Consider the following 57,671-nt stretch of genomic DNA (forward strand, 5'->3'; position numbering starts at 1 on the left):
TCGGCCAGGGTGCTGACGACTTTCTTGAAGCGCGGACCTTCACCGGTCTCGAAGTACAGGCCCTGGCCCATGGCATCGGGAATGGTGAGGATGTCGGAGAACAGGATCGCCGCGTCCAGTTGCGGATAGCGGTCGAGAGGTTGCAGCGTGACTTCGCAGGCGAATTCCGGATTCATGCACAGGCTCATGAAATCACCGGCCTGGGCGCGGCTGGCGCGGTATTCCGGCAGGTAGCGGCCGGCCTGGCGCATCATCCACACAGGGGTGACGTCTACGGGTTGCTTGAGCAGGGCGCGGAGGAAACGGTCGTTCTTCAGGGCAGTCATGTCGGCATCCGGAAAAAAAGTGCGGGCATTTTCTCAGAGCGCGACGCAAAAGGCACGGTTGCAGGTCAGCCTTTTGTCTATCGGGTCAATTTGTCGCAATGATTTCGCGGATTTCAGCAACACCCTGAAAACAATGTGGGAGCTGGCAAGCCAGCTCCCACAGGTATTGCGGTGCAGTTTCGAACCGGGTTTAGACGCCCAGGTAGTCGAGGATCCCTTCCGCCGCATTGCGGCCTTCGAAGATCGCCGTCACCACCAGGTCGGAACCGCGCACCATGTCGCCACCGGCGAAGATTTTCGGGTTGCTGGTCTGGTGCTTGTACTGACCTTGCTCAGGCGCAACGACGCGGCCCTGGCTGTCGGTCTGGATCTCGAACTGCTCGAACCACGGCGCCGGGCTCGGGCGGAAACCGAAAGCGATGACCACGGCGTCGGCCGGGATGATCTCTTCGGAGCCCGGGATCGGCTCGGGGCTGCGACGGCCACGGGCGTCCGGTTCGCCGAGACGGGTCTCGACCACTTTCACGCCTTCGACCTTGTCTTCGCCGACGATGGCGATCGGCTGGCGGTTGTAGAGGAATTTCACGCCTTCTTCCTTGGCGTTCTTCACCTCTTTGCGCGAGCCGGGCATGTTCGCTTCGTCACGACGATAAGCACAGGTCACCGACTTGGCGCCCTGGCGGATCGACGTGCGGTTGCAGTCCATCGCCGTGTCGCCGCCGCCCAGCACCACAACCTTCTTGCCTTTCATGTCGACGAAATCTTCCGGCGACTTTTCAAAGCCCAGGTTGCGATTGACGTTGGCAATCAGGAAATCCAGCGCGTCATAAACGCCCGGCAGATCCTCACCGGCAAAACCGCCCTTCATGTAGGTGTAGGTGCCCATGCCCATGAACACGGCATCGTATTCGGCGAGCAACTGCTCCATGGTCACGTCCTTGCCGACCTCGGTGTTGAGGCGGAACTCGATGCCCATGCCGGTGAAGACTTCGCGACGATTGCTCAGCACGGTCTTCTCAAGCTTGAACTCGGGGATGCCGAAGGTCAGCAGACCGCCGATTTCCGGGTTCTTGTCGAACACCACCGGAGTCACGCCGCCGCGCACCAGCACGTCGGCACAACCGAGGCCCGCCGGGCCTGCACCGATGATCGCGACACGCTTGCCGGTCGGTTTGACCTTGGACATGTCCGGGCGCCAGCCCATGGCGAACGCGGTGTCGGTGATGTACTTCTCGACCGAACCGATGGTCACCGCGCCGAAGCCGTCGTTGAGGGTGCAGGCACCCTCGCACAGACGATCCTGCGGGCACACCCGGCCGCAGACTTCCGGCAGGGTGTTGGTCTGGTGCGACAGCTCGGCGGCCTGGAGGATGTTGCCCTCGGCCACCAGTTTCAGCCAGTTCGGAATGAAGTTGTGCACCGGGCACTTCCATTCGCAATACGGGTTGCCGCAACCCAGGCAGCGGTGGGCCTGGTCGGCCGACTGCTGGGGTTTGAACGGTTCGTAGATTTCCACGAACTCTTTCTTGCGTTGACGCAACAGTTTCTTCTTCGGATCTTTGCGCCCGACGTCGATGAACTGGAAGTCGTTATTCAGACGTTCAGCCATTGTTAAAACCTCATCAAACTCTTCAGGCGCATATCACTGCGGGTTGGCACGGGTGCTGGAAAGCAACGACTTCAGGTTGGCAGCCTTCGGCTTGACCAGCCAGAAACGACGCAGGTAGTCATCGAGGTTCTCGGCGAGTTCACGCCCCCACTCGCTGTCGGTTTCCGCGACGTACTCGTTCAGCACGTTCTGCAGGTGGCTGCGATAGGCTTCCATCGCCTCGCCGCTGATCCGCTGGATTTCCACCAGTTCGTGGTTGACCCGGTCAACGAAGGTGTTGTCCTGGTCGAGCACGTAGGCGAAACCGCCGGTCATGCCAGAGCCGAAGTTGTAACCGGTCTTGCCCAGGACGCAGACGAAACCACCGGTCATGTACTCGCAGCAGTGATCGCCAGTGCCTTCCACGACCGTGTGGGCACCTGAGTTGCGCACGGCGAAACGCTCGCCTGCGGTGCCGGCGGCGAACAGCTTGCCGCCAGTGGCGCCGTACAGGCAGGTGTTGCCGATGATGGCGCTGTTCTGAGTCTGATAAGCGCTGCCCTTCGGCGGCACGATAACCAGTTTGCCGCCGGTCATGCCTTTGCCGACGTAGTCGTTGGCGTCGCCTTCCAGGTACATGTTCAGACCGCCGGCGTTCCACACGCCGAAGCTCTGACCCGCAGTGCCCTTGAAGCGGAAGGTGACTGGCGCCTTGGCCATGCCCTGATTGCCATGCTTGCGGGCGATTTCGCCGGAGATCCGTGCGCCGATCGAACGGTCGCAGTTGCAGATGTCCAGTTCGAACTCGGCGCCGCTGAGGTCGTTGATCGCCGACGTCGCCATCTCGACCATTTTCTCGGCCAGCAGGCCCTGGTCGAATGGCGGGTTGCGCTCGACGCCGCAGAACTGAGGCTTGTCCGCCGGGATGTGATCGCTGCCCAGCAGCGGGGTCAGGTCCAGGTGATGTTGCTTGGCGGTCTGGCCTTCGAGGACTTCCAGCAGATCGGTGCGGCCGATCAGCTCTTCGAGGGAACGCACGCCCAGCTTGGCCAGCCACTCACGGGTTTCTTCGGCGACGTAGGTGAAGAAGTTCACCACCATGTCGACGGTGCCGATGTAGTGATCCTTGCGCAGCTTCTCGTTCTGAGTCGCGACGCCAGTGGCGCAGTTGTTCAGGTGGCAGATACGCAGGTATTTGCAGCCCAGCGCGATCATCGGCGCGGTACCGAAGCCGAAGCTTTCGGCGCCGAGGATGGCCGCCTTGATCACGTCGAGGCCGGTTTTCAGGCCGCCGTCGGTCTGCACCCGAACCTTGCCGCGCAGGTCGTTGCCGCGCAGGGTCTGGTGGGTTTCGGCCAGGCCGAGTTCCCACGGTGCGCCAGCGTATTTGATCGAGGTCAGCGGCGAAGCACCGGTGCCACCGTCGTAGCCGGAGATGGTGATCAAGTCCGCATAGGCCTTGGCCACACCGGCGGCGATGGTGCCGACGCCCGCTTCGGCCACAAGCTTCACCGAAACCAGCGCCTTCGGGTTGACCTGTTTCAGGTCGAAAATCAGCTGCGACAAGTCTTCGATCGAATAGATGTCGTGGTGCGGCGGTGGCGAAATCAGGGTCACGCCCGGCACTGCGTAACGCAGTTTGGCGATCAGCCCGTTCACTTTACCGCCCGGCAGTTGCCCGCCCTCGCCCGGCTTGGCGCCCTGGGCGACCTTGATCTGCAGCACTTCGGCGTTGACGAGGTATTCCGGGGTCACGCCGAAACGACCGGTCGCAACCTGCTTGATTTTCGAGCTCTTGATGGTGCCGTAGCGTGCCGGGTCTTCGCCGCCTTCGCCGGAGTTGGAACGCGCACCCAGGCGGTTCATGGCTTCGGCCAGGGCTTCGTGAGCTTCCGGCGACAGGGCGCCCAGCGAGATACCGGCGGAGTCGAAGCGCTTGAGCACCGATTCCAGCGGCTCGACTTCGCTGATGTCCAGCGGTTTCTCGAGGGTCTTGACCTTGAACAGGTCACGGATCATCGACACCGGACGGTTGTCCACCAGCGAGGTGTATTCCTTGAACTTGGCGTAGTCGCCCTGCTGCACGGCGGCTTGCAGGGTGTTGACCACGTCCGGGTTGTAAGCGTGGTATTCGCCACCGTGGACGAACTTCAGCAGACCGCCCTGCTGGATCGGCTTGCGCGGACTCCAGGCTTCGGTGGCCAGTGCTTTCTGCTCGGCTTCGATGTCGACGAAACGCGCACCCTTGATGCGGCTCGGCACACCACGGAAGCTCAGCTCGCAAACTTCTTCGGACAGACCAATGGCTTCGAACAGCTGCGCACCGCGATAGGACGCAATGGTCGAGATGCCCATCTTCGACAGGATCTTCAACAGGCCTTTGGTGATGCCTTTGCGGTAGTTCTTGAACACCTCGTAGAGGTCGCCCAGCACTTCACCGGTACGGATCAGGTCGCCCAGCACTTCGTAGGCCAGGAACGGATAGACCGCCGAGGCGCCGAAACCGATCAACACCGCGAAGTGGTGCGGATCGCGGGCGGTTGCGGTTTCAACGAGGATGTTGGAATCGCAGCGCAGGCCTTTTTCGGTCAGGCGGTGGTGTACCGCGCCGGTAGCCATCGAGGCGTGGATCGGCAGCTTGCCCGGCGCGATATGGCGGTCGCTCAGAACGATCTGGGTACGACCGGCGCGCACGGCTTCTTCAGCCTGATCGGCGACGTTGCGGATCGCCGCTTCGAGGCCGATGCTTTCGTCATAGTTGAGGTCGATGATCTGCCGCTCGAAACCCGGGCGGTCGAGGTTCATCAGCGAGCGCCACTTGGCCGGGGAAATGACCGGCGAGCTGAGGATCACGCGCGAAGCGTGCTCCGGCGATTCCTGGAAGATGTTGCGTTCGGCACCGAGACAGATTTCCAGCGACATCACGATCGCTTCACGCAGCGGGTCGATCGGCGGGTTGGTCACCTGCGCGAACTGCTGACGGAAATAGTCATACGGCGTGCGCACGCGCTGGGACAGCACGGCCATCGGCGTGTCGTCGCCCATCGAGCCAACGGCTTCGTAGCCTTGCTCGCCGAGCGGACGCAGTACCTGATCGCGCTCTTCGAACGTGACCTGATACATCTTCATGTATTGCTTGAGCTGATCGACGTCGTAGAAAGCCGAACCGTGATCGTTGTCTTCCATGGTCGCCTGGATACGCAGGGCATTCTTGCGCAGCCATTGCTTGTACGGATGACGGGATTTCAGACGGTTGTCGATCGCGTCGGTGTCGAGGATCTGCCCGGTTTCGGTGTCCACGGCGAGGATCTGCCCAGGACCGACGCGGCCCTTGGCGATCACGTCCTGCGGCTGGTAGTTCCAGACGCCGATTTCCGAAGCGACAGTGATGAAACCATTGGTGGTGGTGACCCAGCGCGCCGGGCGCAGACCGTTACGGTCGAGCAGGCACACCGCGTAACGACCATCGGTCATCACCACGCCGGCCGGGCCGTCCCACGGCTCCATGTGCATCGAGTTGTACTCGTAGAACGCACGTAGATCCGGGTCCATGGTTTCGACGTTCTGCCACGCAGGCGGAATGATCATCCGCACGCCACGGAACAGGTCGATGCCACCGGTGACCATCAGTTCGAGCATGTTGTCCATGCTCGAAGAATCGGAGCCAACGCGGTTCACCAGCGGGCCGAGTTCTTCCAGATCCATCAGATCGTTGCTGAACTTGGTGCGACGGGCCTGGGCCCAGTTGCGGTTACCGGTGATGGTGTTGATCTCGCCGTTGTGAGCGAGGAAGCGGAATGGCTGAGCCAGCGGCCATTTCGGCAGGGTGTTGGTGGAGAAGCGCTGGTGGAACACGCAGATCGCGGTTTGCAGGCGCTGGTCACCCAGGTCCGGATAGAACGCGGCCAGGTCGGCCGGCATCATCAGGCCTTTATAGATGATGGTCTTGTGGGAAAAGCTGCAGATGTAGTGGTCGGTGTCAGCGGCGTTGGCCACGGACGAACGACGACGTGCGCTGAACAGCTTGACCGCCATGTCCTGATCGCTCAGGCCTTCGCCGCCGATGTACACCTGCTCGATCTGCGGCAGGCGCTCAAGGGCGAGGCGGCCGAGGACGCTGGTGTCGATGGGCACTTTGCGCCAGCCGATCAATTGCAGGCCTTCGGCCAGGATCTCGCGGTTCATGTTCTCGCGAGCGGCTTCGGCCTTGGCCGGATCCTGGTTGAAGAAGACCATGCCCACGGCATATTGCTTGGGCAGCTCGACGCTGAAGGCTTCCTGGGCAATCGCGCGCAGGAAGGCGTCAGGCTTTTGAATCAGCAGACCGCAACCGTCACCGGTCTTGCCGTCGGCATTAATCCCACCGCGGTGGGTCATGCAGGTCAGGGCCTCAATGGCCGTTTGCAATAGGGTATGACTGGGTTCGCCCTGCATATGGGCTATCAGGCCGAAACCGCAGTTATCCTTGAATTCATCTGGTTGGTACAGACCTGCTTTCATAGACACTTTCTCACCAGGCTGCCTCTTTTCGAGGCAAATTTCTTTTCAATTCAACCACTTGCATCTCGCGCCGAACGTACGCCGGCTTAGCGGGGGCAAAAGGGTGGTCATTGTACACAGCGACACAGAGGCTCACAAATTTGACGACGAAATGTCGCAAATTCATGTCGCATTTGTGAAAGGTTTAAAGCGATCTGCTGTGCTAGTCAAAACTTTTTTAATTTTGACCGCAACGACTCAAAGACTACTGTGACGCAGACACCACAAGGCACGCGGTCTGTAGAGACGGCGCGCACTTGTAGAGATTTTGAGGTGCTTGGAGAGGCGGCCTGGGTAAGGCCGCCGAATCTTCAGCGAGTTGTTGCCAGTTCCTGTTGGACGCTGGCGACAGTGCGAGGCCAAGGTTTACCAGCCTGAACCTTCGCTGGCAAGGCCTTGATGGCAGAAACGGCCGCATCACGATTGGCAAAGCTGCCATAGGTGATCACGTAGAGCGGCTTGCCGTTGAGGACTTTCTTGAAATAACGGTACTCGCCGCCCTGCTCCTTGACGAAGCTTTGTGCGGCGGCTTCAGAGCTGGTGCCGAGGATCTGCACCACGTAGTTGCCCGGCGCCTGGCCGGCGTACCAGCTGCCGCCAGCGGCTTTGGCGACGGTGACCGGCTTCTCGGCGGCTTTCTCGGCCGGTTTGGCCGCTGCTACAGGCTTGGCAGGCGCCGGAGCAGGCTTGGCGACTGGGGCGGCCGGAGCAGGCACTGGCTTGGCCGTGGCGACCTGAGTCGGTGCCGGTGTCGGTTTGGCCGCAGGGACCGGGACCGGCGTCGGCGCAGGACCGGCAGGCACACCGGCCGGTGGCGCGGTGGTGGTCACGGTTGGTGGCGTATTGCTGGAACCTTCCAGCGGCACACCGTCGTCACCCTCGGTAATCCCGCCCGCCGCTTCGGCCAATGGCTTGCGCATGACCGGTTGCGAATTGCCGACCAGCGGCAACGGCATCGGCTGGGTGTTACCGGCGAACTCCACGTTCGGTGCGCCACCCTGGCCCAATGGCAGCTGTGCCTGTTCATTGGCCGGTGCGCCGGTGGTCGGCGCCTTGTTGCGGCCAGGCATCAGCCAGGCGGCAGCGACCGCCACCACGACGACGGCGGAAATCGCCAATACGTGTTTCTTCGGCATGTTGAACCCCATACTTGGACGCTTGACCGCAGAGCGGCTGGCAATCATGACTTCGATCAGAGCATCGCGAGCGACCTGGTTGATGTTGCCCGGCCAACCCTCGGAGCTTTCGTGAATATCAGAGATCTGATCCGCGGTGAAAAGTTCGACGCCACGGCCCGCGCCTTCGAGCCGCTGGTCGAGATATTCGCGAGTTTCTTCTTCGGTGTACGGCTGCAATTCGATGACGTGGAAGCGCTCTTCTTCAAGGTGCAGTGCCTCAAGCTGAGCAATCAGCGACGACTCACCGAACAGGAACACATGCGGACGGCCTTCCGGTGCGCCGGCACCCAAAGCCATCAGGGCTTCGAGGGCGGACTCGTCGAGCTGCTCGGCATCGTCCACCAGCAGATAGACTTCCTGGCCGGTCAGCGCCAACTGTACGACCTGATCGAGGATCGCTCCGACATCGGCCTGGGCCACGTCCAGCGCCTGGGCGACCTGACGCAGCACACCGGCCGCATCGCCGGCGCCACGGGCGGAGACGACAACACTCTGAACCGACTGCTTGTTGGTGCTGGCAACCAGCGCCTGGCGCAGCAACGTCTTGCCGCTGCCCTGAGGGCCGGTGACCACCAGCAGCAACTGGCTGTAACGCGCCAGGTGGTGCAGTTGACCCAGCACCGGTTTGCGCTGGGCCGGGAAGAATTTGAAGCCCGGGACCCGTGGAGCGAAAGGGTCATGACTTAACTGGAAATGGCCGAGGAACGCCTCGTCGGCATGCAAACTAGTCATCGGAATCTTATTAACCTTTAAGCTGAGCCAGAGCGCGGTAATCCGCTCCCAGCGTGGCCTGTAGAACCTCTTTCGGATAATCGTCGGTCACTACCGCTTCGCCCATCCGGCGCAGCAGCACCAGGCGCAAACGACCGTCGATCACTTTTTTGTCAATTGCCATGTGTTCGAGAAAATCGGCTTCGCTCATTTCTTCAGGCGGCACCACCGGCAGGCCGGCACGCTGGAACAGACGAATCCCGCGATCGCGCTCCTGCTCGCTGATCCAGCCGAGGCGCGCGGACATTTCCATCGCCATTACCGTGCCAGCAGCGACCGCTTCACCGTGCAACCAGACACCATAGCCCATGTGGGTTTCGATGGCGTGGCCGAAGGTGTGGCCGAGGTTGAGCGTGGCGCGCACACCGGTCTCTTTCTCATCGGCGCCGACCACCGCCGCCTTGGCCGCGCAGGAGCGCTCGATGGCATAGGTCAGGGCTTTCTGATCCAGTGCGCGCAGGGCGTCGACGTTGTCTTCGAGCCAGGTCAGGAACGGCTCGTCGCAGATCAGGCCGTACTTGATGACTTCGGCCAGACCTGCCGACAGCTCGCGCGCTGGCAGGGTTTTCAGGGACGCCGTATCGATCAGCACCACGTTCGGCTGATAGAAGGCGCCGACCATGTTCTTGCCCAGCGGGTGGTTGATCCCGGTCTTGCCGCCCACCGACGAATCGACCTGGGACAGCAGCGTGGTAGGAATCTGGATGAAATCGACGCCGCGCTGGTAGCAGGCGGCTGCAAAACCGGCCATGTCGCCGATCACACCGCCACCAAGGGCGATGACGGTGGTACGACGATCATGCCGAGCAGTCAGCAGGCCGTCGAAGATCAGTTGCAGGGTTTCCCAGTTCTTGAAGGCTTCGCCGTCCGGCAGCACCACGGAAACCACCGAGAATTGTGCCAGGCTGCGGGTCAGACGCTCGAGATAGAGCGGCGCAACAGTCTCGTTGGAGATGATTGCCACTTGCCGCCCGTGGATGTGCGGAACCAGCAATTCAGGCTGATCCAACAGTCCTTCGCCAATATGAATCGGGTAGCTGCGCTCGCCTAGATCGACCTTGAGTGTCTGCATGTGTCCCCACAGTGAAGATGGAAGCAGGCGTCCTGCCTTGAATTATCGGATGTCCCCGGTCTTGAGTGATGTGACGCCGCTTGCATGCGATCCGCCACAACCCTCGACAGGACGCCGAGGATAGCGCATTTCGAGCGGCGCTTTAACGGGGCGGAAGCTGCTGCAGGCGGTCGAGAATATCGAGCACGACCATGCGTGGTGGCCGCTCGTCGGTTTCCACCACCAGATCGGCGATTTCCCGATAAAGCGGATCACGGATCGCCAGCAGGTCGCGCAAGGTTTTCTCGGGATTGGCCGTGCGCAGCAGCGGACGGTTGCGGTCGCGGGAGGTGCGGCCGACCTGCTGCTCGACGGAGGCGTGCAGATACACCACCCGTCCGCCCTCATGCAGGGCCTTGCGGTTGGCATCGCGCATCACCGCGCCGCCGCCCGTCGCCAGCACCACGCCGTCGAACGCGCACAGCTCGGCGATCATCGCCTGCTCACGATCACGAAAACCGGGCTCGCCTTCCTTGTCGAAGATCCACGGGATATTGGCGCCCGTACGCAGTTCAATTTCCTTGTCGGAATCCTTGAACGGCAGGCGCAGCTCTTTGGCCAGTAATCGGCCGATGGTGCTTTTTCCAGCCCCCATCGGTCCTACAAGAATCAAATTTCGCACAGAATCAACGACTCACAGCAATCGCCTGGTTATTCATGATACGCGGAGTGAGGAATACCAGCAGCTCGGATTTTTTCTCCGAAACCACATCACGCCGGAAAAGGCGGCCAAGATACGGCACATCGCCAAGAAATGGCACCTTATCTACGACCTTGCTTTGAGTATTTGAGAAAACTCCGCCAATCACGATGGTCTCGCCGTCGTTCACCAGCACCTTGGCATTGACCTCGTTTTTCTTGATCGGCGGTACATCCTGCACTTTATTCAGGTAGTCCGGTTCGTCCTTGGTGACCTTCACCTCCATGATGATGCGGTTGTCCGGAGTGATCTGCGGCGTGACCTCCAGCGACAGCGATGCCTCCTTGAAAGACACCGACGTAGCGCCGCTGGAGCTGGCTTCCTGATACGGAATTTCGGTGCCCTTGAGGATCTTCGCGGTCTCCTTGTCGGAGGTGACGACCTTGGGCTGCGAGACGATTTCACCGTTGCCGGTCTTCTCCATCGCCGTCAGCTCAAGGTCCAGTAAGACGTTGTCGGTGATGAACGCAATGCCGATCCCGGACGTATTGTTGACCGTGCCCATGTCGACGAACGGTGAGTTGGTGCTGGTGCTCCCCGGTGTACCGATGGTGGTCGACGAGCCGTTGCTGACCCCGGAAGTATTCCAGTTGCCCTTGTTCTGGATCGATCCGCCCCAGCGCACGCCCAGGCTTTTGTCGTAATCGACGTTGGCTTCGACGATCCGCGCCTCGATCATCACCTGACGCACCGGGATATCCAGTTGCGCCACGATCCGCCGCAGCTCGTCGAGGCGATCCTGGGTCTGGTAGGCGATGATGTTGTTGGTGCGCTCATCGACGGTGATCGAACCCCGTTCGTCGACTTTGGCCTCGGCGCTGGTGACCGACTGGAACAGCTTGGCGATGTCCGCAGCCTTGGCGTAATTCACTTGCAGCAGCTCGCGGCGCAGCGGTGCCAGCTCGGCGATCTGTTTCTGCGATTCCAGTTCCTGCCGTTCGCGGGCAGCGATTTCATCCGCCGGCGCCACCAGCAACACGTTGCCGACCTTGCGCTTGTCCAGCCCTTTGGTCTTGAGCACCAGATCCAGCGCCTGATCCCAAGGCACGTTTTGCAGGCGCAAGGTGATTCCGCCCTGCACCGTGTCGCTGGCCACCAGGTTGAGGTTGGTGAAATCGGCGATCAGCTGCAGCACCGAACGCACATCGATGTCCTGGAAATTCAGCGAAAGCTTTTCGCCGCTGTAGCTGTTGCGGTCGGCGTTGCGCTTTTGCAGGTCATCGACGGTCAACGGCCGGATGCTCACGGTCAGCTTGTTGTCGGTCTGGTAAGTGGAATAGTCGAAGGTGCCGCTGGGCTCGACGGTGATGGTCGCGCGATCCCCGCTGACGCCAGCATTGACGAACTGCACCGGGGTGGCGAAATCCTTGACGTCGAGGCGCACCCGCAACGGCTCGGGCAATTGGGTGCGGGCAAAATTGAGGATGATCTTGCCGTCATGTTCCTGGATGTCCGGCGCAATGGTCGGGTCGGACAGGTCGATGACGACATTGCCCTCACCCGCCGTGCCACGCTGGAAGTCCACGCCACGGATGGCCTTGGCGGTAGGCGCAAACGTCCGGGCCGGGGCGACCACCGGCGTGGTGCGCGGAGCCTTGGTAGCAGGTCGCGGCGCAGTAACTTTGCTGCCCTGCCCGACCACCACGAACAGCGTGTTCCCCTCGACCCGGGCGTCATACGGCGCCAACTGCGTCAGGTTGATGATCAACCGGGTACGGTCGTTGGCCTCGACCACGGTGGCAGTGCGCGCATTACCGCTACCGAGGTCGCGAGTCTTGCTCGCGAGCTGGCTGGCCACTCCCGGCAGATCCAGAGCAATCCGCGCAGGCGAATCGGTGGTGTAGCCCTTGGGCTGTGGCGGTGGGCCGTCGAACGACAGCTTCAACTCGACGCGATCGCCCGGCAGCGCCGCAACGTCCAGCGTCTTCAGATTGGCCGCTTGAACCATCGGCGACAGCAGCGCTATCCATAGCGAAAAACCGAGGGTGGAGAAAATCCTGTTCATTGTTCGACTTCCACTATGAGTGCTCTTTCAAAGGAATGGTGCGCGGCCGCTCCAGCCAGGCGCCTTCGCCATCGGGAACGATTTCGACCACATCGACCTGGGAGGCGCTGATCGCGACGATGCGCCCGTCGTTGCGCCCCAGGTAATCGCCGACTTTCAGCCGATGCACCCCGCCCGCCCCGCGCAGCAGCGCAAAGGAGCCGGAGGCATTGGCAATCGTGCCGACCATCTCGAATTGCTCGATGTTGAAACCTTCGAGGTACTGCTTGACCCGGTTCGGGTCCGGTTTGACGTTGCGCGAACCATGCTGCTGCCCGGCCAGATCAACCCGCACCTGACGCGAGAACGGGCTGCGCAGGCTGGCGGCGCTGTAGGTGAACGTCGGGTAGGAACGGAAGGTCGGCGTCGGCTCGATCTTGCCCGGCGGCCGCAGTCGCACTTCATTCATGTAGGCGTCGAGATCGCTGAAATCGTTGCCGCCGCAACCGCTCAAGCCCAGCGTCAAGGTCGACAATAGAAGGAAACGGATCGGGCTCATTTTTGCAGCCCCTTGTCGTTGTAGCGGTACGTCTTGGCGAGGATGCTCATGCGCAACTTCGTCCCGCCTTCCGGGTTGGCCGGCGCCAGCTCGAAGTCGTGCAGGGTCACGATCCGCGGCAATCCGGCCACGCCGCTGACGAAGGTGGCGAGGTCGTGATACGCGCCTGTGACGGTGATCTGGATCGGCAATTCGATGTAGAACTGCTGCGTCACCTCCGGCAACAGCTTGATCTCCTCGAATTCAAGACCGCTGCCCAGACCGGTGCGCGTGATGTCTTCCAGCAGCCCCGGCACTTCGGTGTCGCTGGGCAATTGCCGCAGCAGGACGCCGAACGAGTTCTCCATTTCCTTCATCTGCTGGGTGTACAGCTCGAGATTGGCCGCCAGGTGTGCCTTGCTGGTGAACTGCTCCTTGAGCGTGGCTTCCTCCGTACGCTTGAGCTCAAGCTGGTTTTCCATGTCACTGACGAAAAAGTTGTAGCCCAGCGCCAGGACCAGGATCATCAATAGCGCCCCGGCCAGGCCTTTGACGGCCGGCGGCCAGGAGCCGATGTTGCTGGTATCCAGGTCGTTGAAATCGATATTGCGCAGGCTTGCGAACCATTCGGACGGTTTCATTGATTGTCCTCCAGGTTCTTGGGCCGGGTTTGACGGACGGTCAGTTGAAAGACGTTGGCCTGATCCAGTTGCCCGGCCGTGGTCGCCTTGACCTCGTTCAGGCTCGGCGCATCGAACCAGTCGGATGCATCGAGATTGCGCATCAGGTCGGACACCCGATTGTTCGACTCCGCCGCACCGCTGATCGACAGGGTTTTGCCGACCATTTTCACGCTGGTGAAATACACCCCGTCAGGCAGGGTGCGCGCCAGTTGATCGAAAATCCGCCCGCTGACCTGCCGGTTGGCCTGCAGGTCCTGGATGATGCGCATCCGCTCCACCAATTGCTGGCGACGCGCCTTGAGCTCGCTGATCTGCTTGATCCGCTCATCGACCACGGCGATCTGTTTGCCGATGTAATCGTTGCGCACCTGTTGCCGCTCAATGGCGGCGCTGAAAATCTGAGCAGCAATGAAGACCGCGCCGACCGAACCGACCACCACGCCCGTCAGGGCCAGCAGGAAGCGTTTGCGTCGTTCTTCGCGGCGCTCCTCACGCCAGGGTAAAAGGTTGATCCGCGCCATCAGTCGAAACTCCTGAGCGCGAGCCCGCAGGCAATCATCAGGGCCGGCGCATCACTGGCCAGGGCCCCGGCGTTGACCTTGCTGCTCAAGGCCATGTCGGAAAACGGGTTGGCGACCTGGGTCGGCGTGCCCAGGCGCTCTTCGATCAGCCGATCCAGCCCGGGCACCGACGCCGTGCCACCGGCCAGCAGAATGTGGTCGACCGCGTTGTACTGGCCGGAGGCGAAGAAGAATTGCAGGGAGCGCGAGACCTGCTGCACCAGCGCCTCGCGAAAGGGCTGCAGGACTTCGCTGACATAATCGTCCGGCAGACCGCCCTGCTTTTTGGCCAGCCCGGCCTGCTCAATGGTCAGGCCATAACGGCGCTGGATTTCCTCGGTCAGCTGGCGTCCGCCAAACAGTTGCTCGCGGGTGTAGATGATCCGGCCGTTGTGCAGGACGCTGAGGGTGGTCATGGTGGCGCCGATATCGACCACCGCAACGGTCAGGCGCTCCTGGGAAGCCGCCAGCTGCATGGCCAGCAAGCCGAACGAGCGCTCAAGCGCATACGCCTCGACATCCACCACCCGCGCAGTCAGGCCGGCGAGGGCCAGTGCCGCCTCGCGGACTTCGACGTTTTCCTTGCGACAGGCAGCCAGCAGCACATTGACCCGTTCGGGATTGCGCGGTGAAACGCCCTGGACTTCGAAGTCGATGGCAACTTCGTCCAGCGGATAGGGGATGTATTGATCGGCCTCGATCCTGAGCTGGTTTTCCAGCTCGTCGTCGGACAGCCCGGCGTCCATTTCGATGACCTTGGTGATCACCGCCGAGCCGGCCACCGCCACCGCCACGCTCTTGAGCCCGGTACGCGCCTTGACCAGCACCCGGGACAAGGCGTGCCCGACGCCTTCGAGTTCGGCGATGTTCTTCTCGACCACGGCGTTGGCCGGCAACGGCTCCACCGCGTACGCCTCGACCCGGTAGCGCTCACCCTGACGGCTCAGCTCCAGCAGCTTCACCGAAGTGGAGCTGATGTCGATCCCCAGTAACGTGTTGGTCTTTTTGTTGAAGAGTCCTAGCACTACCAATTCCCTATGACTATCCGTGAGTTACGGACTCTGTAATGCGCATTGCGTTCCCTCGCCCCGTCTTGACAGAAGCGCAAATGACGCCCCCAGCGGAAAAGTGCTTATAATGCCCAGCGATTTTTTCCGCTTTTTACTGCCGGCGCGGGCCGTTCTGTGTGTTTCCGGAACCCTGTCGCCCAATTCATTCTTTGCCCTGGATGTCCAAAAGCCTTGATTCGTCTGCTGAAATTCTTCGGTTGGTCCATCGTCGCCGTTTTCTGCGGACTGCTTTTAGGTCTCAGCGGCGCGTTTCTTTACCTTAGTCCGGGTTTGCCATCTGTGGAGGCGCTGAGAAGCATTCAGTTGCAGATTCCGCTCCGGGTGTACAGCAGCGACAACAAGTTGATCGCAGAATTTGGCGAAATGCGCCGCACGCCGATCCGTTTCGCCGACATTCCCCCCAATTTCATCAATGCGTTACTAAGTGCTGAAGACGACAACTTCGCCAACCACTATGGTGTCGATCCGAGCAGCCTGATGCGTGCCGCGACCCAACTGGTCAAGAGCGGGCACATCCAGTCCGGCGGCAGCACCATCACCATGCAGGTGGCGAAGAACTTCTTCCTGACCAGCGAACGCAGCTTCTCGCGCAAGACCACGGAAATCCTCTTGGCCCTGCAGATAGAACGTCAGCTGACCAAGGACGAGATCCTCGAGCTGTACGTGAACAAGATTTATCTGGGCAACCGCGCCTACGGCATCGAGGCGGCGGCGCAGGTGTATTACGGCAAGTCGATTCGCGAGGTCAGCCTGGCGCAGATGGCGATGATCGCCGGCCTGCCGAAAGCCCCTTCGCGCTTCAACCCGCTGGCCAACCCGGCGCGCAGCAAGGAGCGTCGTGACTGGATCCTCGGGCGCATGTACAAGCTCGGCAAGATCACCGAGGCCGACTACACCGCCGCCATCAACGAGCCGTTGAACGCCAGCTACCACGTGCCAACCCCGGAAGTGAACGCGCCGTACATCGCCGAGATGGCCCGCGCCGAAATGGTCGGCCGCTACGGGAGCGACGCCTATACCGAAGGTTTCCGCGTCACCACCACGGTGCCGAGCAACCTGCAGGAAATGGCCAACACCGCGCTGCACGAAGGCCTGATGACCTACGACCAGCGTCACGGCTACCGTGGCCCTGAATCGCGTCTGCCGGGCAAGACCCATGAAGCCTGGGCCACCGAGCTGACCAAGCAGCGCACCATCAGCAGCCTCGAGCCGGCCATCGTCACCCAGGTCGACAAGAACGGTCTGCAAGTGCTGACCCGCACCGGTGAAGAGCACGTGGCGTGGGACACCATGAAATGGGCCCGTCCGTTCCTCAATACCAACAGCATGGGTGCCGCGCCGCGTCAGCCATCGGATGTCGCGCAGGTCGGCGATCTGGTGCGCGTACAGCGCCAGCCGAACAATTCGCTGAAGTTCAGCCAGATTCCGCAGGCCCAGGGCGCGCTGGTGTCGCTGGATCCGCAGAACGGTGCGATCCGCTCGCTGGTCGGCGGTTTCGCCTTCGAGCAAAGCAACTACAACCGCGCAATGCAGGCCAAGCGTCAGCCGGGCTCGAGCTTCAAGCCGTTCGTCTACAGCGCCGCGCTGGATAACGGCTACACCGCCGCCAGCCTGGTCAACGACGCACCGATCGTGTTCGTCGACGAGTACCTGGACAAGGTCTGGCGTCCGAAGAACGACACCAACACCTTCCTCGGCCCGATCCGTCTGCGTGAGGCGCTGTACAAGTCGCGCAACCTGGTTTCGATCCGCTTGCTGCAGGCGATGGGCGTAGGCAAGACCATCGACTACATCACCCGCTTCGGCTTCAACAAACAGGACCTGCCGCCTAACCTGTCCCTGGCGCTGGGCACCGCGACCCTGACGCCAATGGAAATCGCCACCGGCTGGAGCACCTTCGCCAACGGCGGTTTCAAGATCACCCCGTACATCATCGACAAGATCGAAAGCCGCAATGGCGACACGCTGTTTGTCGCCAACCCGCCGACAGTACCGCAGGGCGGCGCAGCCACCGACGGCATCGCGGCACCGGCGACCCAATCGATCACCGTCAACGCAGCGCCGATTCCGGGTGAAGCGCCGGGCAGTGCCGCAATGCCGCAAGTGCCGGCAGTCGCCGAGCGCATCGTCGATGGTCGCACCACGTACATCCTCAACAGCATGTTGCAGGACGTGATCAAGCTCGGCACCGGTCGTCGTGCACTGGCCATGGGTCGCAGCGACATCGCGGGTAAAACCGGTACCACCAACGAATCCAAGGATGCGTGGTTCTCCGGTTACAACGCCGATTACGTGACCACGGTCTGGACCGGTTTCGACCAGCCGGAAAGCCTCGGTCGCCGGGAGTTCGGCGGCACCGTGGCGTTGCCGATCTGGATGAACTACATGAGCGCCGCGCTCAAGGACAAGCCGCCGCATGTCCAGCCAGAGCCGGAAGGCATCCTGAGCCTGCGGGTGGACCCGGTCAGCGGCCGCGCGGCCACACCGAGCACACCGGGCGCCTACTTCGAGCTGTTCAAGGCCGAAGACACGCCGCCGTCGGTCAACGAGATCGGTAACGGCACAGCACCGGGCAGTCCGTTGCCAGCGGATGAACAGGCGCCGATAGACTTGTTCTGATCCCGATCCTGATCCGCCAAAAAGCCCCGCCTTCGTGAGAAGTGCGGGGCTTTTTATTGCCTTCAGGATTGGTGCTGGATGAACCGGCCACACCCGACACAAAACCCTCAGGCACAAAAAAGCCCCGACTCTCACGAGCCGGGGCTTTCGGTTGAAGCGCTACAACGGCTTAGCCGTTGAACACGTCATCCACGCTTTTCAGCGGGTAGTGCTTCGGATACGGCAGGGTGGCCACACCGGTCTCGATCGCGGCCTTGGCCACGGCGTCGGAGATCAGGGTGATCAGGCGCTTGTCCATTGGCTTCGGAATGATGTACTCACGACCGAATTCCAGCTTGATGCCGCCGTAGGCGTCGCACACTTCCTGTGGAACCGGCAGTTTGGCCAGTTCACGCAGGGCGTTGGCAGCAGCCACTTTCATTTCTTCGTTGATGCGCTTGGCGCGAACGTCCAGGGCACCACGGAAGATGAACGGGAAGCCCAGCACGTTGTTGACCTGGTTCGGGTAGTCCGAACGGCCGGTGGCCATGATCACGTCGTTACGGGTGGCGTGGGCCAGTTCCGGGGAGATTTCCGGATCCGGGTTGGAGCACGCGAAGACGATCGGGTTGGCCGCCATGCGCTTGAGTTGCTCGGCGCTCAGCAGGTTCGGGCCCGACAGGCCGACGAATACGTCAGCGCCTTCGATGGCGTCGTCCAGCGTGCGTTTCTCGGTAGCGTGAGCAAACACAGCCTTGTACTGGTTCAGGTCGTCACGGCCAGCGTGGATCACGCCGGTACGGTCGATCATGAAGATGTTCTCGACCTTGGCGCCCATGCTCACCAGCAATTTCATGCAGGAGATAGCGGCAGCGCCGGCGCCCAGGCAGACGATCTTGGCTTCGCCGAGGGTTTTGCCAGCGATTTCCAGGGCGTTGATCATGCCCGCAGCGGTCACGATCGCGGTGCCGTGCTGGTCATCGTGGAATACCGGAATGTCGCACTGCTCGATCAGAGCGCGTTCGATCTCAAAGCACTCAGGTGCCTTGATGTCTTCCAGGTTGATGCCACCGAAGGTGATGGAAATGCGTTTTACGGTGTCGATGAAGGCTTGCGGGCTTTCGGAATCGACTTCGATGTCGAACACGTCGATGCCGGCGAAGCGCTTGAACAGCACGCCTTTACCTTCCATCACTGGCTTGGAAGCCAGTGGGCCGAGGTTACCCAGGCCCAGAATCGCGGTGCCATCGGAAATGACTGCAACCAGGTTGCCCTTGCCGGTGTACTTGTAGGCCAGTTCAGGATCGCGAGCGATCTCGCGCACTGGTTCAGCTACGCCGGGGCTGTAGGCCAGCGACAGGTCGCGGGCGGTAGCAGTGGCCTTGGTGAGCTCGACACTCAGCTTTCCTGGACGAGGATGGGCGTGATATTCGAGAGCGGCAGTTTTCAGATCAGACATTTTGGCATTCCGCTTTTTACTGTTGGACAGACTGGTCAGCGAGGATACGCGCCTCGCAAAGTCCCCACAAGACTGCCCGGTCACCCCTGTCAAGCGCCCTGCCCTACGACTTTGGGCCAAGAGCCACGGCGCACAAGGGCTTGACTGTTCACAATCGATAGAAAAAATGTCTACAATTTTTCTTCAGCGAGACGATTGCAACATCGAAGGATCGGTCAGCGGCAACAACCAGCGAGCCTGACCCGGTTTCAATCCACCCCTTCGCGAACGGTCGACCACCCAGCCCCGGGCCTCGATCTGCCTGCCCTTCAGCGCTAGCAACGAAGCGTCATCGAAACGATCCAGCAGATTGGGTGCAACGCGCAGTACAAGCTTGTCCTGCAATTCGATCCAGATTCCGCCGCGATTGCGCTGAACCTTGCTCACACGACCGCTGACCACCGCGAAACCCGATCGCTCGATCTGCTCCGCTTTCAGTACAGGTGAGCGCTTCCACAGGCCAAGACCGGCCTGCCGTGCACGTCGTTCGGCAGCCTGCTGGCAATCAACAAGATCGACATTCGGCGCTACCGCGACCTGGAAACCGAGGCCATCGGCGAGCATTTGCGCTTCGAGATTGTCACCCTTGGCGCTGAAAACATGGGCCAGGGTCCGGCCGTAATGATCTTTGGACTCGGCGCCGAGCAGCAGGCCGACCCGACTGTCGCTCTCTGCGACCAATGCTTCGAGACGCTTGCGCGCCGCTACCGCGAATGGTTCGTCGCTGCGACCCTGCTTGCCGAGCTCAGGGGTGTTGAGCCCGATCATCCGCACGCTGCGCCCGTCGTTCAGGCGCAAGGTGTCGCCGTCGACCACGCGCTGCACGGAGACGCTGGTCAGGCCGGCGGGAGCCGGGCAGAAGGCCTGGGCGCCGGACAGCCAAATCGCGGACACAAAAAAGGCGCCCGCAAGGGACGCCTTTTTCATCAGACCGGAAAAACCTTTGAGGCTTTCCAGAATGAAGGGCCTTAGGCCTTTTTCGCGCCGAAAGCACCGAAACGGTCGGCGAACTTCTGAACGCGACCACCGGTGTCCAGAGTCTTCTGCTTACCGGTGTAGAACGGGTGGCACTCGTTGCAAACGTCGATCGCCAGGGCTTTGCCGAAGGTCGAACGGGTTTCGAACTTGTTGCCGCAGCTGCAGGTAACAGCAACTGCTGGGTATTCTGGATGGATATCAGCTTTCATGGTGTCTTCCTCAGGCTAGCGTGCCGCCACCCAACACTATTGTTGAATACCGCACGTAATTAGGCCGCGGATTCTACCAGACAATGCTAATCACGCAAGCTGTCACTGAGACCGACCGTCTGCTAGGCTCCCGCCCTTCTTCACCGCCCCGCCTATGAGAATCCTCCGCGTGCCCGACGCCATTCTGCGCCTCGCCCTGCCTTCGCCCCTGCGCCGCCTGTTCGACTATCGGGCCCCGGCCGGCGTGCTGCGTTCGCAGTTGCAACCGGGCATGCGCTTGCGAGTGCCGTTCGGTCGGCGGGAAATGATCGGGATTCTGGTGGAAGTCACTGACACCAGTGAAGTGCCGGTGGAGAAGCTCAAACCGGCGCTGGCCCTGCTCGATGCCACGGCACCGCTGCCGCCGGCACTGTTCAAGCTGTGCCTGTGGACGGCTCAGTATTATCAGCACAGCCTCGGCGACACCTTGAGTTGGGCACTGCCGGTGCTGCTGCGCCAGGGCGAACTGGCCGAGGCCCGGCAGGAGCGTTTCTGGTCCGCTGCCCCCGGTGCCAGCCTCGATGACCCGCGCATCGCCCGCGCGCCGCGCCAGCGTGAAGCCCTGGCAACTTTGGCCCAGCATCCTCACGGCGTCGCCCATCAGTTGCTGAGCAAACTGATGCTGAACAAGGACAGCCTCGATCTGCTGCTGGCCAAGGATCTGGTGCAGGTCGAAGTGCGTCGCCATGCCCCCGGCGCACGCCACGAGCACTGGCTGGCGCAGCCGGAGTTGCCGCTCAACAGCGAACAGCGCGCCGCGTATGAAGCGATTCGCGCCGGTTTCGACAGTTATCACGCGTTCCTGCTGGCCGGGGTTACCGGCAGCGGCAAGACCGAAGTCTATTTGCAGCTGATCCGCGAAACCCTCGAAGCCGGCAAGCAGGCGCTGGTGCTGATCCCGGAGATCAACCTCGGCCCGCAAACCCTGGCGCGCTTCGAACAACGCTTCAACGCACGCATCGCCCTGCTGCACTCGGCGGTCAACGACCGCGAGCGGCTCGACGCCTGGCTCGCCGCCCGCGATGGCGAGGCCGACATTATTATCGGCACCCGCTCGGCGCTGTTCACCCCGATGAAGAATCCGGGGTTGATCATCATCGACGAAGAACACGACGGTTCCTATAAACAGCAGGAAGGCCTGCGCTACCACGCACGGGATCTGGCGCTGGTGCGGGCGCGGCAGGAAAACATCCCGATCGTCCTCGGCTCCGCGACGCCGTCGCTGGAAAGCCTGCACAACGCCTACACCGGTCGCTACGGGCTCCTGCGCCTGAACGAGCGGGCCGGCGGCGCCAAGCAGCCACGGTTCCTGCGTCTGGATGTGAAAAGTCGTCCGCTGGACAGCGGCATTTCCGGGCCGATGCAGCAGGCCATCGGCCAGACCCTCGCCGCCGGCCAACAAGTACTGGTGTTCCTCAACCGCCGGGGTTTTGCGCCGACCCTGCTGTGCCACGATTGCGGCTGGATGTCCGAGTGCCAGCGCTGCGATGCGCGGATGACCGTGCACCAGCGCTATGGCGAACTGCGCTGCCACCACTGCGGTTACGTCGAGCGCGTGCCACGCCAGTGCCCGAAGTGCAACAAGGTCGATCTGCGGCCGGTGGGCGCCGGCACCGAGCGGGCCGAGGAACGGCTGGCGATTCTGTTTCCGGACTATCCGGTACTGCGCGTCGACCGCGACAGCACGTCGCGCAAGGACGCCATGAATCAGTTGTTCGCCACGATCCAGAAAGGTCAGCCGTGCATTCTGGTCGGCACTCAAATGTTGGCCAAGGGTCATCACTTCCCCCGGGTCACCCTCGTGTCGATCCTCGACGCCGACGGCGGATTGTTTTCCGGTGACTTCCGCGCCAGCGAGCGCATGGCGCAGTTGATCGTGCAGGTCGCCGGCCGCGCCGGACGGGCGGAAGAACCGGGCAAGGTGATCATTCAGACGCACCTGGCCGACCATCCTTTATTGGTGCAACTGACCGAACAGGGCTACTTCGCCTTCGCCGAACAGGCCCTGAGCGAACGCCGCGCCGCCGGGCTGCCGCCGTTCTCGCATCTGGCGCTGTTGCGCGCCGAAGCCCACAAGCCGGGGCAGGCCGAAGGCTTTCTTGATGAAGCCTGCAGCGAAGCCGAGCGCTTGCTGGCTGAGCAGAACCTGAGTGGCATCGAACTGCTGGGACCGGTGCCGGCACCGATGGAACGTCGGGCCGGACGCTTCCGCGCGCAGCTGCTGTTGCAGGCCACGGCCCGGGCGCCGCTGCACCGGTTGCTGGCGAGCTGGCTGCTGGCGCTGGAGCAGATGCCGAGCGGCCGGGCGGTGCGCTGGTCACTGGATGTCGATCCGGTGGATCTGTACTGACCGGGCAAAACCGCTCGAATTGTCACCACACATCCACATCCTGCCTGCTAAGGTTGGCAAGCCCGTCTTCGCAACGGATAATGCCCAGTTTTTCCACCCGCGCATCGATGCGCCGCCGCGCTTGCGGTCGAAAGAGAAGACCATGAAAGACACCATTCGCCAGCTGATCCAACAAGCCCTCACCCAACTCGTCAACGAAGGTGTGTTGCCTGAAGGCCTGACGCCGGCGATCCAGGTGGAGAACGCCCGGGACAAGACCCACGGCGACTTCGCCAGCAACATCGCGATGATGCTGGCCAAGCCTGCGGGCATGAAGCCGCGCGACCTGGCAGAGAAAATCATCGCCGCCCTGCCGGCTGACGAGAACGTCACCAAGGCCGAAATCGCCGGCCCCGGCTTCCTCAATTTCTTCCAGAACACTCAAGCGCTGGCCTCGCGCCTCGACGCCGCCCTGGCGGACGAACACGTTGGCGTGCGCAAGGCCGGCCCGGCGCAACGCACCGTGGTCGACCTGTCGGCGCCAAACCTGGCCAAAGAGATGCACGTCGGCCACTTGCGCTCGACCATCATCGGCGACGGCGTGGCCCGTGTGCTCGAGTTCCTCGGCGATACCGTGATCCGTCAGAACCACGTTGGCGACTGGGGCACCCAGTTCGGCATGCTGATGGCGTACCTGCAGGAAAACCCGATCACCAGCGACGAACTGTCGGACCTGGAAAACTTCTACCGCGCCGCCAAGCAGCGTTTCGACGAGTCCCCGGAATTCGCCGACCGCGCCCGTGGTCTGGTGGTCAAGCTGCAGGCCGGCGATGCCGAATGCCTGGCGCTGTGGACCAAGTTCAAGGACATCTCGCTGTCGCACTGCCAGAAGATCTACGAACTGCTCAACGTCAAACTGACCATGGCCGACGTGATGGGCGAAAGCGCCTACAACGACGACCTGATCAACGTGGTCAACGATCTGAAGGCCGCCGGCATGCTGGTCGAAAGCAACGGCGCCCAGTGCGTGTTCCTCGACGAGTTCAAGAACGCCGAAGGCGAGCCGCTGCCGGTGATCATCGTCAAGGCTGACGGCGGCTACCTGTACGCCACCACCGACCTGGCCGCCGTGCGCTACCGCAGCGGCAAGCTGAAGGCCGACCGTGCACTGTACTTCGTCGACCAGCGTCAGGCCCTGCACTTCCAGCAAGTGTTCGCCGTGGCGCGCAAGGCCGGTTTCGTGACCCATCCGATGGAAATGGAACACATGGGCTTCGGCACCATGAACGGCGCCGATGGCCGTCCGTTCAAGACCCGTGATGGTGGCACCGTGAAGCTGATCGATCTGCTGACCGAAGCTCAGGAACGCGCCTACACCCTGGTGAAGGACAAGAATCCGGAGCTGGCCGAAGACGAGCTGCGCAACATCGCCAAAGTCGTGGGCATCGGCGCGGTGAAGTACGCCGACCTGTCGAAGCACCGCACCAGCGACTACAGCTTCAACTTCGACCTGATGCTCAACTTCGAAGGCAACACCGCGCCGTACCTGCTGTACGCCTACACCCGCGTGGCTGGCGTGTTCCGCAAACTGGGCAAGGACTTCAGCGAGGTCGACGGCCAGATCGTTCTCGAAGCGGCGCACGAACAGGAACTGGCGGCCAAACTGGCGCAGTTCGGTGAAGTGCTGAACAACGTCGCGGAAAAGGGCACGCCACACACCCTGTGCACCTACCTGTACGACGTCGCCGGCCTGTTCTCCAGCTTCTACGAGAACTGCCCGATCCTCGCCGCCGACACCCCGGCACAAATGCAAAGCCGTCTGCGCCTTGCCGCGCTGACCGGCCGTACCCTCAAGCAAGGCCTGGAACTGCTCGGCCTGGAAACCCTGGAGCGTATGTAAGTTGGCTGCCAAGAAAAAACCTGCACCCAAGCGTGGCGCCAGCCGTTACCAAGCTCCTGCAAAGCAACCGATCCCGGGCTGGCTGTGGATGGCCATCGGCCTGACGGTCGGCGCGTTCATCGTGTTCCTGATGAAACTGGAGCCGGGCAAGGGCAGCGACACGGTCAAGCGCGAGAAGATCGAGCAACAGCAGCAACAGAAAGCCACCAAGATCGCCGAGGCCAACAAGACCCCGCCGAGCCCGACGCAACCGGTGAAGCCGAAGTACGACTTCTACACCCTGCTGCCGGAATCGGAAGTGATCGTGCCGCCAGACGCGGTGCCGGAGAAAACCCTGCCGACGCCACAGGTGCCGGCGATCCCGACCACGCCGGTGACCCCGGCCGAAGCGGCGAAGATCGACACGGCGCGCGCGCAGGCTGCACTGGCCGGGATTACCCCACCGCCAGCGCCGCCGGTGACCAAGGCTGCGCCGGTGACCAAGTTCTTCCTCCAGGCCGGCTCGTTCCGCAAAGAGGCCGACGCCGACAAGGTGCGCGCGCAGATCATTCTGCTCGGCCAGGCGGTAGCGGTTGAATCCGGGACGGTGAAGGATGAAACCTGGTATCGCGTACTGGTCGGCCCGTTCAGCAACCGCGAACAACTGACCACCGCCCAGAAACAACTGGCGGGCGCAGGCTTCAGCAACCTGTTGTTACAACAACGCCAGAGCCGCTGATACCTCCCCACCGATCGTTCCCACGCTCTGCGTGGGAATGCAGCCCGGGACGCTCCGCGTCCCTTGCCGCAGGGACGCGGAGCGTCCATTGAGGCATTCCCACGCGGAGCGTGGGAACGATCATGTACAAAGCACCGCTCGTCCCCTCTCCCTTCCCGCAGTTGAAATCCTCTCCACCACCCCCATATGAATGGGCATAAGGCATTTTCGCCCCGCAGTGTGGAGACTCTTCCCTTGACCACCATCGTTTCAGTCCGCCGCCACGGCAAAGTCGTCATGGGCGGCGACGGCCAGGTTTCTCTCGGCAACACCGTGATGAAAGGCAACGCGAAGAAAGTTCGTCGCCTGTACCACGGCCAGGTCATCGCCGGTTTCGCCGGTGCCACCGCCGACGCCTTTACCCTGTTCGAACGTTTCGAAGGCCAGCTCGAGAAACATCAGGGCCACCTGATCCGCGCCGCCGTCGAACTCGCAAAAGAATGGCGCACCGACCGTTCCCTGAGCCGCCTCGAAGCCATGCTCGCGGTCGCCAACAAGGACGCCTCCCTGATCATTACCGGCAACGGTGACGTGGTCGAACCGGAAAACGGCCTGATCGCCATGGGTTCCGGTGGCGGTTACGCCCAGGCTGCTGCCAGCGCACTGCTGAAAAAGACCGATCTGTCGGCCCGCGAAATCGTCGAGACCGCTCTCGGGATCGCCGCCGACATCTGTGTATTCACCAACCACACTCAGACCATTGAGGAGCAGGATCTCGCTGAAGAAGCCTGAGTCGGCCCTGTGCCACGGCTTGTTTCTGCTTGAGGACCGTCAATTATTATGTCCATGACTCCCCGCGAAATCGTCCACGAACTCAATCGCCATATCATCGGCCAGGACGATGCCAAGCGCGCCGTCGCGATTGCCCTGCGCAACCGCTGGCGCCGCATGCAGCTACCTGAAGAGCTGCGTGTTGAAGTGACCCCGAAGAACATCCTGATGATTGGCCCGACCGGTGTCGGTAAAACCGAGATCGCCCGTCGCCTGGCCAAGCTGGCCAACGCGCCGTTCATCAAGGTCGAAGCGACCAAGTTCACCGAAGTCGGCTACGTCGGCCGCGACGTCGAATCGATCATCCGTGATCTGGCCGATGCCGCGATCAAGATGCTGCGCGAGCAGGAAATGACCCGCGTTCGCCACCGCGCCGAAGACGCTGCCGAGGACCGCATCCTCGACGCCCTGCTGCCGCCGGCACGCATGGGCTTCAGCAACGAAGAAGCGCCGAGCCCGGATTCCAACACCCGCCAGCTGTTCCGCAAGCGCCTGCGCGAAGGTCAGCTGGACGACAAGGAAATCGAGATCGAAGTCGCCGAAATGGCCGGCATCGAGATCGCCACGCCGCCGGGCATGGAAGAGATGACCAACCAGCTTCAGTCCCTGTTCGCCAACATGGGCAAGGGCAAGAAGAAGTCTCGCAAGCTCAAGGTCAAGGAAGCGCTGAAGCTGGTGCGCGATGAAGAAGCCGGTCGCCTGGTCAACGAAGAAGAGTTGAAGGCCAAGGCCCTGGAAGCGGTCGAGCAGCACGGTATCGTGTTCATCGACGAAATCGACAAGGTCGCCAAGCGCGGCAATGTCGGCGGCGCCGATGTGTCCCGTGAAGGCGTACAACGCGACCTGTTGCCGCTGATCGAAGGCTGCACCGTCAACACCAAGCTGGGCATGGTCAAGACCGACCACATCCTGTTCATCGCCTCAGGTGCGTTCCACCTGAGCAAGCCGAGCGACCTGGTGCCGGAGCTGCAAGGCCGTCTGCCGATCCGCGTCGAACTCAAGGCCCTGAGCCCGGAAGACTTCGAGCGCATCCTCAGCGAACCGCACGCCTCGCTCACCGAGCAATACTGCGCGCTGCTGAAGACCGAAGGCCTGAACATTCAGTTCCAGCCTGACGGCATCAAGCGTCTGGCGGAGATCGCCTGGCAGGTCAACGAGAAGACCGAGAACATCGGTGCCCGTCGCCTGCACACGCTGCTCGAGCGCCTGCTGGAAGAGGTGTCGTTCAGTGCCGGTGACCTGGCCAGCGCCCACGACGACAAGGCGATCCTGATCGACGCCGAGTACGTCAACAGCCACCTGGGTGAATTGGCGCAGAACGAAGATCTGTCCCGTTATATCCTGTAAGCCATACTGACAGTGGTCGTGAAACTGTGGGAGCCATCGGCTCCCACAATTTTTTTCACCTGACGGAACGCCGGCAATGACCCAACTCCCCACCGACATCAAACTGCACAAAGCCTCGAAAACCCTGTCGCTCAAATACGCGTCCGGCGAGGAGTACACCCTGCCCGCCGAATTCCTGCGCGTGCATTCGCCCTCCGCCGAGGTCCAGGGCCACGGCAAACCGATCCTGCAATTCGGCAAGCTGCACGTCGGCCTGTCCAAGGTAGAACCGGCCGGTCAGTACGCACTGAAACTGACCTTCGACGACGGTCACGACAGCGGCCTGTTCACCTGGGATTACCTCTACGAACTGGGGCGACGTTATGACGCACTCTGGGCGGATTATCTGGCCGAGCTCAAAGCCGCCGGCAAAACCCGCGACCCGGACGAGTCCGTCGTCAAGCTGATGCTCTAGTCCGCGCCTCGGACTGTTTAGAGGGCATTTTCTAAATTCATCTGTTTGAATGCTCCGCTAAAGCGGCCCGGGATCGGCTGCTTGCGAAAAAAATTAAACTCGGGTAACCAATGGAGCTGGCAAGTTCCCTGCAGTGCTCTACGACTGTAAAGCAGCTATGCAGAATCAACGGTCACCCGAGCAGTAGTACCTGGCATTGGCTGTGGAACTGCACAGCAGAAAACCGGGTACTCGTCTCAGGACAATGGAGCGTCGTAGATGAGTAACAAGAATAACGATGATTTGAAGTACCAAGCCTCGGAAAACACCCTGGGGCTGAATCCTGTCGTTGGGCTTCGCGGAAAGGATCTGCTGGCCTCTGCTCGAATGGTGCTGACCCAGGCCATCAAACAACCGATCCATAGTGTCAAACACGTCACTCATTTCGGCCTCGAATTGAAGAACGTGCTGTTCGGCAAATCAGAACTGCAACCGGCTGGCGATGACCGTCGCTTTGCCGATCCGGCGTGGAGTCAGAACCCGCTGTACAAGCGTTACCTGCAAACCTATCTGGCGTGGCGCAAGGAACTCCATGCCTGGATCGACGACAGCAGCCTCTCGCCCAAGGACATTGCGCGCGGGCACTTCGTGATCAACCTGATGACCGAAGCCATGGCGCCGACCAACACGGCGGCCAACCCGGCGGCGGTCAAACGTTTCTTCGAGACCGGCGGCAAGAGCCTGCTCGACGGCCTCTCGCATCTGGCCAAGGATCTGGTACACAACGGCGGCATGCCGAGCCAGGTCAACATGGGCGCGTTCGAGGTCGGCAAGACCCTGGGCGTGACCGAAGGCGCGGTAGTGTTTCGCAACGACGTGCTGGAGCTGATCCAGTACAAGCCGATCACCGAGCAGGTGCACGAGCGCCCGCTGCTGGTCGTACCGCCGCAGATCAACAAGTTCTATGTATTCGACCTGAGCCCGGACAAGAGCCTGGCGCGCTTCTGCCTGCGCAACAATGTGCAGACCTTCATCGTCAGCTGGCGCAACCCGACCAAGGAACAGCGCGAGTGGGGCCTTTCGACCTACATCGAAGCCCTGAAGGAAGCGGTCGACGTGGTCACCGCGATCACCGGCAGCAAGGACGTCAACATGCTCGGCGCCTGCTCTGGCGGCATCACGTGCACCGCCCTGCTCGGCCACTATGCCGCCACTGGCGAAAACAAGGTCAATGCCCTGACCCTGCTGGTCAGCGTGCTCGACACCACCCTGGACAGCGACGTCGCGCTGTTTGTCGACGAGCAGACCCTGGAAATGGCCAAGCGTCATTCGTATCAGGCCGGCGTGCTCGAAGGCAAAGACATGGCCAAGGTCTTCGCCTGGATGCGCCCGAATGACCTGATCTGGAATTACTGGGTCAACAACTACCTGCTCGGCAACGAGCCGCCGGTGTTCGACATTCTGTTCTGGAACAACGACACCACCCGGTTGCCGGCGGCGTTCCACGGCGACCTGATCGAGATGTTCAAAAACAACCCACTGATCCGCCCCGATGCACTGGAAGTGTGCGGCACGCCGATCGACCTCAAGCAGGTGACCGCCGACATCTTCTCGCTGGCCGGCACCAACGACCACATCACCCCGTGGAAGTCCTGCTACAAGTCGGCGCAGCTGTTTGGCGGCAAGGTGGAATTCGTGCTGTCGAGCAGCGGGCATATCCAGAGCATTCTGAACCCGCCGGGCAACCCGAAATCGCGCTACATGACCAGCGACGAAATGACCGCCAATGCCGATGACTGGCAGGAAAACTCGACCAAGCATGCCGACTCCTGGTGGCTGCACTGGCAGGCGTGGCAAGCGGCGCGTTCGGGCGAGCTGAAAAAGGCACCGACGAAACTGGGCAACAAAGCATTCCCGGCAGGCGAGGCCTCACCGGGCACTTACGTACACGAGCGGTAACCGATACACCTCACTCCCCCCGGGGAGTGAGGTGAACACTGAGATTGCGACCCACAGGGCCTTGAAGCATGCCGCAACCGTTCATCTTTCGTACTGTCGAGCTGGATGGCCAGACCATCCGCACGGCGGTTCGCCCCGGCAAGCCTCACTTGACGCCCTTGCTGATTTTCAACGGCATCGGCGCCAACCTGGAGCTGGTGTTTCCTTTTGTCGCGGCGCTGGATCCGGACCTGGAAGTGATCGCCTTCGACGTGCCCGGTGTCGGGGGTTCTTCGACGCCGAGACGGCCGTATCGCTTTCCGGGACTGGCGAAGCTCACTGCACGGATGCTCGACTACCTCGACTACGGACAGGTCAACGTGATCGGCGTGTCCTGGGGTGGCGCGCTGGCGCAGCAGTTCGCCTATGACTATCCCGAGCGCTGCAAGAAGCTGGTACTGGCAGCGACAGCAGCGGGCGCGGTGATGGTGCCGGGCAAGCCGAAGGTGCTGTGGATGATGGCCAGTCCACGGCGCTACATCCAGCCGTCCCATGTGATCCGCATCGCCCCGATGATCTACGGCGGCTCGTTCCGCCGCGACCCGACACTCGCCGCCAGCCATGCGGCCAAGGTGCGTTCGGCGGGCAAGCTCGGCTACTACTGGCAACTGTTCGCGGGCCTTGGCTGGACCAGCATTCACTGGCTGCACAAGATCCATCAGCCGACCCTGGTGCTGGCCGGTGACGACGATCCGCTGATCCCGCTGATCAACATGCGCATGCTGGCCTGGCGGATTCCCAACGCCCAGTTGCACATCATCGATGACGGTCATCTGTTCCTGATCACCCGGGCCGAAGCCGTGGCGCCGATCATCATGAAGTTCCTCCAGGAGGAACGTCTTCGTGCAGTGATGCACCCCCACCCGACACCGCTGGGCGGATAACCGGCCCGGTCCGGCTTTCTGGACAGCTCCTTGCAGAGCCTTTTCAAAGTGCGTGGCAGGACGCCGCGCAGGCAACAACCCGCAACAGCGTCTATGGTGTTCTGGTTCGGTGTGTTTGTTTTTGACCTGAAGACGAAGGAGTGTTGAGTCATGCGCGACAAACCAGCGACGGGCGTAGTGCCCAGTCCTGCCGTTTTCATCAATGCACAAAGTGCAATGACCGGCCTGCGTGGCCGCGACCTGATTTCGACGTTGCGCAGCGTAGCCGCCCACGGCCTGCGCAACCCGATTCACAGCGCGAGGCACGCGTTGAAACTCGGTGGCGCACTCGGACGCGTGCTGCTCGGCGAAACCCTGCACCCGACCAACCCCAATGACAGCCGCTTCGCCGACCCGGCCTGGAGCCTCAACCCGTTCTACCGCCGGAGCCTGCAGGCTTATTTGAGCTGGCAGAAGCAGGTCAAGAGCTGGATCGACGACAGCAGCATGAGCGATGACGATCGCGCCCGTGCGCACTTCGCTTTTTCCCTGATTAACGACGCCGTCGCGCCCTCCAACACGCTGCTCAATCCGCTGGCGGTCAAGGAGCTGTTCAACTCCGGCGGCCACAGCCTGGTGCGTGGGCTGAGCCATCTGTTCGATGACCTGCTGCACAACGACGGCCTGCCGCGTCAGGTGACCAAGCAGGCTTTCGAAGTCGGCAAGACCGTCGCCACCACCACCGGCTCAGTGGTGTTTCGCAACGAAATGCTCGAGCTGATCCAGTACAAGCCGATGAGCGAAAAGCAGTATTCAAAACCGCTGCTGGTGGTGCCGCCACAAATCAACAAGTACTACATTTTCGACCTGAGCCCGAACAACAGCTTCGTCCAGTACGCCCTGAAGAACGGCTTGCAGACCTTCATGATCAGTTGGCGCAACCCGGACGTGCGCCATCGCGAATGGGGCCTGTCGACCTACGTCGAAGCCGTGGAAGAAGCGATGAACATCTGCCGGGCGATCACCGGCGCCCGCGAGGTCAACCTGATGGGCGCCTGCGCCGGCGGGCTGACCATCGCCGCACTGCAAGGGCACTTGCAGGCCAAGCGGCAACTGCGGCGAGTCTCCAGCGCAACCTATCTGGTGAGCCTGCTCGACAGCCAGATCGACTCTCCGGCCACACTGTTCGCCGATGAACAGACCCTCGAAGCGGCCAAACGCCGCTCCTACCAGAAAGGCGTGCTGGACGGTCGCGACATGGCCAAGGTGTTCGCCTGGATGCGCCCCAACGATCTGATCTGGAGCTACTTCGTCAACAACTACCTGCTGGGCAAGGAGCCGCCGGCGTTCGACATCCTCTACTGGAACAACGACAGCACCCGTCTGCCCGCCGCGTTTCATGGCGATCTGCTGGATTTCTTCAAGCACAACCCGCTGATTCATTCGGGCGGCCTGGAAGTCTGCGGCACGCCGATCGACCTGCAGAAAGTCACGGTCGACAGTTTCAGCGTGGCCGGCATGAACGACCACATCACGCCATGGGACGCGGTGTATCGCTCGACCTTGCTGCTCGGTGGCGAGCGGCGCTTCGTGCTGTCCAACAGCGGCCATGTGCAGAGCATTCTCAACCCGCCGAGCAACCCCAAGGCCAACTTCGTCGAAAACGGCAAGATGAGCAGCGACCCGCGTGCCTGGTACTACGACGCGAAAAAAGTCGACGGCAGCTGGTGGCCGCAGTGGCTGGAATGGGTTCAGCAGCGCTCCGGCACCCTGCGCGAAACCCAGATGGCCCTTGGCAACGCGAACTATCCACCGATGGAGGCGGCGCCCGGCACTTACGTGCGTGTGCGCTGACCGGCCCCAACCGCCCTTTAAGAAGACTGGATGAAAACAAGCGAACGGATCCTCGAATGTGCCCTGCAGTTGTTCAACGAAAAGGGCGAGCCGAACGTCTCCACCATGGAGGTTGCCAATGAAATGGGGATCAGCCCCGGCAACCTCTACTACCACTTTCACGGCAAGGAGCCGCTGATTCTCGGGTTGTTCGAGCGCTTCCAGAACGAACTGGCGCCGCTGCTCGACCCGCCCGCGGATGTAGAACTGGCGCCGGGGGATTACTGGTTGTTCCTGCACTTGATCGTCGAGCGGCTGGCGCAGTACCGGTTCCTGTTCCAGGACCTGTCGAACCTGGCCGGACGGCTGCCGAAACTGGCCAAGGGCATTCGCAACTTTCTCAACGTCCTGAAGCGCACGCTGGCGTCATTGCTGGCGCGATTGAAGGCGTCCGGGCAGTTGGTCAGTGATACCCAGGCGCTGGGGCAACTGGTGGAGCAGATCACCATGACCTTGCTGTTCTCGCTGGACTATCAGCGGATTCTCGATCGCGAGGGGGAAGTGAGGCTGGTGGTGTACCAGATCATGATGCTGGTGGCACCGCACCTGTTGCCGCCGGTGAAGGTGGCGACGGAGCGGATGGCGCTGCAGTACCTCGAAGATCACGAGTGACCGCCCAAACAAAAACGCCCGACCTTCACAGGCCGGGCGTTTTCTTGAGCCCTGAAAATCAGGACTGACTGGTCGGCGTCGACGGGGTCGATGCAACAGTCGGAGCAGGCGCCGGGGTTGGAGCCGAGGCGGAGTTCGACGTGCTTGCCAGTGCTGCCGGTGTGGTCACCGGTTTCGGCGCAGCGGCTTTCGGCGCGGCCGGTTTTTTCACTGCTGGTTTTTTCGCCGCCGCCGGTTTGGCGGCAGGCTTGGCAGCGGGTTTGGCGGCAGCGGTTTTCGCTGCTGGCTTGGCCGCTGGTTTTGCAGCAGGTTTCGCGGCGGCCTTGGCGGCAACCGGTTTGGCCGCGGCTTTCGCTGCGGGCTTGGCGGCTGCGGTTTTGGCCGCAGGTTTTGCTGCAGGTTTAGCAGCCTTGGCCAATGGTTTGGCAGCAGGTTTTGCCGCCGGTTTGGCTGCAGCGGTTTTGGCCGCCACAGGCTGAGTTTTCAGACCGGTGAGTTTTTCGATCTGCTTGGTCAGGGTATCGACCTTCTTGTGCAGATCCTTCACCTCGTTGCGGCTCGGTACACCCAGGCGCGAAATCGCACTGTTCAGGCGCTTGTCGAAAGCCCCTTCCAGTTGATCCCACGTGCCCAGCGCTCGATCTTTCACGCCGCTGATACGCGATTTGGCCGAGTTTGCAGAGTCCTTGGCAGCATCGACTGTCTTGCCGACTGCAGCCTTGGTGAGCTTCTCGGCTTTCTCGCCGTCTTTGACCAATGTATCGAAGAGCTTGCTGCCGTCAGTGTCGATCTTCGAGTACACGCCTAAACCAGCCAGCCAGATCTTGCGGGAGTAGTCTTCGACTTTCCCGATCCACGAGCTGCCTTCTTTATCGGTGTTCTTTTTACCAGCCATCCCGTTCTCCTTAAGATTTACGCGCGACGCGTTCGAGCAATGCCGTCAGCTCATCGAGCTTAGCAGAGAGTGCCTCAACGTCATGTTTAGACGGAATGCCGATACGATTCAAGGCACTGGCGACACGCGTGTCGAACGCCTTCTCGACCTTGTCGAGCTGAACTTCGACGCGGCCTTTGAAAGAGCTGACTTCGCTCTTGGCTTCGTCGATCTCGGCATTGGCCGCTTCGAGTTTTTCGGTGACGACTTTTTTGCCTTTCTTTTCAACAGTTTGACCAGCCTTGATCAACTCCTGAAAGTACTCGCTGCCCTCCTGACCGACCTTGGTGTAGGCACCCAGGCCTGCCAGCCAGATCTTGCGGGCATAGGATTTGACGTCGCTCAGAGCAGAAGTCGAGGCGTCGATTTTTTTCTTCAAAATAACTTTGGCCATGGTGCACCTCACGCGCAGAAGGTTTGAGGAACTGCCCGGACGTGTGTCGGGCTCAGGCACAAAGTAGGGAGAAAAATTAGAAACGGCACCCTAACAACTGACATAAAAGGCAGGTGCACCACAAAGAAAAAGAGGAGCCCGAAGCTCCCCCTCTGTTCTGTTCAGACCAGCGCCTTGTCCAGCGCCTTCTCGATCTCGGCTTTGATCATGCCGCTCATGGCCGACATCATCAGGCCCAGTTCCACGTCGACCCGGATCGAATCCTCGGCCACATGCACCGCGCCTTTCACGCCCGAACGCTTGAGGTTCAGGGTGTCACCCGCCCACTGCGGCTCGAGGCCATACTGATCGGACAGTTTCTGCGCCAGCTTGTCGGCTTTCTCGCGGGCAACTTCCTTGCCCAGGCTGTGGGCACGCTCAACACTGATATGGGCCATTGAATGACTCCTGCTTTTTGAATGGGGCTATGAATGCCTGCAACGAATCTTGACCGCCACTGCGGCAAATCGTCCCGAAGGTTGCCCATCTTACCTTTAGCCATTCCAAGACAAAGCATGGCTTGGGGATTAGAATGTCGCGCATTCTCTTTTGGTGACAGCGATATGACTGATCAGCGCAAAGGCAGCGATGCCGAACCCACCACTCACTTCGGCTTCAAAAACGTTCCGGAAAGCCAGAAAGCGGAAAAAGTCGCTGAGGTGTTCCACTCCGTAGCCGCCAAGTACGACCTGATGAACGACCTTCTGTCGGGCGGCATGCACCGTCTGTGGAAGCGCTTCGCAATCGAATTGTCGGGCGTGCGCGCCGGCAACCGCGTGCTGGACATCGCCGGCGGCACGGGCGACCTGACCAAGAAATTCTCGCACCTGGTCGGCCCGACCGGTCAAGTGGTTCTCGCAGACATCAACGAATCCATGCTCAAGGTCGGTCGTGACCGCCTGCTGGATGTCGGCGTGTCGGGCAACGTCGAATTCGTCCAGGCGGACGCTGAAAAACTGCCGTTCCCGGACAACCATTTCGACTGCGTGACCATCGCCTTCGGCCTGCGCAACGTGACGCACAAGGAAGACGCCCTGCGCTCCATGCTGCGCGTACTCAAGCCTGGCGGCCGCCTGCTGGTGCTGGAGTTCTCCAAGCCGACCAACGCGCTGATGTCCAAGGCCTACGACGCCTACTCGTTCGCCTTCATGCCGCTGATGGGCAAGCTGATCACCAACGACTCGGAAAGCTATCGCTACCTGGCCGAATCGATCCGCATGCACCCGAATCAGGAAACCCTGAAGTCGATGATGGTCGACGCCGGTTTCGACCGTGTGACCTATCACAACATGACCGCAGGCATCGTTGCCCTGCACCGCGGCATCAAACCCTGATGCTGCTGACCGGGCTGCTGGCCAGCGTCGAACTCGGCCTGAACCGCGTGCTGCGTCTCGACAGCACGGCGCTGCCGCGACTGGCGCATCTGACCGGCAAGGTGATTGCCGTGGATTGCCGCAGCCCGGCGCTGCAACTGTTCATCCTGCCGAGCGACGAAGGCCTGATGCTGGCGTCCCACTGGGAAACCGGCGTCGACTGCACTTTGCGCGCCCCGGCCTCGAGCCTGGTGAAACTGGCCCTGAGCAAGGACAAGACGGCGGTGCTGCACGCACCGGAAGTCGAACTCGACGGCGACAGCGGCGTGCTGCTGGAACTGGCGGGCGTGCTGCAGGACCTTGAGCTGGACTGGGAGTACGAACTCTCGCGCTGGCTGGGACCGGTCGCCACGCAACTGGTCGGCGGTCATCTGCGCAGCCGCGCCCGCTGGTATCAACAAGGATTTGCCAGCCTCAACCAGAACCTCGCCGAATACCTGGCCGAAGAATCGCGCACCCTCGTCGGGCAACGCGAAGCCGAAGCCCGTTTCAGCGAACTGGACCGGATCAAACTCGATCTGGAACGTCTCGAGGCGCGCTTCGAGCGCCTTTCCCGATCCCTCGACCCAAGCGATAACGCATGAAGCTGCTCGCCGTCCGCCGTCTGTTGCGCATCCAGCGCGTCGTGATCCGCTACCGCCTCGATGACCTGCTGTTCGATCTGCCATTGCCGTGGTTCCTGTTGGCGCTGCGCTACGCCTTGCCGTGGCGCTGGTTCCCGCGCAAGCCGCTGGACCTGAGCCGTGGCGCACGCCTGCGCCTGGCCTTGCAGGACCTGGGGCCGATCTTCATCAAGTTCGGGCAGATCCTCTCGACCCGCCGCGACCTGCTGCCGGAAGACATCGCCGATGAGCTGATGCTGTTGCAGGACCGCGTGCCGCCGTTCGATTCGCAGCTGTCGGTCAAGCTCATCGAAGAACAGCTGGGCAAGAAGATCAGCGAAGTGTTCAGCCGTTTCGACGTCGAGCCGCTGGCCTCGGCCTCGGTCGCGCAGGTGCATGCCGCGCAGTTGAAGACCGGCGAAGAGGTGGTGGTCAAGGTGATCCGCCCGGGCCTGAAGCCGATCATCGCGCAGGATCTGGCGTGGCTGTTCATCCTCGCCCGCGCGGCCGAAAAGGTCTCCGCCGACGCCCGTCTGCTGCACCCGGTGGAAGTGGTCAGCGACTACGAAAAAACCATCTACGACGAACTCGACCTGTTGCGCGAGGCGGCCAACGCCAGCCAGTTGAAGCGCAACTTCGAAGGCTCGCCGCTGCTGTATGTGCCACAAGTCTATTGGGACTGGTGCCGGCCGAAAGTGCTGGTGATGGAGCGTATCTACGGGATTCAGGTGACGGACCTGGCGACCCTCGCCGACCAGCGCACCGACATGAAAATGCTTGCCGAGCGCGGCGTGGAGATCTTCTTCACCCAGGTGTTCCGCGACAGTTTCTTCCACGCTGACATGCACCCGGGCAACATCTTCGTCAGCACCGTCAACCCGTGGAGCCCGCAGTACATTGCGATCGACTGCGGCATCGTCGGCAGCCTGACCCCGGAAGACCAGGATTATCTGGCGCGCAACCTGTTCGCCTTCTTCAAGCGCGACTACCGCCGCGTGGCGCAATTGCACATCGATTCGGGCTGGGTGCCGGCGGAAACCAAGCTCAACGAATTCGAAGCGGCGATCCGTACCGTGTGCGAGCCAATCTTCGAAAAACCGTTAAAAGATATTTCATTTGGCCAGGTGCTGATGCGCCTGTTCCAGACCGCACGCCGCTTCAACATGGAAGTGCAGCCACAGCTCGTATTGCTGCAAAAGACCTTGCTGAACATCGAAGGTCTGGGCCGCCAACTGTACCCGGACCTGGATCTGTGGAACACCGCGCAGCCGTTCCTCGAACGCTGGATGCGCGAGCGCGTCAGCCCGAAAGCCTTGATCGGCAACGTCCAGAGCCAGTTCGAACAGCTACCGCACCTGGCCAACATGGCCCGTGACCTGCTCGAACGCATGTCCCAGCCCCACGCCAACGACCCGCCGCCACCGTGGCACAAACGCAAGGACGACTGGTTCCTGCGCCTGCTCGGCAGTGCTCATCTGGCAGGCGGCACGATCCTCGCCGCCGGGGGCCCGCTGCACGAACTGGGGCATTGGCCCGCCGGAATCATGGTGGCAGTCGGCTTGTATCTGGTCGTTCGCCGATAGCCAGTTCCGTGATCGGCTGGCACACTGTTTCAACGCCTGAACCCGACTATTGAAGTGTGGGTTCGCTGTCGGAGTCGAAGATGAAAAACTGGCTGGACGAGATCAAGTGGGACGCCGATGGCCTGGTGCCGGCGATTGCCCAGGATCACAAGACCGGACGCGTGCTGATGATGGCCTGGATGAACCGCGAAGCCCTGGAGCTGACCGCCGCGGAAAACCGTGCAATCTACTGGTCACGTTCCCGTGGCAAGCTGTGGCGCAAGGGCGAAGAGTCCGGCCATGTGCAGACCCTGCATGAAATGCGTCTGGACTGCGACGCCGACGTGATCATCCTGATGGTCGAACAGATTGGCGACATCGCTTGCCATACCGGCCGTCAGAGCTGCTTCTACCGCGTCTTCGAAAACGGCGACTGGAAAACGGTCGACCCGGTCCTGAAAGACCCGCACGCTATTTATTCCGCAGGACACAAACATGAGTGACACCCTGACCCGCCTCGCTCAGGTGCTTGAAGAGCGCAAGGGCGCTGCTGCCGACAGCTCGTATGTGGCCAGTCTGTATCACAAGGGCTTGAACAAGATTCTGGAAAAGGTCGGCGAAGAGTCGGTCGAAACGATCATTGCCGCCAAAGACGCCGCCGTCAGTGGCGACTGCAGCGACGTGATCTACGAGACCGCCGACCTGTGGTTTCACAGCATGGTCATGCTCGCCCAACTGGGGCAGCATCCGCAGGCTGTACTCGACGAGCTGGATCGTCGCTTCGGTCTGTCCGGACACGTCGAGAAAGCCTCGCGTCCGTCCGCCTGAACAACTATTAGAGAGGAACAGCAACATGGGCATTTTTGACTGGAAACACTGGATCGTCATTCTGGTTGTCGTGGTGCTGGTGTTCGGCACCAAGAAACTGAAAAACCTCGGCACCGACGTCGGCGAGTCGATCAAGGGCTTTCGCAAAGCCATGAACGACGACGAAAAACCGGCCGATCCGACCGTCACGCCTGCGCAACCGGTGCCACCGGTTCAGCCGCAAGCCACCGCTCAGGCCAACCCGCCGCACACCATCGACGTGCAGGCGCAGAAAGTCGAAGAGCCGATCCGCAAAGACGTGTGAGCACTGACTAATGTTTGGTATCAGCTTCTCTGAACTGCTGCTCGTCGGCCTCGTTGCCCTGCTGGTGCTGGGCCCCGAGCGTTTGCCGGGCGCTGCGCGCACCGCGGGCCTGTGGGTCGGGCGGCTGAAGCGCAGCTTCAACGCGATCAAACAGGAAGTTGAACGTGAAATCGGTGCCGACGAAATCCGTCGGCAACTGCACAACGAACACATTCTGTCGCTGGAGCAGGAGGCGCGGAAGATTTTCACGCCGCCGGTTCAGCAGGAGCCGACGCCCGTGCAGCCAGTGGCAGAGCAGACGCCTGCGGCTCCCGTTGCGGAGCAACCGGCGAGCGTCGAACACGTTTCTGCCGCCGCCGCTGAAGCTGCCCCGGTCATGAAACCGATCGAACACGTTGCTCCAGCCGCCGCGCCAGCCACACCTGCGCCCCAAGACACCACTTTGCCGCCGCGAGCCCCATGAGCGATCTCCCCGAAAACGACCAGCACATGCCGCTGGTTTCGCACCTCACCGAGTTGCGCACCCGCCTGCTGCGCTGCGTCGCGGCGATCTTCATCATCTTCGCCGGGCTGTTCGCCTTCACCCAGCAGATCTACACCTTCGTCTCGACGCCGCTGCGCAGTTACTTGCCGGCCGGCGCGACGATGATCGCCACCGACGTGTCGTCGCCGTTCCTGACGCCGCTGAAGCTGACGATGATGGTGTCGCTGTTCCTCGCGATCCCGGTGATCCTGCATCAGATCTGGGGCTTCATCGCGCCGGGCCTGTACAAGCACGAGAAGCGTGTCGCAGTGCCATTGCTGATCTCCAGCATCCTGCTGTTCTACACCGGTATGGCATTCGCCTATTACTTCGTGTTCCCGCTGATCTTCAAGTTCTTCGCCTCGGCCACCCCGGCCGGCGTGGAAATGATGACCGACATCACCAGTTACCTCGATTTCGTCATGACGCTGTTCTTTGCCTTCGGCGTGGCGTTCGAAATCCCGGTGGCCGTGGTGCTGCTGGTGTGGATCGGCGTGGTCGACGTCAAATACCTGAAGAAGATCCGCCCGTACGTGATCATCGGCTGCTTCGTGGTCGGCATGATCCTGACTCCGCCGGACATCTTCTCCCAGACCCTGCTGGCCGTGCCGATGTGGATGCTGTTCGAAGTCGGCATCCTGTTCGGCAGCCTGGTCAGCAAGCGCGAGCGCCCGGAAGAAACCGCCGACGATCACAACGACCAGCCGCCAGCGACGCAGCCATGAACCTGCTGCTGCTCGAAGAGGCCGATTTCATTGCGGCCGACCGCGTCGTGCTGCGTGATCGGCGCCTGACCCACATGCAGGAAGTCCACCGCTCGGAAGTCGGCGACAGCCTGCGGGTCGGGCGCATCAACGGGTTGATGGGCTCGGCCGAGCTGCTGCGCCTGGAAGCGGGCGAAGCCGAACTGCGGGTCACCCTCGATCAGCCACCGCCGGCCAAGCTGCCGCTGACCCTGGTACTCGCCCTGCCACGCCCGAAGATGCTGCGTCGGGTGTTCCAGACCGTGGCGACCATGGGTGTGTCGAAGGTGATTCTGGTCAACAGCTATCGCGTCGAGAAGAGCTTCTGGCAAACGCCGTTTCTGGAGCCGGAAGCGATTCGCGAGAATTTGATCCTCGGCCTCGAACAGGCCCGCGATACCGTGCTGCCGGAAATCATCATCGAGAAGCGCTTCAAGCCGTTTGTCGAAGATCGTCTGCCGGCCATCACCGACGGCACCCTCGGCCTGGTCGGCCATCCGGGCAACTTCCCGCCCTGCCCGCGCGCCCTGAGCGAACCGGTGACCCTGGCCATCGGCCCCGAGGGTGGCTGGATTCCCTACGAGATCGACCTGCTGGGCAAATCCGGCCTGCAACCGGTGCAACTCGGCGATCGCATCCTGCGCGTCGAAACCGCCGTCACTGCCCTGCTCGCCCGCCTGTTCTGAACCGCTCTGGCGCCATTCGGCGCCAGACAAATTGCGTTACAGATTGCCATCATCCAGCCGATACAGTCTCCATAAGTCCAATTAGTGGTCCGAGGGGAGTCGTCGCATGTACCGTTGGTTAGCCGAGAATCTTGGAAACGTCAGCGTCAAACGCAAGCTGGGCATCGGTTTCGGCCTGGTGCTGCTGCTGACCCTGTTGATCACCTTCACCGGTTGGACCGGCATGAGCGGCATCATTAGCCGCGGTGACAAACTCGGTTTCATCTCGAGCCTCAACGAGCTGACCAAGGACCTGCGCCTGGCGCGTCTGGACTACGAAATGCGTCGTGGCGAACAAGGCCCGGGCACAGTCAACGACCTGCTCGGCAAACTCGACAGCGGCCTGCAAACCGCTCGCAGCCTGATCGAACAGTCAGCCGACGCGGCGATGGTCGATCAGCAACTGGCCGCCGTTGCCGAATACAAACGCGCCTTCGCCGACATGACCCAGGCCACCGCCCTGCGCGAAGACGCCCGCAGCAAACTCGGCGCCACCGCCGACAATGCCGTGGCCAAGGTTGCCGAAGTCGAGAAATCCATGCTGCAAGGCGACAGCGTTGCCCAGTTCAACGCGGTGATCGACCTCAGCAAGCTGATCCAGCAGGCCCGCTTCCAGGTCCGCGGCTACACCTACAGCGCCAAGGCCGAAGCCGAACAACCGGCCCTCGACGCCATCGACAACGCCCTGAAAAACCTCGAGACCCTGCCGGCCAAACTGCCGGAACAGCACATCGCCAACCTGCAACAGGCTACCGAGTCGCTGAAAGCCTATCGCGCTGCCGTCAGCCAGTTCCGTGATTCGCAGGTTGCCAGCGCCAAGGCGCTGGCCCGCATGTCGGCCCAGGGCGACCTGTTGATGGACATCAGCAAGAAGCTCACCGACTCCCAGACCATCGTGCGTGACACCGATGCCGCCAGCGCCAAGAACCAGTTGCTGATCGCCACCTTGCTGGCCGTGGCCTTCGGCCTGCTCGCCGCCTGGGCGATCACCCGGCAGATCATCATCCCGCTGGAGCAGACCCTGAAAGTCGCCGAGCGCGTGGCCGCTGGCGACCTGACCCACAACCTGATCTCCCAGCGCCGCGACGAACTCGGCCAGTTGCAGCGTTCGATGCAGAGCATGACTCAGGGCCTGCGCGACTTGATCGGCGGGATCAGTGACGGCGTCACTCAGATCGCCAGCGCCGCCGAAGAACTGTCGGCCGTGACCGAGCAGACCAGTGCCGGCGTGAACAATCAGAAAGTCGAGACCGATCAGGTCGCCACCGCCATGAACGAAATGGCTGCCACCGTGCAGGAAGTCGCGCGCAACGCCGAGGAAGCCTCAGAAGCGGCCGTCGCCGCTGACCAACAGGCCCGCGAAGGCGACAAAGTGGTTGGCGAAGCCATCGCCCAGATCGAACGCCTGGCCACTGAAGTCGGCCACTCCACCGAAGCCATGGGCGAACTCAAGCGCGAAAGCGACAAGATCGGCAGCGTCCTCGACGTGATCAAGTCCGTGGCCCAGCAAACCAACCTGCTGGCCCTCAACGCTGCCATCGAAGCGGCCCGCGCCGGTGAAGCCGGACGTGGTTTCGCGGTGGTTGCTGACGAAGTGCGCAGCCTCGCGCAACGCACCCAGAAGTCCACCGAAGAAATCGAAGAGCTGATCGTCGGCCTGCAGAACGGCACCCAGCAAGTGGCGACGATCATGGACAACAGCCGCACGCTGACCCAGAGCAGCGTGGAACTGACCCGTCGTGCCGGTGGCTCGCTGGAAAACATCACGCGCACCGTGTCGGCGATTCAGGCGATGAACCAGCAAATCGCAGCGGCGGCCGAGCAGCAGAGTGCCGTGGCCGAAGAGATCAACCGTAGCGTGCTCAACGTGCGGGATGTATCGGACCAGACGTCGGCGGCGAGTGAAGAGACGGCAGCGTCCAGCGTCGAGCTGGCGCGCCTGGGTACTCACCTGCAAACGTTGGTGGGACGCTTCAAGGTGTAAGTGGATGCCAGAGCGTGGGAACGATCGGTGACAAAAAAATCGCAGCCAATGGCTGCGATTTTTTTTGCCCCGCGCTTAGAGAACCTGGCGCAGGAAAGCCTGGGCCCGCGGATCCTTCGGCGCATCGAAGAACGCCGCCGGCGAGGCGTCTTCCAGCAGTTTGCCGTGATCGAAGAACAGCACCCGATCCGCCACTTCCCGGGCAAAGCCCATTTCGTGGGTCACGCAGACCATGGTCATGCCTTCCACGGCCAGGTTTTTCATCACATCCAGCACTTCACCGACCATCTCCGGGTCGAGGGCCGAGGTCGGCTCATCGAACAGCATGACCTTGGGGTCCATCGCCAGTGCCCGGGCAATCGCTACGCGCTGCTGCTGACCGCCGGACAGGCGCGAAGGGTATTCGCGGGCCTTCTGAGCAATCCCGACCTTCTCCAGCAACGCCAGGGCCTTGGCCTCGCTTTCCTTCTGGCCACGCTTGCGCACGACTTTCTGCGCCAGGCACAGGTTTTCCAGCACGGTCATGTGCGGGAACAGGTTGAAGTGCTGGAACACCATGCCGACTTCGCGGCGGTAGGCGTTGACGTCGGTTTTCGGGTCGGCCAGTTGCAGGCCGTCGATGCTCACCGAGCCGGAATCGAATTCCTCAAGACCATTGAGGCAACGCAGGAAGGTCGACTTGCCGGAGCCGGACGGACCGATCACCACCAGCACCTCGCCCTTGGCGACGGAAGTGGTGACGTTATCCACAGCCCGGACCACTTGCCCACGGGTGTCGAAGACTTTTACCAGATCGCGGACTTCAATCACTTTGCGCGAGCCTCCGCTCAAGCCGGCTGGCGATTTTCGACAGCGGCAGGTTGATCAACAGGTACAGGCCGGCAACGCAGAACAGGATTTCGAACGGCGAAAACGAGGTGGTGATCACTTCACGACCGCTTTTCAGCAGCTCGGTGATGGCGATCACCGACACCAGCGAGGTGTCTTTCACCAGACTGATGAACTGCCCCGCCAGCGGTGGCAGCACGCGCTTGAAGGCTTGCGGCAGCACCACATGACGCATCGACTGGCCAGCGCTCAGACCCAGCGAACGGGCGGCTTCGTTCTGGCCACGGGCAATCGACTGCACGCCGGAACGGATGATTTCCGCCACGTAGGCGCCGGTGAACAGCGACAGCGCGGCGATCCCGGCGAACTCCCGGGACAGGTTCATCACCGTGCCGATGAAGAAGTAGAAAATGAAGATCTGCACCAGCAGCGGCGTGCCGCGCACCAGTTCGACATAGATCGTCGACAGGTCGCGCAGGGTCGGGTTGCTCGACAGCCGGCACAGCCCGGTCGCCAGACCGATCAGCAGCCCCAGCACGCCGGACACCACCGACAGCCAAAGCGTCGTCCACAGGCCCCACAGCAGCGGACCCGCCGCCCAATGTCGGGTAACACCCACGACGTCGCCTTCAGCCACATCGTCGCCCTGGGCGAATTGCAGGCTGTTTTCGTCAACGGTCAGGTGCTGCTCGTCACCGGCATCGTTGCGCAGGGTGACTTGCGCGCTGCCGCCCTTGCGCACCAGTTCGCTGACGGTGGAAATGTCGGTGGCGCGCTGGGTTTCCTCGGCCTGATAGGCGAAGTACTGCGGCACGCGGTTCCAGCGCCATTCGTAGGACATCAGCGACGTGGCGTAATACAGCGCGCCGGCCAGGCCGATCAGCACCAGCACGGTCAGCACGTGCCAGGGCCATTGGGCTTTTTTCTGTTTCATTGAATGTTTCTCTGATTCGCTCGTTCCCACGCTCTGCGTGGGAATGCATCCTGTGACGCTCTGCGTCACGCTTGCGAAGGGACGCGGAGCGTCCCGGGCGGCATTCCCACGCGGACGGTTCGACGCCTCGACGTGGGAACGATCGGCGAGCGGGTGTTATTCCATGTCCTTGAGCCACTCGGTGCTCTTGAACCACTTGTCATGGATGCGATCGTAGGTGCCGTCTTCGTGGATCTGGTGCAGGAAGTTGTTGATGAAGTTGATGCTGTCGTAGTCACCCTTCTTCAGGCCGAAGGCCAGCGGCTCGTAGGTGAACGGCTTGTCGAGGAACACCAGTTTGCCGGCGCCGACCTTGTTCACCGCGACCACGTTGTACGGCGCATCGTAGATGAAGGCGTCGGCCTTGCCGTTGACCACGTCGAGCACGGCTTCCTGCTCGTTGTCGTAGCCGTGGTACTTGGCCTTGGCGATCAACTTCTTGGCGACCATTTCACCGGTGGTACCGAGCTTGGAGGTGATGCGGTAGTCGGCGGTGTTCAGGTCTTTATAGGACTTGATGGTGCCTTCCAGTTCCTTGCGGATCAGCAGGGTCTGGCCGACCACGATGAACGGTTCGCTGAAGTTCAGGCGCAGGTTGCGCTCCTGGGTCAGGGTCATGCCGCTGCCGATCATGTCGAACTTGTCGGTCATCAGCGCCGGGATGATGCCGTCGTAACCGGTCGAAACCAGCTCCAGCTTGACGCCCATGGCCTTGGACATGGCTTTGAGGATGTCGACTTCGAAACCGATGATCTCGCCGCGCTTGTTGGTCATCTCGAACGGCATGTAGGTCGGGTCCATGCCGACTTTCAAGGTGCCGCGCTTGACCGCGTCATCGATTGCGCCGGCCTGCGCCGCATTGACTGCAACCAGTGCCGTGACGCCGACCAGCAGCATCGACAGATACTTCTTCATCTTCAAGTCCCCAAAACCATTGCGTTTGCGGCGCGAAAACCGACAGAGGTGGACAAGATTGTCCGGGTGCGCCAATTCGGGGACGGATGCTAACGCACTCGATTTTTTGCACAAGGTTTAATGGACGATTTGTTTAACAATCAAGGGCCGGGCCGAGGGGCTCCTTTATCGAGAACAAAAAAAACCCCGCTTTCGCGGGGTTCTTCATCAGGCCGGTTGCGCCTGTAAGCTCACAGGCTTGAGCGGCAGCAACGGCGCATGGGGGTCGGCTTTCACCGAGGCCCGCCAGGCGTCCAGCCACTCGGCGTGACCTTCGGCCCACACCTGCTCGTGCAGACGGGCCAGGGCGACCGGGTCGCTCAGCAGTTGCAGGCGATCATGGTTGTTCAGCCCGGCCGGGCCGACCTTGATCGCGTGACGCACACGCTCCTGACGCAGCCACTCGATCGGCTCGGCCTCACCGTGACGCGAGGTCGCCAGCGAGCACGCCAGGGCGTTCTGCTGCGGGTCGACCACGGCGCGGACGAAGCCGTCGTTCAGCGCATGCCAGCGGTTTTCGTGGGTGTACTGATCAGTGGCCAGCAGCGCCTGTGGCGGATTGTATTCCTCAGGAATGAGGAACAGGCTCTCGTCACGGGACTTCAGGCCCAGACCCACGCGGCTGGAAATCACCGACACCGGAATCGACAGCATCAGCGAACCGACGATCGGCACCAGCCACCACAGGAAGCTCGGGTTCAGCCAGATCACCAGCAGCGCCCAGAAGAAGCCCAGCAGAGTCTGCGGGCCGTGGCGCTTGACCGCTTCGCTCCATGGCGTGGAGTCGTCGTCACGCTGTGGCGAGTTCCAGGTCGCGGCCCAGCCGAGGAACGCGGCGAGGACGAAACGGGTGTGGAAAATCATCCGCACCGGCGCCAGCAGCATGGAGAACAGCATCTCCAGCAGCATCGACAGGGTCACCTTGAACTTGCCGCCGAACTCTTTCGCACCCTTGGCCCAGATCAGGATGATGCTCAACAGCTTCGGCAGGAAAAGCAGCACGATAGTGGTCGAGAACAGCGCTACCGCTTTATCCGGATGCCATTGCGGCCACAGCGGATAGAGCTGGCGTGGCTCCATGAAATACTGCGGTTCCATCAGCGTGTTGACCGCCAGCAGCGCGGTGGACAGCACCAGGAAGAAGAACCACAACGGCGCCGACAGGTAAGACATCACACCGGTCAGGAACACCGCACGGTGCACCGGGTGCATGCCTTTTACCAGGAACAGGCGGAAGTTCATCAGGTTGCCGTGGCACCAGCGACGGTCACGCTTGAGCTCGTCGAGCAGGTTCGGCGGCAGTTCTTCGTAGCTGCCCGGCAGATCGTAGGCAATCCACACGCCCCAGCCGGCACGGCGCATCAGCGCTGCTTCAACGAAGTCGTGAGAGAGGATCGCACCGGAGAACGCACCTTTGCCCGGCAACGGCGCCAGGGCGCAGTGGTCGATGAACGGCTTCATGCGGATGATCGCGTTGTGACCCCAGTAGTGGGATTCACCCAGCTGCCAGAAGTGCAGGCCGGCGGTGAACAGCGGACCGTAAACGCGAGTGGCGAACTGCTGCATGCGTGCATACAGCGTGTCCATGCCCGAAGCACGCGGCGCGGTCTGGATGATACCGGCGTCCGGAGTGGCCTCCATCAGGCGCACCAGACTGGTCAGGCACTCGCCGCTCATCACCGAGTCGGCGTCGAGCACGACCATGTACTTGTAGTCACCGCCCCAGCGACGGCAGAAGTCGTCGAGGTTGCCGCTCTTGCGTTTGACGCGACGGCGACGACGGCGATAGAAGATCTTGCCGAAGCCCTTGGCTTCACGGCAGACGTCCAGCCAGGCCTGCTGTTCGGCAACGCAGATATCGGTGTCGTTACTGTCACTGAGCACGAAGAAGTCGAAGCGATCCAGGTCACCCGTGGCCGCCACCGACTCGAACGTCGCACGCAGACCGGCGAATACCCGAGGCACGTCTTCGTTGCAGATCGGCATCACCAGTGCGGTGCGCGCATCTTTCGGAATCGGCTCGTTGCCAGCGCTTTTACCGGAGATCCGGTATTTATCGTGACCGGTGAGCAACTCGAGGAAGCCCATCAGCGCGGTCCAGAAACCGGCCGATACCCAGCAGAACAGAATCCCGAACATGATCAGGATGCTGGTCTGCAGCGCATACGGCAGCACTTGCGTGGCGGTTTGCAGCAGCGGTTGATGCAGGACTTCTTCCAGATCGACGAACGACCAGCCCTGGTACGGCATGATGCCTTTCATGTACCAGCCGGCGACGATGGTCTGGCCGAGCATCAAGATCAGCAAGATGTAGCGACGGATCGAACCGACGGTGCGCCAGCGGGCGGCCGGCAGCACGTTTTCGTCTTTCGGCGGTTGCGGCGGATTGGTCCGGCCGGTCAGGCGGCGCCAGCCACGCACCAGGATATTGGTGCGCCACGGCTCCGGCACGACCTTGGTCCGACGAATCGGTGGCGTGGCCTTGAGACGGACTCGACCGCTGGCGTCCACGCCCAGCATTTCCGCGTCTTCCAGCTCTTCGGCGGTGCTGAGGGTCAGGCGCTTGCCCACCGAAGCCTGGGCGGCTTCGGTCGGCGCGTCGAACGTCGAGGACGACAGGCGTTCATGCAATTCGCTGAAGGACTGGCAGCCCGCGAGTTCCGCGCGCTGCTCGTCGGTCATCGGCAGATGCGCCAGGTACTCGGACAGAGTCTCTGGCTGTACTTGAGAGTTACTCATCGGCAGGCAACTGATAGCTCCAGGTCTCGGTCAGGACTTCTTCAGTCGGTGCCGATTCCGGTGTGGCTGGGGCCGCGTCCGCAGCGGCTGGCTGCTTGGCGTCTTTGTTGGCCTTGTCCTTGGCGTCTGTCGCTGGCTTGGCGTCGGCCTGTTTGGCTTCGGCGGCCTTGGCTTCCTTGTCGGCTTTCTCCTGTTGCTTGGCGGCGACCTTGTCGGCCTTGGCAACCGAGGAGTTGGAAGCCGGCAGCGAGGTCTTGGCCAGATCGGCCGGGACGATGTTCTGCACCAGTGCGGCACGCATCTCGGTCGACTTGCTCGCGTCCTTGATCTTCATCCGCAGGGTCAGGCGCCAGCCCTTGGTTTCAGGGTTGTAGCGCACGCTGTTCTCGACCAGTTCGGCGTTGTCGCCGACGCTGACCTGGCTGCGAACGTCCGCATCCGGGGCCAGGGCCGACAGCGACGGGCCTTCGAAGTCGACCAGATAGGCCACGCTGCCATCCGGCTGACGGATCAGGTTCGATTGCTTGACGTCACCGGTCGAACGCAGGGTCTGCTTGACCCAGGCACTGTCCGGCGCGTGAATCGCCGCTTCGTCCATGGTCCAGTGCATGCGGTAGGCGAAGTCCAGCGGCTGGCCTGGCTCCGGCAGTTTTTCCGGGTTCCAGAACGCAACGATGTTGTCGTTGGTTTCGTCGGCGGTCGGGATCTCGACCAGATCGACGGTGCCTTTGCCCCAGTCGCCCTTCGGCTCGATCCAGGCGCTTGGACGCTTGTCGTAGCGGTCGTCGAGGTCTTCGTAGTGGCTGAAGTCACGGCCACGTTGCAGCAGACCGAAACCACGCGGGTTTTCGACGCTGAACTGGCTGACAGCCAAATGTTTAGGGTTGTTCAACGGGCGCCAGATCCACTCGCCGTTGCCGGCATGGATCGACAGACCGCTGGAGTCGTGCAATTCACGACGGTAGTTGAGCACTTTCGACGGCTGGTTGGCGCCGAACAGGAACATGCTGGTCAGCGGCGCGACGCCGAGCTTGCCAACCTTGTCACGCAGGTACATCTGGCCTTTGACGTCGACGATGGTGTCGCTGCCAGGACGCAGGATCAGACGGTAGGCGCCGGTGGCGCGCGGCGAATCGAGCAGGGCGAAGATCACCAGGTGCTTGTCACCCGGCTTCGGCTGCTGAATCCAGAACTCGCGAAAACGCGGGAATTCTTCGCCGGACGGCAGAGCGGTATCGATCGCCAGGCCACGGGCCGACAGACCGTAGGTGTGACCCTTGCCGACGACGCGGAAGTAGCTCGCGCCCAGCATGGTCATGATTTCGTCTTGCTTGTCAGCCTTGTTGATCGGGTACAGCACACGGAAACCGGCATAGCCCAGTTGTTCGGTGGCCTTTGGATCGAACTGCAGATCGCCGAAATCGAAACGGCTCGGATCGTATTTGATCTCTTCGACGGTGTTCGCGGTGATTTCGTTGATTTTCACCGGCGTATCGAAGTGCATGCCCTGATGATAGAAGGACAGCTTGAACGGGGTCTTCTGGTCGGCCCATTCGGCTTTTTCGGTGCGGAAACGAATCTTCTGGTAGTCCGCGAATTTCATGTCACGGAATTCGTTCGGCAGGTTGCTGCGCGGGGCTTCGAATTTCTGCCCGGCCAGCTCTTTGGCCTTGGCCGACACATCGTCAAGATTGAATGCCCAAAGCTGGCCGGCGCTGAGCAGGCACAGCAGTGCCGAGCCCGCTACCAGAGCGCTGCGCAAGCGTTTGGCAGACAATTTTGCTGCATTACAGGGACTAACAATCACGAGCAACCCTCGCCGAAAACAGATCAATAAACCAACGGCCAGATGAAGTGCCTGTGAGGTTTTCGGTACAAAAATACCGGCCTTGCAGGGCACCCTTGCCAAGTTGGCGAGCATTGTTCCGACTCCGCTGGGTCAAAATGATTCCCCAATCGGATCCGGACAAGTCTCTACCTAAGTCAAAATGGACCAACGAACGCTGATCCCCGTAGCGCGCGATTATCTAGTAGCCCGCGTGACAACGCATCAGGGGTAACAAAGTATTTATCGCGAAAATTCCCTGTTTTCAGCCGAAAAGCCCTTAAAAAGTTGTTTCAAGCACTTTCATGTCTGTAACAGGAAGGTTACCGGGCCATCGTTGACCAGGTGCACCTGCATATCCGCGCCGAATCTACCTGATGCCACAGTGCCATGCATCTGTTTCGCTTTGCTTAATAGATAGTCGAACAATTCCTCGCCCAGAGCCGGAGGGGCAGCGGTCGAGAAACTCGGGCGCAACCCGCTTTTGGTGTCGGCAGCCAGGGTGAACTGAGAGACCAGCAGCAACCCGCCGCCCACATCCGCCAAAGACAGATTCATCTTGCCTTCGGCGTCACTGAATACTCGATAGTTAAGCAGCTTATGCAGAAGTTTGTCGGCGCTGGCCTGCGTGTCGTCGGGTTCGACCGCCACCAGCACCAGCAATCCCTGATCGACGCTGCCGACCACCTCACCCGCCACTTCGACCCGCGCGCCTTTCACGCGCTGCAAAAGACCCTTCATGCTTCTTCGGGCGGCAGGTCGAGCAGGCGCCGGGCCATGTTGCTGGCAGCACGCACCAACGCATCGGTGATGCCCGGTTCGGACGCGGCGTGACCGGCGTCGCGGATCACCTGCAGCTCGCTGTTCGGCCAGGCCTGATGCAGTTCCCAGGCATTGTCGAGCGGGCAGATCACGTCGTAGCGGCCGTGGATGATCACACCCGGCAGGTGGGCGATCTTGCCCATGTCGCGAATCAACTGGTTCGGCTCAAGGAAAGCGTTGTTGGTGAAGTAGTGGCATTCGATCCGCGCAATCGACAAGGCGCGCTGCGGCTCGGAGAAACGGTCGACCACCAGCGGGTTCGGCCGCAGGGTCGCGGTGCGCCCTTCCCAGGTCGACCAGGCTTTGGCCGCGTGCATCTGGGCGATCTGGTCGTTGCCGGTCAGGCGTTTGTGGAACGCGCTGAGCAGGTCATCACGCTCGTCCAGCGGGATCGGCGCGATGTAGTCCTGCCAGTAATCGGGGAACAGACGGCTGGCACCGGCCTGGTAGAACCATTCGATTTCCTGCGGGCGGCAAAGAAAGATCCCACGCAGGATCAGACCATGGACGCGCTCCGGGTGGGTCTGCGCATAAGCCAGCGCCAGGGTCGAACCCCAGGAACCGCCGAACAGCACCCATTTCTCGATGCCCAAGTGTTTGCGAATGCGCTCGAGGTCTTCGACCAGATCCCAGGTGGTGTTGTTTTCCAGGCTGGCGTGCGGGGTGGAGCGACCGCAACCGCGCTGGTCGAAGGTGACAATGCGATACAGGTTAGGATCGAAGTAGCGACGGCTCTGGGCATCGCACCCGGCACCGGGACCACCGTGGATGAACACCACCGGCAAACCTTCCGGTGAACCGCTTTCGTCGACGTACAGCGTATGGGTGTCGTCGACGGCCAGATCGTGCCGTGCGTGAGGTTTGATCTGCGGAAACAATGTCTGCATTGCGTGCTCCGTAAGGGGTCGAGGTCATCCCTGGGGGGACTTCTATTATTCTGCCGTCCGGCATCATAAACCCGATTTACGTCAATGAGCATGCCCGTGCACTGTCACAATTTGTCAGCCATGAACCCCAGCAGGCTTTCGTAGAGACGATCGACTTCGGCGACCTGATGCCGCGCCCGCAGACAGCCATGCACCAGCCCTTCACCGTAATACAACGCGGCCTCGCCCCCGGCGGCGGCGAGTCGTTCGGCGTAGCGCACCCCGTCGTCGCGCAACGGATCGAACTGCGCCACGGCGATCCAGGCCGGGGGCAATCGGCTGACGTCATCGGCGAGCAACGGCATGGCCCAGGCATTCGGTTGCGTCGAGCCACGCAGGTACAACGCGTGATAACAGTCGACATCGCTGCTGGTCAGTAGTGGCGCATCGGCGCATTCGCTACGTGACGGCAGATGTTCGTCGCCGCCCAGTCCGGGATAGATCAGCACCTGAGCGCCGGGCAGAGGCTCGCCGGTATCGCGCAAGGCCAGGCACAACGCGGCGGCGAGATTGCCACCGGCGCTGTCGCCGGCCACCAGCATCCGCTCGCGGTCGAAGCCGAACGATCCGTCGCGCAGGGCACGCCAGACACTCAGGCAATCGTCGAACCCGGCGGGAAACGGATGCTCCGGCGCCAGCCGGTAATCCACCGCCACCACCATCGCCCCGAGCGCCACGGCCAGTTCGCAGCAGATGAAGTCGTGGGAATCCAGCCCTCCGACCACCCAGCCACCGCCGTGCAGGTACACCACACAGGGCGGTAACGCCACGGGTGGGCGATAGGCGCGGACCGGCACCGCGCCCAATCGAAAGTCCTCTACCTCAAGCCCTGCCGGTCGCGGTGGAGTGAACGCCCGGCACATCTCGTCATAGCCCCGGCGCAATCCAGCAAGGCTGCTGTCATCGCTGGCGAAGCTTTCGGTCCTGGCGACAAACGCCGCCATCGCCGGCGACAGTGGATAAGTACCCATCAGTTTTTCAGACTGGCCTGAACCGTGGCCACGCCATCCTTGCCGTCGAAACTGCTGACACCCGCCAGCCAGCGCTGCAAATCTTCCGGGTGCTCACGCAGCCAGTTCTTTGCCACTTCCTGGGGTGTCTTGCGCTCCATGATCGGCACCATCAACTGGCTTTCCTGAGCGGCGGTGAAGGTCAGGTTTTCCAGCAGTCGATGGACGTTGGGGCAGCGCTCGGCATAGTCCGGCGCGGTGACGGTGGAAACGGTGGCGGCGCCTTCGTTCGGGCCGTAGACATCGTCGCTGCCGGTCAGGTAGGTGATTTTCATGTTGATGTTCATCGGGTGCGGGGTCCAGCCGACGAACACCACGAATTCCTTGCGGTTCACCGCCCGCTGCACGGCGGCAAGCATGCCGGCCTCACCGGATTCGATGATCTTGAAATCCTTCAGACCGAAATGGTTGGTTTCGATCATGGTCTTGATCGTGGTGTTGGCGCCGCTGCCGGGCTCGATGCCGTAGATCTTGGCGCCGAGCTGGTCCTTGAACTTCGCGATGTCACCAAAGGTTTTCAGCCCCGCCGCCGCAACGTAGTCCGGCACCGCGAGGGTCGCCTGAGCATCCGCCAGGCTTGGCTTGTCCATCACTTTGACTTGATTGGCAGCGAGGAACGGCGCGATGTTCTTGTCCATCGCCGGTTTCCAGTAGCCGAGGAAGATATCCAGACGCTTGTCGCGGATGCCGGCAAAGATGATTTGCTGCACGGCGCTGGTCTGTTTGCTTTCGTAGCCGAGACCATTGAGCAATACGTCGGCCATGCCGCTGGTGGCGATCACGTCGGTCCAGTTGACCACGCCCATGCGCACGGCCTTGCAGGAAGCGTCGTCATTGGCCATGGCGCCGGCGCTGAGCAGCGCACTGCCGGTGAGGATTAACGCACAACGAGTGAACAGTTTTTTCATGTGGGATCGTCTCGTGCGGCAGCGGGTTATTGTTCGGATCGGTGTCTTCTTGCACCGTGGCCGAAACATTACGCAGCAGACGAGACGGAAAAGCGACCTGTGGCGACCGGGATTTGCACGGTGGCGACAGGCGCTCTCCAAAACAGACTCAGTTGTAGTGCTTTTCGCCCCAGGCGAGCAGCCCTTGCAGCAACTCCTTGAGCACCACCCGCGTCGGCTCCGCCAGGTCGGCGCGGTAGCGGAACGGTTCGAACTCTTCCATATAGGTGCACTGGCCCAGTTCCAGTTGCACGGCGTGGATGTTCTCGGCCGGGTTGCCGTAGTGACGGGTGATGTGGCCGCCCTTGAAGCGTCCGTTCAGCACATGGCTGTAATCGCCGTGGCGTGCGCAGATCGCTTCCAGTTGCGTGGCCAATTGTGGATCGCAGCTGGCGCCGTTGAAAGTGCCGAGGTTGAAGTCCGGCAGCTTGCCGTCGAACAGGTGCGGGATCACCGAACGGATCGAGTGCGCATCGAACAACAGTACGTAACCGAACTCGGCCTTCAGCCGCGCCAGCTCTTCCTGCAAGGTGCGGTGGTACGGCGTCCAGATCTGCTCCAGGTACGTCGCACGTTCTTCTTTCGACGGTTCCTTGCCCTCCTTGAACAACGGAATGCCATCGAACAGCGTCGCCGGGTACAGCCCGGTGGTGGCGCCCGCGTACAACGGTTTGTCGTCGGACGGCCGGTTCAAGTCGATGACGAACCGCGAGTACTCGGCCGCCAGCGTGCTGGCGCCCAGTTCGGCGGCGAAGTCGTAGAGCTGCGGAATATGCCAGTCGGTGTCCGGCAGGCTTTTCGCGTCCGGGATCAATCCGGCCTCGACCACCGGGGTCAGGCGCACACCCGCGTGGGGCATGCTGATCAGCAGCGGCACACGACCTTGTTTGAAGTTCAGAACCTTATCCACAACCGTTCTCCTACAGACTTGATTCAACGCCGTGACGCACGACGCGTTTGTCCAGTTCACCACCGAGCCAGTACGCCAGATCCGCCGGCCGGTCGATGTGCCAGGCGACGAAATCCGCCACCTTGCCGACTTCCAGCGAACCGTGGGTATCGGCCATGCCCAAGGCTTGCGCCGCATGAATCGTGGCGCCGGCCAGGGCTTCTTCCGGGGTCATGCGGAAACAGGTGCAGGCCATGTTCAGCATCAGGCGCAACGACAGCGCCGGCGAAGTGCCGGGGTTGAGGTCGCTGGCGATGGCGATTTTCACCTTGTGCTTGCGCAGGGCTTCCATCGGCGGCAACTGGGTTTCACGCAGGAAGTAGAACGCACCCGGCAACAACACCGCGACGGTGTCGGATTCGGCCATGGCGATGGCGTCGGCTTCGTCCATGAACTCCAGATGATCGGCAGACAATGCGTGATAACGCGCAGCCAGGCTGGAGCCGTGCAGCGACGACAGTTGTTCGGCGTGCAACTTCACCGGCAGGCCGAGTTTTTGCGCGACGATGAACACCCGCTCGACTTGCTCCGGGGAGAACGCCAGGTATTCGCAGAACGCATCCACCGCATCCACCAGGCCTTCGGCGGCCAGCGCTGGAAGCATTTCGGTGCAGATGTGATCGATGTAATCGTCAGCGCGATCCTTGTATTCCGGTGGCAACGCGTGAGCCGCCAGACAGGTGCTGCGCACGCTGATCGGCAATTCGTCGGCAAGGCGGCGGATGACCCGCAGGATCTTGCGCTCGCTGGCCAGGTCGAGGCCGTAGCCGGATTTCATTTCGACCGTGGTCACGCCGTCGCGCATCAGGCTTTTCAGGCGTTTGGCGGCGCTGGCGAACAGTTCATCTTCCGACGCTTCGCGCGTGGCGCGCACGGTGCTGGCGATGCCGCCGCCGGCCGCTGCGATCTCGGCGTAGCTGACGCCTTGCAGGCGTTTCTCGAACTCACCGCTGCGGTTGCCGCCGAACACGGTGTGGGTGTGGCAGTCGATCAGGCCGGGGGTGACCCACGCGCCTTGCAGATCGTTGACCGCCGGGTATTCGCCCGACGGCAATTGAGTGCGCGGGCCGATCCACTCGATGTGTGCACCGGACGTCACGATGGCCGCATCCTCGATGATCGAGTAGACGCCTTGCGCCATGGTTGCGACGTGGCAGTGTTGCCAGAGGGTTTTCATCCCAGGTCCTCGTCTAGTGATCGTTCCCACGTCGAGGCGTCGAACCGTCTGCGTGGGAACGATCAGTGGATAGGGTTAAAGGCTCGGCAGCAGTTTCGCCGGAACCAGTTCAGTCAGAATGCGCGAAGCCAGCAGCTCGGTCGCTGCATTGATGTCCGGCGCAAAGAAGCGGTCCTTCTCATAGAACGGCACTTCGCGACGCAGAATTCCCCGGGCCTTTTCCAGCTTGGTGGAAGTCTTCAGACCGTTGCGCAGATCCAGACCTTGCACCGCCGCCAGCCATTCCACCGCGAGAATCCCGCGGGTGTTTTCGGCCATTTCCCATAGACGCTTGCCGGCAGCCGGAGCCATCGACACGTGGTCTTCCTGGTTGGCGGAGGTCGGCAGGCTGTCCACCGAATGCGGATGGGCCAGTGCCTTGTTCTCGCTGGCCAGTGCGGCAGCCGTCACCTGGGCAATCATGAAACCGGAGTTCACGCCGCCATTGGCCACCAGGAACGGCGGCAGTTGCGACATGTGCTTGTCCATCATCAGCGAGATGCGACGCTCGCTCAGGGAGCCTATTTCTGCAATGGCCAGGGCCATGTTGTCAGCAGCCATGGCGACGGGTTCGGCGTGGAAGTTGCCGCCGGAAATCACGTCGCCTTCAGCGGCGAATACCAACGGGTTGTCGGACACCGCGTTGGCTTCGACAGCCAGCACTTCGGCGGCCTGACGGAACTGGGTCAGGCACGCGCCCATGACTTGCGGCTGGCAGCGCAGCGAGTACGGATCCTGAACCTTTTCGCAGTTCTGGTGCGAGTCGGAGACTTCACTGCGCTCGCCCAGCAGATCGCGGTAAGCGGCAGCGGCGTCGATCTGGCCTTTCTGGCCACGGGCAGCGTGGATACGCGCGTCGAACGGCGAGCGCGAGCCCAATACCGCTTCAACTGTAAGGCCGCCCAGCGCCAGTGCACCGGCAAACAGGTCTTCACCTTCGAACAGGCCGCGCAGCGCGAATGCGGTAGAGACCTGAGTACCGTTGAGCAGCGCCAGGCCTTCCTTCGCCGCCAGTGTCAGCGGGGTCAGACCGGCGACTTTCAGCGCTTCGGTCGCTTCCATCCACTCGCCCTTGTAGCGCGCCTTGCCTTCGCCCAGCAGTACCAGCGACATGTGCGCCAGCGGTGCCAGGTCACCGGATGCGCCGACCGAACCTTTCAACGGAATGTGCGGGTAAACCTCGGCATTGATCAGGGCG

At 61.7% G+C, this 57,671-nt stretch carries 50 protein-coding genes and 1 pseudogene (2 of these 51 only partly in view); 22 read left to right on the forward strand and 29 right to left on the reverse strand.

The window, feature by feature from the left end; translation table 11 throughout:
• The 11 genes from hemE to AC3WRD_RS01285 form a co-directional block, all read right to left on the reverse strand.
• A protein-coding gene (gene hemE, locus AC3WRD_RS01235) for a uroporphyrinogen decarboxylase (protein ID WP_007952372.1) crosses the window boundary here: on the reverse strand, positions 1-326 show its 5' end (the start). 742 nt of this gene lie to the left of the window's left edge; 326 of the gene's 1,068 nt are visible here — the first part of the coding sequence; its start codon is at positions 324-326; its stop codon lies beyond the left edge, outside the window.
• Positions 327-516: 190 nt separating this feature from the next.
• Complete coding sequence (locus AC3WRD_RS01240; protein ID WP_007909438.1) at positions 517-1,935, reverse strand: FAD-dependent oxidoreductase; 1,419 nt, start codon at positions 1,933-1,935, stop codon at positions 517-519.
• A gap of 33 nt (positions 1,936-1,968) precedes the next feature.
• Positions 1,969-6,414, reverse strand: a complete 4,446-nt coding sequence (gltB, locus tag AC3WRD_RS01245) for a glutamate synthase large subunit (protein WP_102620199.1) — start codon at positions 6,412-6,414, stop codon at positions 1,969-1,971.
• 350 nt (positions 6,415-6,764) lie between these two features.
• The gene (locus AC3WRD_RS01250) at positions 6,765-8,363 is read right to left on the reverse strand and encodes an AAA family ATPase (RefSeq protein WP_102620200.1); all 1,599 of its coding nucleotides are present in this window, start codon (positions 8,361-8,363) and stop codon (positions 6,765-6,767) included.
• Between the two features lie 10 nt (positions 8,364-8,373).
• The gene (gene aroB, locus AC3WRD_RS01255) at positions 8,374-9,474 is read right to left on the reverse strand and encodes a 3-dehydroquinate synthase (RefSeq protein ID WP_102620201.1); all 1,101 of its coding nucleotides are present in this window, start codon (positions 9,472-9,474) and stop codon (positions 8,374-8,376) included.
• 142 nt (positions 9,475-9,616) lie between these two features.
• Complete coding sequence (gene aroK / locus AC3WRD_RS01260) at positions 9,617-10,135, reverse strand: shikimate kinase AroK (RefSeq protein WP_045121685.1); 519 nt, start codon at positions 10,133-10,135, stop codon at positions 9,617-9,619.
• 4 nt (positions 10,136-10,139) lie between these two features.
• Positions 10,140-12,218 carry a type IV pilus secretin PilQ gene (locus tag AC3WRD_RS01265; RefSeq protein ID WP_102620202.1) on the reverse strand — a complete coding sequence of 693 codons (2,079 nt, stop codon included), beginning with the start codon at positions 12,216-12,218 and terminating at the stop codon, positions 10,140-10,142.
• Positions 12,219-12,231: 13 nt separating this feature from the next.
• Positions 12,232-12,756: a pilus assembly protein PilP gene (locus AC3WRD_RS01270; protein ID WP_096819917.1), complete on the reverse strand. Its 525-nt coding sequence runs from the start codon at positions 12,754-12,756 to the stop codon at positions 12,232-12,234.
• Complete coding sequence (gene pilO, locus AC3WRD_RS01275; protein WP_102620203.1) at positions 12,753-13,376, reverse strand: type 4a pilus biogenesis protein PilO; 624 nt, start codon at positions 13,374-13,376, stop codon at positions 12,753-12,755. The genes AC3WRD_RS01270 and pilO overlap by 4 nt, the downstream gene beginning before the upstream one ends.
• Positions 13,373-13,939 (reverse strand): PilN domain-containing protein, encoded by a 567-nt coding sequence (locus AC3WRD_RS01280; RefSeq protein WP_102620204.1) that lies wholly within the window; start codon positions 13,937-13,939, stop codon positions 13,373-13,375. Before AC3WRD_RS01280 ends, pilO begins: the two co-directional genes overlap by 4 nt.
• Positions 13,939-15,003: a pilus assembly protein PilM gene (locus AC3WRD_RS01285; RefSeq protein ID WP_102620205.1), complete on the reverse strand. Its 1,065-nt coding sequence runs from the start codon at positions 15,001-15,003 to the stop codon at positions 13,939-13,941. The genes AC3WRD_RS01280 and AC3WRD_RS01285 overlap by 1 nt, the downstream gene beginning before the upstream one ends.
• A 219-nt stretch (positions 15,004-15,222) precedes the next feature.
• On the opposite strand from AC3WRD_RS01285, the gene AC3WRD_RS01290 reads away from it, so the two are divergent.
• Positions 15,223-17,667, forward strand: a complete 2,445-nt coding sequence (locus AC3WRD_RS01290) for a penicillin-binding protein 1A (protein WP_371858309.1) — start codon at positions 15,223-15,225, stop codon at positions 17,665-17,667.
• Positions 17,668-17,836: 169 nt separating this feature from the next.
• On the opposite strand, the gene AC3WRD_RS01295 is transcribed toward AC3WRD_RS01290, so the two are convergent.
• The 3 genes from AC3WRD_RS01295 to rpmE all read right to left on the reverse strand — a co-directional run bounded on the left by AC3WRD_RS01295 (position 17,837) and on the right by rpmE (position 20,331).
• Positions 17,837-19,105, reverse strand: coding sequence for a malic enzyme-like NAD(P)-binding protein (locus tag AC3WRD_RS01295; protein ID WP_096819922.1), 1,269 nt, complete (start codon positions 19,103-19,105; stop codon positions 17,837-17,839).
• Between the two features lie 183 nt (positions 19,106-19,288).
• The gene (locus tag AC3WRD_RS01300) at positions 19,289-20,071 is read right to left on the reverse strand and encodes a thermonuclease family protein (protein WP_102620207.1); all 783 of its coding nucleotides are present in this window, start codon (positions 20,069-20,071) and stop codon (positions 19,289-19,291) included.
• Between the two features lie 41 nt (positions 20,072-20,112).
• Positions 20,113-20,331, reverse strand: coding sequence for a 50S ribosomal protein L31 (gene rpmE / locus AC3WRD_RS01305; RefSeq protein ID WP_007975586.1), 219 nt, complete (start codon positions 20,329-20,331; stop codon positions 20,113-20,115).
• Between the two features lie 169 nt (positions 20,332-20,500).
• On the opposite strand from rpmE, the gene AC3WRD_RS01310 reads away from it, so the two are divergent.
• The 10 genes from AC3WRD_RS01310 (at position 20,501) to AC3WRD_RS01355 (ending at position 33,273) form a co-directional block, all read left to right on the forward strand.
• Complete coding sequence (locus AC3WRD_RS01310) at positions 20,501-22,720, forward strand: primosomal protein N' (protein ID WP_096819924.1); 2,220 nt, start codon at positions 20,501-20,503, stop codon at positions 22,718-22,720.
• 142 nt (positions 22,721-22,862) lie between these two features.
• Entirely contained in the window at positions 22,863-24,599 is a 1,737-nt protein-coding gene (argS, locus tag AC3WRD_RS01315) for an arginine--tRNA ligase (RefSeq protein ID WP_102620208.1), read from the forward strand.
• A gap of 1 nt (position 24,600) precedes the next feature.
• Entirely contained in the window at positions 24,601-25,317 is a 717-nt protein-coding gene (locus AC3WRD_RS01320) for an SPOR domain-containing protein (RefSeq protein WP_096819926.1), read from the forward strand.
• 234 nt (positions 25,318-25,551) lie between these two features.
• Positions 25,552-26,088, forward strand: coding sequence for an ATP-dependent protease subunit HslV (gene hslV, locus AC3WRD_RS01325; protein ID WP_003220875.1), 537 nt, complete (start codon positions 25,552-25,554; stop codon positions 26,086-26,088).
• Between the two features lie 48 nt (positions 26,089-26,136).
• Positions 26,137-27,474 (forward strand): ATP-dependent protease ATPase subunit HslU, encoded by a 1,338-nt coding sequence (gene hslU / locus AC3WRD_RS01330; protein WP_096819927.1) that lies wholly within the window; start codon positions 26,137-26,139, stop codon positions 27,472-27,474.
• 76 nt (positions 27,475-27,550) lie between these two features.
• Complete coding sequence (locus AC3WRD_RS01335; protein WP_102620210.1) at positions 27,551-27,928, forward strand: gamma-butyrobetaine hydroxylase family protein; 378 nt, start codon at positions 27,551-27,553, stop codon at positions 27,926-27,928.
• Between the two features lie 258 nt (positions 27,929-28,186).
• Positions 28,187-29,866 carry a class II poly(R)-hydroxyalkanoic acid synthase gene (phaC, locus tag AC3WRD_RS01340; protein WP_102620211.1) on the forward strand — a complete coding sequence of 560 codons (1,680 nt, stop codon included), beginning with the start codon at positions 28,187-28,189 and terminating at the stop codon, positions 29,864-29,866.
• A gap of 68 nt (positions 29,867-29,934) precedes the next feature.
• The gene (gene phaZ / locus AC3WRD_RS01345; protein ID WP_085732561.1) at positions 29,935-30,789 is read left to right on the forward strand and encodes a poly(3-hydroxyalkanoate) depolymerase; all 855 of its coding nucleotides are present in this window, start codon (positions 29,935-29,937) and stop codon (positions 30,787-30,789) included.
• 150 nt (positions 30,790-30,939) lie between these two features.
• Positions 30,940-32,622 (forward strand): class II poly(R)-hydroxyalkanoic acid synthase, encoded by a 1,683-nt coding sequence (phaC, locus tag AC3WRD_RS01350; protein WP_102620212.1) that lies wholly within the window; start codon positions 30,940-30,942, stop codon positions 32,620-32,622.
• A 30-nt stretch (positions 32,623-32,652) separates the two neighbouring features.
• The gene (locus AC3WRD_RS01355) at positions 32,653-33,273 is read left to right on the forward strand and encodes a TetR/AcrR family transcriptional regulator (protein ID WP_096819930.1); all 621 of its coding nucleotides are present in this window, start codon (positions 32,653-32,655) and stop codon (positions 33,271-33,273) included.
• Positions 33,274-33,331: 58 nt separating this feature from the next.
• Here the strand turns inward: AC3WRD_RS01355 and AC3WRD_RS01360 are convergent, their stop codons facing one another.
• The 3 genes from AC3WRD_RS01360 to AC3WRD_RS01370 all read right to left on the reverse strand — a co-directional run bounded on the left by AC3WRD_RS01360 (position 33,332) and on the right by AC3WRD_RS01370 (position 35,038).
• Positions 33,332-34,168, reverse strand: a complete 837-nt coding sequence (locus AC3WRD_RS01360) for a phasin family protein (RefSeq protein ID WP_102620213.1) — start codon at positions 34,166-34,168, stop codon at positions 33,332-33,334.
• A gap of 10 nt (positions 34,169-34,178) precedes the next feature.
• Complete coding sequence (locus AC3WRD_RS01365) at positions 34,179-34,601, reverse strand: phasin family protein (protein ID WP_096819932.1); 423 nt, start codon at positions 34,599-34,601, stop codon at positions 34,179-34,181.
• 161 nt (positions 34,602-34,762) lie between these two features.
• A complete protein-coding gene (locus AC3WRD_RS01370) occupies positions 34,763-35,038 on the reverse strand; it encodes a polyhydroxyalkanoic acid system family protein (protein WP_085711042.1) in 276 nt (91 codons plus the stop codon).
• Positions 35,039-35,203: 165 nt separating this feature from the next.
• On the opposite strand from AC3WRD_RS01370, the gene ubiE reads away from it, so the two are divergent.
• The 11 genes and pseudogenes from ubiE (at position 35,204) to AC3WRD_RS01425 (ending at position 43,284) form a co-directional block, all read left to right on the forward strand.
• Positions 35,204-35,974, forward strand: a complete 771-nt coding sequence (gene ubiE, locus AC3WRD_RS01375) for a bifunctional demethylmenaquinone methyltransferase/2-methoxy-6-polyprenyl-1,4-benzoquinol methylase UbiE (RefSeq protein ID WP_007952418.1) — start codon at positions 35,204-35,206, stop codon at positions 35,972-35,974.
• Positions 35,974-36,597 carry a ubiquinone biosynthesis accessory factor UbiJ gene (locus tag AC3WRD_RS01380; protein ID WP_007952419.1) on the forward strand — a complete coding sequence of 208 codons (624 nt, stop codon included), beginning with the start codon at positions 35,974-35,976 and terminating at the stop codon, positions 36,595-36,597. Before ubiE ends, AC3WRD_RS01380 begins: the two co-directional genes overlap by 1 nt.
• Entirely contained in the window at positions 36,594-38,198 is a 1,605-nt protein-coding gene (gene ubiB / locus AC3WRD_RS01385; RefSeq protein ID WP_096819933.1) for a ubiquinone biosynthesis regulatory protein kinase UbiB, read from the forward strand. The genes AC3WRD_RS01380 and ubiB overlap by 4 nt, the downstream gene beginning before the upstream one ends.
• A gap of 80 nt (positions 38,199-38,278) precedes the next feature.
• Complete coding sequence (gene hisI / locus AC3WRD_RS01390; protein WP_007909357.1) at positions 38,279-38,680, forward strand: phosphoribosyl-AMP cyclohydrolase; 402 nt, start codon at positions 38,279-38,281, stop codon at positions 38,678-38,680.
• Positions 38,673-39,005 carry a phosphoribosyl-ATP diphosphatase gene (locus AC3WRD_RS01395; RefSeq protein ID WP_007952422.1) on the forward strand — a complete coding sequence of 111 codons (333 nt, stop codon included), beginning with the start codon at positions 38,673-38,675 and terminating at the stop codon, positions 39,003-39,005. Before hisI ends, AC3WRD_RS01395 begins: the two co-directional genes overlap by 8 nt.
• A gap of 25 nt (positions 39,006-39,030) precedes the next feature.
• A complete protein-coding gene (locus tag AC3WRD_RS01400; protein ID WP_007952423.1) occupies positions 39,031-39,309 on the forward strand; it encodes a twin-arginine translocase TatA/TatE family subunit in 279 nt (92 codons plus the stop codon).
• A gap of 10 nt (positions 39,310-39,319) precedes the next feature.
• The gene (gene tatB, locus AC3WRD_RS01405; protein ID WP_102620215.1) at positions 39,320-39,772 is read left to right on the forward strand and encodes a Sec-independent protein translocase protein TatB; all 453 of its coding nucleotides are present in this window, start codon (positions 39,320-39,322) and stop codon (positions 39,770-39,772) included.
• Positions 39,769-40,557, forward strand: coding sequence for a twin-arginine translocase subunit TatC (gene tatC, locus AC3WRD_RS01410; protein ID WP_096819935.1), 789 nt, complete (start codon positions 39,769-39,771; stop codon positions 40,555-40,557). The genes tatB and tatC overlap by 4 nt, the downstream gene beginning before the upstream one ends.
• Positions 40,554-41,261 carry a 16S rRNA (uracil(1498)-N(3))-methyltransferase gene (locus AC3WRD_RS01415; protein ID WP_085711040.1) on the forward strand — a complete coding sequence of 236 codons (708 nt, stop codon included), beginning with the start codon at positions 40,554-40,556 and terminating at the stop codon, positions 41,259-41,261. Before tatC ends, AC3WRD_RS01415 begins: the two co-directional genes overlap by 4 nt.
• A gap of 223 nt (positions 41,262-41,484) precedes the next feature.
• Positions 41,485-42,429, forward strand: a pseudogene (locus tag AC3WRD_RS01420) (methyl-accepting chemotaxis protein); the annotation flags it as partial.
• A gap of 141 nt (positions 42,430-42,570) precedes the next feature.
• Positions 42,571-43,284, forward strand: a complete 714-nt coding sequence (locus AC3WRD_RS01425) for a methyl-accepting chemotaxis protein (RefSeq protein ID WP_371858310.1) — start codon at positions 42,571-42,573, stop codon at positions 43,282-43,284.
• Between the two features lie 75 nt (positions 43,285-43,359).
• Here the strand turns inward: AC3WRD_RS01425 and AC3WRD_RS01430 are convergent, their stop codons facing one another.
• The 12 genes from AC3WRD_RS01430 to hutH all read right to left on the reverse strand — a co-directional run.
• Positions 43,360-44,094, reverse strand: a complete 735-nt coding sequence (locus AC3WRD_RS01430; protein WP_102620217.1) for an amino acid ABC transporter ATP-binding protein — start codon at positions 44,092-44,094, stop codon at positions 43,360-43,362.
• Entirely contained in the window at positions 44,087-45,046 is a 960-nt protein-coding gene (locus AC3WRD_RS01435; RefSeq protein ID WP_096819938.1) for an amino acid ABC transporter permease, read from the reverse strand. Before AC3WRD_RS01435 ends, AC3WRD_RS01430 begins: the two co-directional genes overlap by 8 nt.
• Positions 45,047-45,202: 156 nt before the next feature.
• Positions 45,203-46,000: a transporter substrate-binding domain-containing protein gene (locus AC3WRD_RS01440; protein WP_085711037.1), complete on the reverse strand. Its 798-nt coding sequence runs from the start codon at positions 45,998-46,000 to the stop codon at positions 45,203-45,205.
• Between the two features lie 207 nt (positions 46,001-46,207).
• The gene (gene mdoH / locus AC3WRD_RS01445) at positions 46,208-48,778 is read right to left on the reverse strand and encodes a glucans biosynthesis glucosyltransferase MdoH (protein ID WP_096819939.1); all 2,571 of its coding nucleotides are present in this window, start codon (positions 48,776-48,778) and stop codon (positions 46,208-46,210) included.
• Entirely contained in the window at positions 48,771-50,585 is a 1,815-nt protein-coding gene (locus AC3WRD_RS01450) for a glucan biosynthesis protein G (RefSeq protein ID WP_096819956.1), read from the reverse strand. The genes mdoH and AC3WRD_RS01450 overlap by 8 nt, the downstream gene beginning before the upstream one ends.
• Positions 50,586-50,906: 321 nt before the next feature.
• Positions 50,907-51,344 (reverse strand): D-aminoacyl-tRNA deacylase, encoded by a 438-nt coding sequence (gene dtd / locus AC3WRD_RS01455; protein ID WP_065260939.1) that lies wholly within the window; start codon positions 51,342-51,344, stop codon positions 50,907-50,909.
• Positions 51,341-52,312 (reverse strand): prolyl aminopeptidase, encoded by a 972-nt coding sequence (gene pip, locus AC3WRD_RS01460; protein WP_096819940.1) that lies wholly within the window; start codon positions 52,310-52,312, stop codon positions 51,341-51,343. The genes dtd and pip overlap by 4 nt, the downstream gene beginning before the upstream one ends.
• A gap of 104 nt (positions 52,313-52,416) precedes the next feature.
• The gene (locus AC3WRD_RS01465; protein ID WP_102620218.1) at positions 52,417-53,322 is read right to left on the reverse strand and encodes an alpha/beta hydrolase; all 906 of its coding nucleotides are present in this window, start codon (positions 53,320-53,322) and stop codon (positions 52,417-52,419) included.
• Positions 53,322-54,269, reverse strand: coding sequence for a choline ABC transporter substrate-binding protein (locus AC3WRD_RS01470; protein ID WP_102620219.1), 948 nt, complete (start codon positions 54,267-54,269; stop codon positions 53,322-53,324). The genes AC3WRD_RS01465 and AC3WRD_RS01470 overlap by 1 nt, the downstream gene beginning before the upstream one ends.
• A 148-nt stretch (positions 54,270-54,417) precedes the next feature.
• A complete protein-coding gene (gene hutG / locus AC3WRD_RS01475) occupies positions 54,418-55,218 on the reverse strand; it encodes an N-formylglutamate deformylase (protein WP_102620220.1) in 801 nt (266 codons plus the stop codon).
• 10 nt (positions 55,219-55,228) lie between these two features.
• Positions 55,229-56,434 carry an imidazolonepropionase gene (hutI, locus tag AC3WRD_RS01480; protein WP_096819944.1) on the reverse strand — a complete coding sequence of 402 codons (1,206 nt, stop codon included), beginning with the start codon at positions 56,432-56,434 and terminating at the stop codon, positions 55,229-55,231.
• A gap of 75 nt (positions 56,435-56,509) precedes the next feature.
• Positions 56,510-57,671: the 3' portion of a histidine ammonia-lyase gene (hutH, locus tag AC3WRD_RS01485; protein ID WP_492574060.1), read on the reverse strand. The gene runs 371 nt beyond the window's last position; the window shows 1,162 of its 1,533 coding nt (coding positions 372-1,533); the start codon falls outside the window, past its right edge; its stop codon occupies positions 56,510-56,512.

The organism is Pseudomonas sp. FW215-R2 (assembly GCF_058789255.1).

Coding starts and splice junctions, on each gene's coding strand:
- AC3WRD_RS01240 (WP_007909438.1), bottom strand. CDS start 1,935: ATGGCTGAACGTCTGAATAACGACTTCCAGTTCATCGACGTCGGGCGC.
- gltB (WP_102620199.1), bottom strand. CDS start 6,414: ATGAAAGCAGGTCTGTACCAACCAGATGAATTCAAGGATAACTGCGGT.
- AC3WRD_RS01250 (WP_102620200.1), bottom strand. CDS start 8,363: ATGACTAGTTTGCATGCCGACGAGGCGTTCCTCGGCCATTTCCAGTTA.
- aroB (WP_102620201.1), bottom strand. CDS start 9,474: ATGCAGACACTCAAGGTCGATCTAGGCGAGCGCAGCTACCCGATTCAT.
- AC3WRD_RS01265 (WP_102620202.1), bottom strand. CDS start 12,218: ATGAACAGGATTTTCTCCACCCTCGGTTTTTCGCTATGGATAGCGCTG.
- AC3WRD_RS01270 (WP_096819917.1), bottom strand. CDS start 12,756: ATGAGCCCGATCCGTTTCCTTCTATTGTCGACCTTGACGCTGGGCTTG.
- pilO (WP_102620203.1), bottom strand. CDS start 13,376: ATGAAACCGTCCGAATGGTTCGCAAGCCTGCGCAATATCGATTTCAAC.
- AC3WRD_RS01280 (WP_102620204.1), bottom strand. CDS start 13,939: ATGGCGCGGATCAACCTTTTACCCTGGCGTGAGGAGCGCCGCGAAGAA.
- AC3WRD_RS01295 (WP_096819922.1), bottom strand. CDS start 19,105: ATGTCTGATCTGAAAACTGCCGCTCTCGAATATCACGCCCATCCTCGT.
- AC3WRD_RS01300 (WP_102620207.1), bottom strand. CDS start 20,071: ATGAAAAAGGCGTCCCTTGCGGGCGCCTTTTTTGTGTCCGCGATTTGG.
- rpmE (WP_007975586.1), bottom strand. CDS start 20,331: ATGAAAGCTGATATCCATCCAGAATACCCAGCAGTTGCTGTTACCTGC.
- argS (WP_102620208.1), top strand. CDS start 22,863: ATGAAAGACACCATTCGCCAGCTGATCCAACAAGCCCTCACCCAACTC.
- hslU (WP_096819927.1), top strand. CDS start 26,137: ATGTCCATGACTCCCCGCGAAATCGTCCACGAACTCAATCGCCATATC.
- AC3WRD_RS01335 (WP_102620210.1), top strand. CDS start 27,551: ATGACCCAACTCCCCACCGACATCAAACTGCACAAAGCCTCGAAAACC.
- phaC (WP_102620211.1), top strand. CDS start 28,187: ATGAGTAACAAGAATAACGATGATTTGAAGTACCAAGCCTCGGAAAAC.
- phaZ (WP_085732561.1), top strand. CDS start 29,935: ATGCCGCAACCGTTCATCTTTCGTACTGTCGAGCTGGATGGCCAGACC.
- phaC (WP_102620212.1), top strand. CDS start 30,940: ATGCGCGACAAACCAGCGACGGGCGTAGTGCCCAGTCCTGCCGTTTTC.
- AC3WRD_RS01355 (WP_096819930.1), top strand. CDS start 32,653: ATGAAAACAAGCGAACGGATCCTCGAATGTGCCCTGCAGTTGTTCAAC.
- AC3WRD_RS01360 (WP_102620213.1), bottom strand. CDS start 34,168: ATGGCTGGTAAAAAGAACACCGATAAAGAAGGCAGCTCGTGGATCGGG.
- AC3WRD_RS01365 (WP_096819932.1), bottom strand. CDS start 34,601: ATGGCCAAAGTTATTTTGAAGAAAAAAATCGACGCCTCGACTTCTGCT.
- AC3WRD_RS01370 (WP_085711042.1), bottom strand. CDS start 35,038: ATGGCCCATATCAGTGTTGAGCGTGCCCACAGCCTGGGCAAGGAAGTT.
- ubiE (WP_007952418.1), top strand. CDS start 35,204: ATGACTGATCAGCGCAAAGGCAGCGATGCCGAACCCACCACTCACTTC.
- AC3WRD_RS01380 (WP_007952419.1), top strand. CDS start 35,974: ATGCTGCTGACCGGGCTGCTGGCCAGCGTCGAACTCGGCCTGAACCGC.
- ubiB (WP_096819933.1), top strand. CDS start 36,594: ATGAAGCTGCTCGCCGTCCGCCGTCTGTTGCGCATCCAGCGCGTCGTG.
- hisI (WP_007909357.1), top strand. CDS start 38,279: ATGAAAAACTGGCTGGACGAGATCAAGTGGGACGCCGATGGCCTGGTG.
- AC3WRD_RS01395 (WP_007952422.1), top strand. CDS start 38,673: ATGAGTGACACCCTGACCCGCCTCGCTCAGGTGCTTGAAGAGCGCAAG.
- AC3WRD_RS01400 (WP_007952423.1), top strand. CDS start 39,031: ATGGGCATTTTTGACTGGAAACACTGGATCGTCATTCTGGTTGTCGTG.
- tatB (WP_102620215.1), top strand. CDS start 39,320: ATGTTTGGTATCAGCTTCTCTGAACTGCTGCTCGTCGGCCTCGTTGCC.
- tatC (WP_096819935.1), top strand. CDS start 39,769: ATGAGCGATCTCCCCGAAAACGACCAGCACATGCCGCTGGTTTCGCAC.
- AC3WRD_RS01415 (WP_085711040.1), top strand. CDS start 40,554: ATGAACCTGCTGCTGCTCGAAGAGGCCGATTTCATTGCGGCCGACCGC.
- AC3WRD_RS01425 (WP_371858310.1), top strand. CDS start 42,571: ATGAACGAAATGGCTGCCACCGTGCAGGAAGTCGCGCGCAACGCCGAG.
- AC3WRD_RS01435 (WP_096819938.1), bottom strand. CDS start 45,046: ATGAAACAGAAAAAAGCCCAATGGCCCTGGCACGTGCTGACCGTGCTG.
- AC3WRD_RS01440 (WP_085711037.1), bottom strand. CDS start 46,000: ATGAAGAAGTATCTGTCGATGCTGCTGGTCGGCGTCACGGCACTGGTT.
- mdoH (WP_096819939.1), bottom strand. CDS start 48,778: ATGAGTAACTCTCAAGTACAGCCAGAGACTCTGTCCGAGTACCTGGCG.
- dtd (WP_065260939.1), bottom strand. CDS start 51,344: ATGAAGGGTCTTTTGCAGCGCGTGAAAGGCGCGCGGGTCGAAGTGGCG.
- pip (WP_096819940.1), bottom strand. CDS start 52,312: ATGCAGACATTGTTTCCGCAGATCAAACCTCACGCACGGCACGATCTG.
- AC3WRD_RS01465 (WP_102620218.1), bottom strand. CDS start 53,322: ATGGGTACTTATCCACTGTCGCCGGCGATGGCGGCGTTTGTCGCCAGG.
- AC3WRD_RS01470 (WP_102620219.1), bottom strand. CDS start 54,269: ATGAAAAAACTGTTCACTCGTTGTGCGTTAATCCTCACCGGCAGTGCG.
- hutI (WP_096819944.1), bottom strand. CDS start 56,434: ATGAAAACCCTCTGGCAACACTGCCACGTCGCAACCATGGCGCAAGGC.